Source organism: Kribbella sp. NPDC050820 (assembly GCF_040653975.1).
GTDB lineage: Bacteria > Actinomycetota > Actinomycetes > Propionibacteriales > Kribbellaceae > Kribbella.
The window spans coordinates 1-55,417 of record NZ_JBFAHB010000062.1 but is presented as its reverse complement, the minus strand read 5'-3'; the positions used below and the strand labels follow the sequence as shown (position 1 = coordinate 55,417).

The following is a 55,417-nucleotide window of genomic DNA, read 5'->3' as shown; positions in this document are numbered from 1 at the left end:
GCGGGGCGGCCGGGGGGGGCCCCCCCCCACGCCGTTTTGCGCCAACGGAACCTCCACCTCGGCGACCGTCCCGTGCGGTACGGCGTCTCGCAGCCGCATCCACCCGCCGGCCGCCTCGACCCGGATCCGCCGCGACGCCAGACCCAGATGCCCGTTCCGCAATTGCGCGTCGAGATCCACTCCCCCGAGCCCCCGGCCGTCGTCGATGACACTCAACCGGGCAACACCATCGCTTCGAGCCAGTTGTACGACGACCTTCCCAGCCTCGGCATGCTTCACGACGTTCGTCAGCAGCTCGCGAACGGTCACCAGCAGCAACTCATCCGCGGCGGTGCGTGTCGACTCGTCCCAGTCCTGCGTCACCACCTCGATCGAGAGCCGGCCGCGTGAGCGGGTGGAGTCGGCGACGTCCTTCAGCACCGGCAGCAGCCCGGCCGACTCCAGCGCCACCGGATGCAGCTGGGTCATCGTGGTCCGCAGCAGCCGGGTCGTCTCCGTCAGGGCGAACTCGACCCGCTCGAGACACTCCGTGTCACCGGCGACCGCCGGCTCGACCTCCTGCCGGGCAGCGAGCACGTATTGGAGGGCTCCGTCGTGGAGCGCCTCGGCCAGGTTCCGTTGTTCGCGCTGCTCGATCTGAACCATCTCCTCCAGCAGATGGTTCCGGTCCTGCAGCAGCCGGGCGATCGTGACGACCCGGGATCGCTGCAGCGCCGTCAACAGCACACAGCCCAGCCCGACGACAGCGAGCAGGCTGGCGCGCAGTACGACGTACGAGATCGGCTCCTCGTCGATCGGCCGGATCAGCAGGCCCGAGACGATGTAGGCAGCGACGGCCGGCGCTGTGGCCAGAGCGCAGACCACCGGGCTGAGCTGGGTCGCGGCCAGGAGCGGGACCACGAAGAGCCCGTCCAGCAAGGTGTACGCCGTCCAGGTGGTGGCCGCGGACGTGTCCGCGACCAGCGTCAGTCCGGTCAGCGTGATCACGTCGACCGCGAGCGCCAGCCACGTGTACGGCGCCAGGCCTGCACCGCGTCGCTGGACCGCTGCGGTCGCCACACTCCAGAGCACGTACGAGATGACGATCACCCAGCACAGCAGGCGGTGCTCAGCTGGTGGCTGGGTCACCAGGACGGCCACCAGGAATGCAGCGAGCAGTAGCCTCAGCAGTGCCTGGATCCGGACTCCCCGGTCCGGTTGTCCGGCGATCTGGTCCGACACGGTCATTCGAGCAGGCCCCGTCGCATGCCTTCGGCCACCGCGGCTGCCCGGTCGGAGACCCCAAGCTTCTCGTAGAGGCGTTGGGTGTGCGTCTTGACCGTACTGGCGCCCAGGTACAGCTCGGCCGCCAGTTCAGGGATCGACAGTCCGCGGGCGAAGCCGGCCAGCACCTGCTGTTCGCGCTCGCTGAGGACAGGTCCAGCTGAGGCCGCGCGAAGCCTGATCTGGTCGGCCAGCCCGGCAGCCAGCTCCGGGGGGACCACGGTCTGCCCCTGGCCCACCCGCCGTACCGCATCGACTATCTCCGCTCGCCGGGACTCCTTGGACAGGTAGCCCTGCGCACCCTCCTCCAAGGCCCGGAAGACGATCGCGCTGTCGGTGACGGCCGACAGGATCAGCGCCCGGGTCGGCAACCCCTCACGGACCATGGCATGCACCACCTCGAGCCCGGTCAGGTCAGGCATCTGGTAGTCGAGAACGGCCACGTCCGGGCGCTGCGCGGCGATCACCTCGAGCCCTTCCCGCCCGGTCTCGGCCTCGCCGACCACCTCGAGGTAGCCCGACTCGCGCAGTCCGCGGATCAGCCCGTCCCGGAAGAACGGGTGATCGTCCACCACCACCACCCGCGCCGACTCTCGCGCCCCCGTACTACGCCCGCTCGCCGTCATGTCCGCCCCCGCCCCCAGCATGCCGCCGCCGTCCCGCACTGGTCCAGAGCAGTCCCGTTCCCCCAATCGGAGGACCCCGACCTCAACCGCCACAGGGCCCGATCAGCCGACGAGCGCAGCGCACCCCCGGGCGAACCTTGATCCAAGCCAAGAAGGCACCAAACCAAAGGAGTCGAAATGAACCACAAAGCAACCCTCCTGGAGACAGGCAGCGACAACCGCACCACCCGCACCCCCTGGCCCCGCCAAACCATCACCACCACCGAGCGCCACCCCCAAACCCCCGAGAAGCCCGCCAACCACCGCCCCACCAAAGTCATCTGGCCGGCCGTCTGAACTCATCCGCACGCCCGGGTTGACCTTGACGTTGCGTCAACCCTTCACGCTGGTGGCTGGAACGGGCGACGTGGAGGAGACAGTGATGATTCGGGTGCAGGGGCTGGAGAAGGCCTATGGGGACGTGGAGGTGTTGCGGGGGGTGGATTTCGCGGTGGAGCGGGGCAGTATCTTCGCTCTGCTGGGGTCCAACGGGTCGGGTAAGACGACGACCATACGGATCCTCGCGACGCTGCTGAAGGCCGACGCGGGGACGGTCAGCGTGAACGGCTTAGACGTCGCGACGCAAGCATCGTCCGTCCGGGAGTCGTTCAGCCTCACCGGGCAGTTCGCCGCCGTCGACGAGATCCTGAGCGGGCGGGAGAACCTCGTGCTGGTCGCCAGGCTGCGGCACCTCGAGAACCCGGGCGCGATCGCGGACGAACTCCTGGAGCGCTTCTCGCTGACCGAGGCCGGCGGACGCCGGGTGTCCACCTACTCGGGCGGGATGCGGCGCCGGCTGGACATCGCGATGAGCCTGATCGGGAGCCCGCCGGTGATCTTCCTCGACGAGCCGACGACCGGTCTCGACCCCGAGGCGCGCACCGAGGTGTGGGACACCGTGAAGGGCCTCGCCGGGCGCGGCACGACGGTACTGCTCACGACGCAGCACCTCGAGGAGGCCGAGCAGCTCGCCGACCGAATCGCGATCCTCCACCGCGGCCGGATCATCGTCAACGGCACCCTCGCCGAGCTCAAGCAGCTCCTCCCACCCGCCAAGGTCGAGTACGTCGAGAAGCAGCCCACCCTCGAAGACGTCTTCTTCGCGGTCGTCGGCAAGAACTGAGGAGCACCCATGGCCACGCACTTCTTCAGCGACACCGCCGTACTCACCGGACGCACCCTGCGCCACGTCACCCGCAGCGTCGACACCATCCTCACCACCGCGATCATGCCGATCGCCATGATGCTGATGTTCGTCTTCGTGTTCGGCGGCGCGATCAACACCGGTCCGATCAAGTACGTCAACTACATGCTGCCCGGCATCCTGCTCATCACGATCGCGTCGGGCATCGCCTACACGGCCTTCCGTCTGTTCATGGACATGCAGCGCGGGATCTTCGAGCGGTTCCAGTCCATGCCGATCGCCCGGCCGGGCCTCCTGTGGGCGCACGTGCTGACCTCTTTGTTCGCCAACGGGATCTCGCTCGTGATCGTCGTGGGCGTCGCTCTACTCCTGGGCTTCCGCTCGGGCGCCGAAGTGCCGGCGTGGCTCGCGGTCGCCGGCCTGCTGCTCCTGTTCACCCTCGCGCTGACCTGGCTGGCCGTCATCCCCGGTCTCACCGCGAAGACCATGGAAGGAGCGAGCGCGTTCTCCTACCCGCTCCTCTTCCTGCCCTTTCTCAGCTCGGCCTTCGTGCCGACCGGCACCATGCCCGGCCCCGTGCGCTGGTTCGCCGAAAACCAGCCGGTGACGTCGATCGTCAACACGATCCGTGCCCTGCTCACCCAGCAGCCGGTCGGCGACGACGTCTGGGCCGCCCTCGCCTGGTGCGTCGGCATCCTCGCCGTGGCCTACGGCTTCGCGATAGTCACCTATCGCCACAAGATCGCCTGAGGCAGGCTGAGACCCATGCTCACCATCAGCCAGCTTGCGTCGTACGCGGGAGTGACGGTGCGGGCGGTACGCCACTACCACCAGATCGGGCTGCTGCCGGAACCCGAGCGCGACCAGTCCGGGTACCGGACCTACGACTCTGCCGCGGTCGTGCGACTGATCCGGATCCACACCCTGGCCGATGCCGGCGTGCCGCTGGCCCGGGTGCAGGAGCTCCTCGATGCCGGCCCGGAGGAGTTCGCCGCTGGTGTCCAGGAGATCGACAAGCAACTGCGTGCGGAGGTACGGCGGCTCCAGGGCAACCGGAAGCGGATCGCCAGGCTCGCAGCCGGCGAACATCTGGCGCTTCCGGAGAGCGTCGTGGGCTACCTCGACCGGCTCCGTGGTCTCGGCGTCGAAGAGTGGTACATCGAGCTCGAGCGGGACGCCTGGATCCTGGTCGCCGCCCAGATGCCCCACCTGGTCGACGCCGTGATCGAGATGAAGCACGCGTCGCTGGAAGACCCCGACATGGTGAAGCTCTACAGCCTTCTGCGCGGCGCACTCGACTGGCCGGCCGACGATCCGCGCATCGTCGAGATGGCCGACATCATGGAACGCCTGATGATTCGCGCTGTAGAGGCCGGTGAAGCGGGGGCCGACGTCTTCGACGACCAGTTCGTGGCCCTGATGGACGCGACCATGACCGAGTCCGCACCGGGCGCCGAGCAGCTGCTGGCGATCCTGGAGGAGCGCGGCTGGAAAGGCTGGACCCGCATCGAGCAAGTGCCGGCCGAGCGCCTCACAACCCCGACGGATCATTAGCCGACTCCGCCAAAAGACGACGGTACGGCGCAGAAGCGGCCCAGCGAGAAGGTGTCGAAATGGCCCATGGACGTCGGGGTTTCGGTACGTAGTGTCGGGGCATGCGTGCTATTACTGCGCGGGACCCCGAGGCTGGTGTCGACGGGCTGTCCCTGAGCGAACTTCCTTACCCTCACGCCGCCGAGAACGACGTCGTCGTGCAGGTTCATGCGGCCGGTTTCACCCGCGGTGAGCTGGACTGGCCGGGGACCTGGACCGACCGCGCCGGCCGCGACCGCACCCCGAGCGTGCCCGGCCACGAGCTGTCCGGCGTAGTCGTCGAGCTCGGCTACGGCACCACCGGTCTCACGGTTGGTCAGCGGGTCTTCGGGCTGGCCGACTGGTCCCGCAACGGCTCACTCGCCGAGTACGCCGCCGTCGAGGCGCGCAATCTGGCCCCGCTGCCAGCCGGCGTCGACCACGTCACCGCGGCCGCGCTCCCGATCTCCGGCCTGACGGCTTGGCAGGCCCTGTTCGACCACGCCCAGCTGAAGGCAGGGCAGACTGTCCTCATTCACGGAGCGGGTGGTGCTGTCGGCTCCGTCGCCGTACAGCTGGCCAGCGAGGCAGGCGCCCACATCATCGGCACCGGCCGAGCCGCCGACCAGAAGCTGGCGTCCGAGCTAGGCGCCCACACGTTCCTCGACCTGGACAACGAACGCCTGGAGGACGCCGGTCCGGTCGACGTCGTGTTCGACGTGATCGGCGGCGAGATCCGTGATCGCTCCACCGCGCTGCTGCGCCCCGGCGGCACCCTCGTCACCATCGCGGACCCACCGACCATCCACCCACAGGACGGCCGGGCCGTGTTCTTCGTCGTCGAGCCCAACCGCGAGCAGCTGGCCCAGCTCGCCACCCGCCTCCACGACGGCCGGCTCCGGCCGCTCGTCACCACCGTCCGCCCGCTGGCCGATGCCCCCGCCGCCTTCAGCACCCGCGGACGGACCATCATCACGCTGACCTGAGGCACTTTGTCGGGGCCGGCCGGTAATGTCCTGGCTCGTGGACGATGGGGAGCGCATTCAGGAACTTGCCGATCAGATCGTCGTACTGCGCGACGCCTACTACCGCGGTTCGCCGACGGTGGCCGACGCGGAGTACGACGCGATCGAGGACGAGCTGCGGACGCTGATCGAGGCCAACCCGGAGCTGGCGCCCGACCCGAACCCGCTGGAACAGGTCGGCGCGCCCGCGGTGCTGCACGCCCCCGTCCGGCACTCCCGGCCAATGCTGTCCCTGGAGAAGGCGACCCGCCCCGAGCAGGTCGAGGCCTTCTTCACCCGCTTCCCCGGCCAGTCGGTGGTCGTTATGCCGAAGCTAGACGGCCTGTCACTGGCCTTGGTCTACGAGAAGGGCAAGCTCGCCCGGGCAGTCACCCGCGGCGACGGCACGACCGGCGATGACGTGACCCCGCTCGTCCGTGCCCTCACCGACGGCGTCCCGGACCGACTGGACACGAAGGACCGCACCGAGGTCCGCGGCGAGGCGGTCATGTTGCGCTCCACCTTTGCTGCCTACAACGCGGCCCACGCCGACAAGCCGCTGATCAACCCGAGAAACGCCGCCGCGGGCACGCTGCGCGCCAAGGATCCGGCCACGGTCGCCGAGCGGCGTCTGCAGTTCTTCGCCTTCGACCTGCTCAGCGACTCGAACGACGCCGACACCGATCTCGAGCGCGCCCTGCAGGAGATGGGATTCACCGTCGCCGACATGCGGCACTGCGACGACGCCGCAGCCGCGCAGGCGGTGATCACCACGATCGAGCAGCAACGCAACGACCTCGACTACGACCTGGACGGCGCCGTACTGCGGCTTGCCGATCGCGACGCCTTCGCCGCCGCCGGCACGCGGTCCAGCTCGCCACGTGGCGCCCTGGCGTACAAGTTCGCCGCCGAGGAGAAGACCACCGTGCTGGCCGACGTGGTCTGGGACGTCGGCAAGACCGGCAAGATCGCGCCGGTCGCCTGGCTGGAGCCCGTCTTCGTCGGCGGTACGACGGTCACCCGCGCGACGCTGGCCAACCAGGAAGTGATCCGCGCCCGCGACATCAAGATCGGCGACACGGTGCTGGTCCGGCGGGCCGGTGACGTGATCCCGTTCGTCGCCGGCGTGCTCGACGCGTCCAAGCGCACCGGAGCCGAGCGGGACATCGTGCCGCCCAGCGTCTGCCCGTCGTGCGAGCAGCCGCTGACCGAGCAAGGCAACAGCCGCGAGCTGTTCTGCACCAATGTGGCCTGCCCCGCGCAGACCGTCCGGCGACTGATCCACTGGGCCTCCCGCGCCGCGGCCGACATCGACGCGATCGGTGGGGTCTGGATCGAGCGGCTGGCCGAGGCCGGGATCCTGGAGCACCCGTCGGACTTCTACCAGCTGACCGCTGAGCGGCTGCTGGAGTTCGACCGGATCGGCGAGGTCTCGGCCGCCCGCATGATCGAGTCGATCGACGCGAGCCGCCAGGTCGGCCTGCGCCGGGCGCTGATCGGCCTCGCCATCCCGATGGCTTCCGAAGGCACCGCGGCCAGACTGTGCCGGGCCGGATTCGCCTCCCTGGAAGCGGTCGCCGACGCGGGCGTCGACGGCGTGGTCGCAGTCGACGACATCGGCCCGAAGGTGGCCGCCTCCCTGATCGAGCACCTCACCCGCCTGCGCCCCGAGCTCGAGCGGCTCCGCGCGGCCGGCGTCTCGCTCGACGTCCGCGAGGAAGACCTCCCACCGGAGGTCGCGGCCGGTGCACCGCTGGCGGGCAAGACAGTTGTCGTCACCGGCTCGATCAGCGACCCGCGTTCTGGCGAGAAGGTCACCCGCCCGGCCTTCCAGCGCCTCTGCGAACGGGCCGGCGCAACCATCGCGTCGTCGGTCTCGGCCAGCACCGATTTCCTCATCACCGGCGCCGACGTCGGCGCCAGCAAACTCACCAAGGCCGAGAAGCTCGGCGTGACCGTCGTCGACCAGTCCGAGATCTGGCAACAACTGCAAGCCGCTGACCTACTGCCCCGCTGACCCCCGGGAAGGGCACATGACAAACGGCAAGCATCGCGAGGCGACCGGCTTCCAGGAGCAGGCGCCGTACGACGAATCCATCGACCTGCGGACCGATTTCGTGATGGTCTACGGGCTCAACGACACCACACCGGAGCGCATCGCCCGGTGGCGTGAAGCCGGTTACCGCGTCCACCTGATGACCGGCATCTCCTGGGGCACCTACCAGGACTACCTTGATGGCCGGTGGGACGGCTCGGACCACTGGGCCGATGCGCAGACCGCGGGTGACGGGTCGCCGATCCTGCACGGTCATAGCACCGACATCCCGTACATGGTCCCGACCTTCAGCTTCACCGAGTACCTGGTGCAGAAGCTCCGCCCGATCATCGAGCTCGGCGTCGAGGGCATCCACCTCGAAGAGCCGGAGTTCTGGGCCCGGGCCGGCTACTCGGAATCCTTCAAGCGGGAATGGCACGCCTTCTTCGGCGAGCCGTGGCAGCCCCCGCACAGCACCCCCGAAGCGCACTTCCGCGCCGGGCAGCTCAAGCAGCACCTGCTGTCCCGCAGCCTCGACCGGGTCACCTCCGTGCTGCGCGACGAAGCCCTCCAGCAGGGTCGCGAGGTGCGGTTCTACGTCCCGACGCACAGCCTCCTGAACTACACCCAGTGGCAGATCATCAGCCCCGAGTCCCGCCTGCGGACGCTGCCCTCGATCGACGGCGCCATCGCGCAGGTGTGGACCGGCACCTCCCGCACACCCAACGTGTACGCCGGGAAGGTCGCCGAGCGCACGTTCGAGACGGCCTACCTGGAGTACGGCATCGCCCAGGACCTGACCCGCGGCACCGACAGGCGCATGTGGTTCCTGCACGACCCGATCGAGGACCACCCGGACCGCACCTGGGAGGACTACCTGGCCAACTACCAGCGCACCCTCGTCGCCTCGCTGTTGCACCCGGGCGTCTCGCGGTACGAGGTGGCGCCGTGGCCGAACCGGATCTTCAACCGCCCCTACCTGCGCGAGGGCTCGTCCGAACGGGAATCGATTCCGCAGGACACCGCCACCAGCTACCTGATCGCGATGAACAGCCTGCGCGACCTGGACCAGCCGGAGGTGCGCTGGGCTCACGAAGGACCGCGGATCGGGATCGCGCTGTCGGACACCGCCATGTTCCAGCGCTGGTCCCCCGGTGGCGAGAGCGGCCACTACGACGGCCTGCAGGACGCGTTGGCCGTGGAAGGCCGCGAGCAGCTGCACTTCTCCGACTTCTACGGGCTGGCGCTGCCGCCACTGTGCGATGGGCAGCGGGTCTGTCCGGTCCAGCTCGAGAACGTGATCGACACTCCCGATGCGCTGGACGATGTCGACGTACTCGTCCTGAGCTATGAGTTCCAGAAGCCGCTGGCGCCCGGCATCCACTACGCGCTGGCCGGGTGGGTCAGCCGTGGCGGCAGCCTGCTGTACGTCGGCGACGGCGCGGACCCGTACCACGAGATCCGCTCCTGGTGGACCGACCGCTACGACACCTGCGCCGACCACCTGGCCGAGGCGCTCGGCGCGGACCGCGACCACGACGGCGTGCAGCCGATCGGGCAGGGCCGGGTCCGGTTCCTCCCGTCCCGGCCGGCCGACTTCACCGAGTCACCGGCGCGCGCCGACGAGCTGGTCGGGGCGATCCGCGAGCTGGCCGAAGCGGGCGGCCACACGTGGAAGTCGACCAACTGGTTGTCGGTGCAGCGCGGTCCGTACCTCGTCGGCGCCGCCCTCGAGGAGGCCGGCGGCTCACACATCGTCGAGGGCACCTACCTCGACCTGCTCGACCCACAGCTGGCCGTCGTCCGCCGGCGGGAGCTAGGCCCGGGCGACCTGACCTGGCTGCGCGACCTGACGTACGACGAGGAGCCGCTCCTCGCTTCTGCCGGCCGAGTCGTGGACTGGGAACACGATGAGACCGCGATCCGCTTCAGCTCCGAGGCCCCGCGCGGCGTCCAGGTCACCACCGCACTCCGCCTCCCGGTCAAGCCGACGGCGGTCCGGGCCGACGGGGATGATCTCGCAGACCTGCGATACGACCCCGACCTCAACGTCCTCTGGCTACGACACCCCGGCGCCCCCACCGGGACCCGCATCGAGATCGACTTCTGAGCCGCGGCGTACTCTCGGGAGAGACGCGACAGTGCTCAGGGGGGCCGACAGTGAGCCAGCCAGCCAGGCAGTCCGAGTATCCCGACCACATCGATGCCGCGGTCCTGAAGATCGCCGGTGTCGTCGTACTGGGCGCGGTGATGTCGATCCTCGACATCACCGTGGTCAACGTCGCCCTGCCGACCTTCCAGGACGAGTTCGGCACGCCCGACAACCCGGTGTCCTACTCGCACGTCGCCTGGACGGTCACGGCGTACACGCTCGCGCTCGCGACCGTGATCCCGCTGACCGGGTGGGCGGCGGACCGGTTCGGCACCAAGCGGCTCTACATGACCGCGATCCTGTTGTTCACCGCCGGCTCCGCCCTGTGTGCCACCGCGTCGAGCATCAACATGCTGATCGGCTTCCGCGTCCTGCAGGGACTGGGCGGCGGCATGCTGATGCCGCTCGGCATGACCATCATGACCCGGGCCGCGGGGCCGCACCGGATGGGGCGGCTGATGGCCATCCTCGGGGTGCCGATGCTGCTCGGGCCGATCCTGGGCCCGATCCTGGGCGGCTGGCTGATCGAGGTGGCGAGCTGGCACTGGATCTTCCTGATCAACGTGCCGCTCGGCGTGATCGCGGTGATCTACGCCTGGTTCGCGCTGGCCAAGGACAGCCCGGAGCCGTCGGAGTCGCTCGACGCCGTCGGCGTGGCGCTGATGTCCCCCGGTCTGGCCCTGTTCCTCTTCGGCGTCTCGTCGCTGCCCGCCGAGAACGGTGACTTCGGCGCGCCCCGGGTCTGGGTCTCGATGCTCGCGGGCGTGCTGCTGATGGCGGCGTTCGTCTGGCACTCCTTCCGGCCGGAGCATCCACTGCTGGATCTGCGGCTGTTCCGCAACCGCAACCTCACCATCTCGATCATCACGATGTTCCTGTTCGCGGCAGCGTTCTTCGGCGGGCTGCTCCTGGTGCCGACGTATTTCCAGCAGATCCGCGGCGAGTCCACGCTGGATGCCGGCCTCCTGGTGGCGCCGCAGGGCCTCGGCGCGATGGTGACCATGCCGATCGCCGGGCGGCTGGTGGACAAGGTGCCGGTGGGCCGGATCGTGCCCTTCGGGCTGCTGCTGATCGTCTCGGGCATGTTCGGCCTGACCCAGGTCACCGCGACCACGCCGTACCCGCCCCTGATCGCGATGCTGGTCGTGATGGGTTTCGGGATGGGCGCCACGATGATGCCGTTGTTCACCTCGGCGCTGAAGACGCTGGCCGGACCTCAGGTCGCGCGCGGCTCGACCCTGCTCAACATCACCCAGCAGATCGCCTCGTCCTGTGGGGTCGCGACGATGTCGGTCATCCTCACCAACCAGCTCAACGACTCGCCGGTCATCCCCGGGACGCAGGTTCCGGGCGCGAGCGCGGGACTCACCGAGACCCAGGCCGCCATCTTGTCGAACACCCAGCCGGAGAGCATCGCCCCGCTCGACATCGACCCGGCCGCCATCGCCCGCGGACTGGAGGACGCCGCGGCGGCGTTCGCGCACACCTTCTGGGTCGCCTGGGTGCTCGTGGCACTGACCCTGATACCGGCGTTGATGCTCCCCCGCCGACGCGAGAAGTCCCACCTCCTCGACAAGGAGGCACCACCGGCGGTGGCCGACTGACGGCAGGTGCCGTGAAATTCCTTGGCGAAAGCTGTCGAAGACCGGGCCGTGGCTTCGAGGTAGCGGCATCAGAGCAACCTCGAAAGGATGGTCCGAGATGACCGAGTACGAGTTCCCACCCGTTCCGCAGCCCAGCGACGCCCTGCGCCGGCTCGACCGGCTGGTCGGTGAGTGGAACGTGTCCGGCGGCACCGTCGGCACGGTGAGCTACGAGTGGATGGAAGGCGGCTACTTCCTGCTCCAGCGCGTCCTGATGCACCAGCAGGGGCACGAGATCAACGGCCTGGAGGTGATCGGGCACGAGCGGCCGTTCGGCGCCGCGCCGGGCGACGACCTGAAGTCCAGGTTCTACGACAGCGAGGGGAACACTCTCGACTACGTGTACGAGCTCGAGGGCGACACCCTGACCATCTGGGGTGGCGAGAAGGGATCGCCGGCGTACTTCCGCGGGACCTTCAGCGACGGCGACACGCGGATGGACGGAGCGTGGGTCTACCCCGGTGGCGGCGGCTACGAATCCACCATGACGAGAAGCGACGGAGGAGACGGCAAGTGAAGTACATCCTGCTCGCCTACACGAACAAGGCCGACTGGGAGACCGTGGACACCAGCAGTCCGGAGTTCATCGCGATGTGCCAGTTCTACGAGGACCTGGGCCGGGAGCTGACCGAGTCCGGCGAGTTCGTCGCCACCGAGGGCCTGGCCGACCCGTCCCTGACGGTCACCGTCCGCAAGAGCGACAAGGGCGCGGTGGCGGTCGACGGCCCGTACGCCGAGTTCAAGGAAGTCCTGGTCAGCTACGCCATCGTGGACACCGCGACGCACGACCGCGCGGTGGAGATCGCCGCCCGGATCGTCGAAGCGATCGGCGACACCGTCGAGATCCGCCCGATCCCGGACGGACCGGACGGGCGCTGATGTGACCGGCCGGATCGAGGACCTGCTGCGTGAGCTCGCGCCGCAGGTCCTCGGTGCCCTGGTACGGCGATACGGCCACTTCGACACCGCCGAGGACGCAGTCCAGGAAGCGCTGCTGGCCGCGGTCACCAGTTGGCCGGCCGACGGCATCCCGGACGATCCACGGCCATGGCTGATCCGGGTCGCGTCCCGCAAGATGATCGACCAGCTACGCCAGGACCAGGCCAGGCGGGAGCGCGAGGCGATCGACGCGACCCGGCAACTACCGCCGCCCGAGGGCACGCCAGCGGCGGACCAGGACGACTCGCTCGTCCTGCTGTTCCTCTGCTGCCACCCAGCGCTCAGCCGCGAGTCCCAGGTCGCCCTGACGCTCCGGGCCGTCGGTGGTCTGACGACCGAGGAGATCGCCCGGGCCTACTTGTTGCCGCTGCCAACGATGGGGCAGCGGATCAGCCGGGCCAAGCAACGGGTGAAGGCCGCCGGATCCACCTTCCGGCTGCCGTCGGCGGACGATCGGGCCGACCGCCTGGACGCCGTACTGCAGGTTCTGTACCTGATCTTCAACGAGGGATACACCGCCACCGCGGGGCCGGAGCCGGACCGGGTGGAGCTCTCCGCCGAGGCGATCCGGCTGACCAGGATGCTGCATCGGCTGCTGCCCGCTGACGGGGAGGTCGTGGGGCTGCTCGCGCTGATGCTGCTGACCGATGCCCGGCGGCCGGCCCGCACCGGCGACGACGGCATGCTGATCCCGATGCACGAGCAGGACCGGCGTCGGTGGAACCCCGAACTGATTGCTGAGGGCACCAATCTGCTCACGGCCGCGATGGCACACGGAAAGCCTGGACCGTACCAGTTGCAGGCCGCGATCGCCGCCGTACATGACGAAGCGCCCGATGCCGCGAGCACCGACTGGAAGCAGATCCTCGGCCTCTACACGCTGCTGGAGCGGCTGACCGACAACCCGATGGTCACCCTCAACCGCGCCGTCGCGGCCGGTATGGTGCACGGCCCCGACGCCGGCCTCCGCCTCCTCGACACCCTGGCCGACGACCCCCGGTTCACCCAGCACCACCGCCTGACCGCAGTCCGCGCCCATCTCCTGGAGTCCGCCGGCAACCCGACCGCCGCCGCAACCCACTACCGCCTGGCCGCCGACCAAACCCCAAGCCCCCTGGAACGGCGATACCTACTAACCCGCGCCAACCGCCTCACGTGACCCTTCAGACTGCGACTGGAAGGTCAGCCAGGCGCTTTGCGGTGGAATAGTGTAAGAGTGGCAGTTGAGGTCGACAAGATGGTCGTTCCGGTCGTCGACGACGGCTTGGGCAACTCGGCGTACCTGGTCGAGTTGGGTGACCGACGGGCCCTCGCGGTCGACGCGTCGCTCGACCTGCGGGCACTGCGTGCCGAGGCGGAACGGCGAGACCTCACGGTGGTGTTCGCCGCCGACACTCATCTCCACGCCGACTTCCTGTCCGGCGCCGTACAACTCGGCGAGACCGACGGCGCCCGCGTGCTGGCATCCGCGGCCGGGAGGCGGTTGTTCGACCACACCGGCTTGAGCGACGGCGACGAGGTCGACCTGGGCGGCTTGACGTTGCGGACCCTGGCCACGCCCGGTCACACCGGCGAGCACTTGGCCTTCGAGTTGCTCGACGGCCCGAGCCTCCTCGGCGTGTTCACCGGCGGATCGCTGATCGTCGGCGGCGCTGCCCGCACCGACCTGGCCGGCAGCGAGCAGACCGAAGCACTCAGCCGGGCGCAGTACCGATCGCTGCGGAGGCTTGCCGGACTCCCCGACTCGACTCCGGTGTTTCCGACGCACGGCGCCGGATCCTTCTGCTCCGCGCCCGGGGACAGCGAACGGACCTCCACCATCGGACGCGAGAAGGCCACCAACCCGCTCATGGCCGCGCCCGACGAAGACGCGTTCGTCCGGCAGCTCCTCGGCGGACTGGGCAGCTTCCCGCCGTACTTCCTGCGCCTCCCCGAAGAGAATCGCCGGGGCTCGGGCCTGGCAGCCGACCCGGCAGTCCCCGGGCTGGACGCGTCGAAGGTCGCCAAACTCGCCCAGCTCGGCGCCGTCGTAATCGACGTACGACCGGTCCGGGAGTTCGCTGCTGGACACATCCCGGGCGCGCTGTCCATCCATCTCCGGGCGCAGTTCGTCTCCTGGCTCGGTTGGCTGCTCGACCCGGCGACGCCGTACGTGATCGTCCGCCGCCCGGACCAGGACCTGGCCGAGGTCGTCTGGCAGGCGGTCAAGATCGGATACGACGTCCCGCTCGGCGAGCTCGCCGGCGGCATGGCGGCCTGGGACGGGCCCACCCTCCAGACACCGCTGCTCACCGCGAGCGAGATCGGCGATCATCGCGTGCTCGACGTACGTCAGGACAGCGAGTTCCACAACGGCCACGTCCCCGGCGCCGTCCACGTCGAGCTCGGCGATCTGCCGGATCACGTCGCCGACCTTCCCACCGAGCCCATCGTGGTGATGTGCGGCCACGGGGAACGCGCGATGACCGCCGCGAGCATCCTGCGCCGGCACGGCCACGCCGCCGTCCGGGTTCTCGAAGGCGGCGTGGACGACTGGACGGCTGCCACCGGCAAATCACTGGCATGACCTTCTCTGCACTAAGGCAAACGAGCTGTTGCGCCTAGGTGAGCGGTGCAGCGATGGAAGGCTCCGTCAGTCGATGCCTTCGACGATGCGGAAGTCGCGCTCGACGCCGTCGGCGAGGGCGACCAGCGCCTCCTGGTAGGCCGCACTCTCGCGCGCCGCGACGGCCTGCTCGAAGCTGTCGAACTCGACCAGGACGGTGCGTTCGGCGATCCCGGCGTCGTGGGCGACGACCCGACCGCCACGGATGAGGGTCCGCCCGCCAAAGGCCTGGACGGCCGGACGGGTCAACTTGTTGTAAGCAGCCAACTTCTCAGGGTCCGAAATGGTGCGGTAGACGCTGACCCAATAGCCCTTGGGCATGGAACCTCCAGTGTTGGGATGAGTGCATCTGACTTACGGGTTGGTTTCGGACGAGCGTCAGCGGGCGAGAGCGACGCCTGTCAGCGTCGTGATCGCCACCGCTGCCGATGAGGACGACGTCGGCGGATCTTCTCACCGAGCACCACCGGGTCTGCCGATGGCAACCATCCGCTCGACCGACTGCCGGGCACGTTCGGCCATGTCGAGAGGCACCTGGACCTCGTCGCGGCCCTCGCGGAGGCACCGCAGCAGCAGCTCGGGCGTGATCATCTTCATGAAGCGGCACGAGGCCTTGGGGTTCACCGGCCGGAAAGTCGTGTGCTGGTTGACCTTGCGCAACTGATGGAGCATGCCGATCTCCGTCGCGATCAGCGCCGTCTTCGCCGTCATGTCGCGGGCGGCGCCGAGCATCCCGGAGGTGGAGAGGATCCGGGTCCGGTCCGCGGGCAGGTCACCGACGCCGGCGAGCCAGATCGCCGAGGACGCGCAGCCGCACTCCGGATGCACCAGAACCTCCGCCGCCGGATCGGCCTCGACCTGAGCCCGCAGATCGGCCGCACTGATCCCGGCGTGGACGTGGCATTCACCCATCCAGACGTGGATGTTGTCGCGCCCGGTCTGCCGTCGCACGTGGTTGCCGAGGAACTGGTCGGGCAGGAACAGGATCGGCTGGTCCGGCGGGATCGACTCCACGACGGCCACAGCGTTCGACGACGTGCAGCACACGTCGGCTTCCGCCTTGACCGCGGCGCTGGTGTTGACATAGGCAACCACCGCGGCCCCGGGATGCTCGGCCTTCCAGCTCCGCAGCTGATCGGCGTCGATCGTGTCGGCCAGCGAACATCCGGCCTGGGCCGTGGGGATCAGCACGGTCTTGTCCGGACTGAGCAGCTTCGCGGTCTCGGCCATGAAGTGCACGCCGCAGAAGACGATCGTCGATGCATCGGTGGTGGCAGCGATCCGCGACAGTTCGAGCGAGTCGCCGACGTGATCGGCCACATCCTGGATCGCGGGGTCCTGATAGTTGTGGGCGAGGACGACCGCGTCCCGCTCGCGAGCCAGGCGTCGCACCTCTTCCGGCCAGGTCGTCGTACTGCTCTGGGCAACGGACATTGCCTGTTCCCTTCCTTCAGCCAGTTTTCGCCTGATAGGCGATAACTGGTGCGACGGTACCATCGACGACATGCCCGTGACCAAGAAAAGTGATCCGGTCAACATCCCCAGCTATCCGCACGAGGTGCTGGCCGTGGTGCTGTCCGTCCGTGACGGCAACCTGTGCGTTCTGCTGTGGCGGCGCGGACAGAGCCCGTTCCGGTATCGCTGGGCGTTGCCCGGGGGTGGCGTGCAGCCCACGGAATGGCTCCGGGTCGCGATCACCGGTCATCTCGCGGCGAAGGTCGATGTCCGTGAGGTCGCCCATCTGGAGCAGTTGGCCACCCACAGTGCGATCGATCGCGATCCGCGGACGCGGGTCCTCGCGACCGCGTACCTCGGGCTGGTTCCGTCCGACGTGCGGCCGAATCTGCCGGCCGACACGGCCTGGCACCGGGTGGACGAGTTGCCGCGTACGGCGTTCGACCACCACTACTTCATCGACGCCGCCGTTGGGCGGCTGCGGGCGAAGCTGTCCTACACGAACATCGGGTTCGCTCTGGCTCCGGCTGAGTTCACCATCGCCGAGCTGCGCGACCTGTTCAGCGCCGCCCTGGGCTATGAGCTCAGCGCGACCAATCTGACCCGGGTTCTGACCCGGCGACAGGTGATCGGCCCGACCGAGCGGACCGCCCGGCCCGGACAGTCCGGCGGGCGCCCCGCCACGGTCTACAAGTTCGTGGCCCGCGAGTTGACGGTGACCGACCCGTTCGCCGTGCTGCGCCCACCCCGATGATCCGGCTCACGGCCGCACACTGTTCTCCTGATGCTCGAACGGGCTGATCAGCAGGCTGGTGTCGAGCGCCGGCGCCGAGTGCGTCAGTGCGCCGACGGACACGGCATCGACGCCGCTGGCGGCGATGTCGGCGACCGTCCTGAGACTTATGGTGCCCGAGGCCTCGAGCCGGCAGCCAGACCCGGATGCGTCACGCTGCTCGACCATTGACCTCATGACGTCGTTGGACATGTTGTCCAGCATGATCCAGCAGCACCATGGCCTTAAGGTCGAGTCTGTGGTTGGTTCCGCCGCCGCACGTCACCGCATACTTGTCGACAGCCCGGAGACCTGGCGCTGTCTTGCGGGTATCGAGGAGTTTGACGTCGTGGTTGCCGATGGCGGTCACGAACGCGGAGGTCAGCGTGGCGACGGGACGCTCCATTGTGTGGTCACGTCGTCATCTGCGTGATCCTCGGACAGTGCGGTGCGGACGGCGGCCCGGATGGTGTCGATCGCCAGGTGCATGAGTTCGTCTTCCTGCTCTCGATTCAGCTAGTTTTCGCTCTATAGGCGATAACCCCTGGCACGCTACCACGCGGCAGCATTGAGTGTGAGGTCGATTCCTTAGTGCAGTCAACTGACCACCAGGACCGGCGCACCGCAGCTGGGCCTGCGCGCGAACCTCGCCCAGTTCATCGTGCTCGTCGCGGTCAACGCTCACCCGAAGAGCTCGCGGGTGTCGTATTTGGCTTGTCGGCGATCGTCTGTTTCTTGAGAGGATCACATCGAGAAAGGACAAGCCATGTCAGTGACCGTGAACGCGCTCGACATCGCGGTGACCGATCTGACCGCCGCGATCGAGTTCTACCGGCGGCTCGGGCTGGAGTTCGTCCGGGACGAGCATTGGCCGAACGACCACGCGGGGTGCGACCTGCCGAACGGTCTGCACCTGATGCTGGATTCCGACGACCTGCGCGGGAAGACCACCTCCGGTTGGACGCCACCGGCCACCGGCCGGATCTTCCTGACGTTCGAGCAGGAGTCCCCGGCCGCGGTCGACGCCAAGTACGCCGAACTCGTCGCCGCCGGCGTCACCGTGCTGCAGGAGCCGTACGACGCGCCGTGGGGAATGCGCTACGCGACCGTGGCCGACCCGTCCGGGAACGGCGTCGACCTGTTCGCAAGCCACCCCGCCGACTGACCCGCGACCGGCCAGACTGATCACAGGAGGTGGTGCAATGAAGTACGTGCTGATGTTCGTCGACACCCCGGAGTTCGCCCAGGAGCTCGAGGCGATGAGCCCGGCCGAGTCCGAGCAGGCGTATCAGAAGGTCTACCAGTGGCTCGCCGATCACGGGCCGAAGATCACCAACCGCGGCGCGAAGCTGCAGGGCGCGGAGTCGGCCACCACGGTCCGGCTCGACGGCGCCGAACCGGTGACCACGGACGGCCCGTTCATGGAGGGCAAGGAGGTCATCTCCGGCTTCCTCGAGCTCGACGTCGCCGACCTCGACGAGGCCCTGCGCATCGTGAAGACGTGGCCCGGCTGCCCGATCGTCGAGATCCGCCCAGTGGAGTCATGACGGTGCTGATCCGCCGGGAGACCCCGTGACCGAGGATCCCGCTGACGAGCTGGCCCGCGTCGTCCGTGAGCACGCGGGCCGGCTCGCCGCCTCGCTCATGTCGCTGCTCGGCGACTTCTCGGCCGCCGAGGACCTGGTCCAGGACGCGGTCGAGACCGCGCTGCGCCGTTGGCCGGAGGAGGGAATCCCGGACCGCCCGGACGCCTGGCTGTTCACGGTCGCCAGGCGGCGCGGGCTCGACGTACTCCGGCGTCAGGAGAACTACCGCACCAAGCTCAGCCACCTGCAGTGGCCGGTGCGTCCGGAACCCGACGACCGGCTCCGGCTCATCTTCACCTGCTGCCACCCGGCGCTGTCGCGGGAAGCGCAGATCGCACTCACCCTCCGCGTCGTCTGCGGCCTGACCACCGCCCAGATCGCCGCCGCGTTCCTCGTCGGTGAGACGACGGTCGCCCAGCGCATCACCCGCGCCAAACGCAAGATCGCCGACGCCGGGATCCCCTACCGCATCCCCCGCGACGACGAGTTGCCCGAGCGACTGGGCGAAGTACTCACTGTCATCTACCTGCTCTTCAACGAGGGGTACCTGTCCAGCACCGGCGACCGCGCACACTCCCGCGACCTGGTCGACGATGCCGAGTGGCTCACCGCGCTGCTGGCCGGCCTGCTCCCCGACGAACCCGAAGTCACCGGACTCCTGACGCTCATCCGGCTGCACCGCGCCCGTGTCGCCGCAAGGTTCACCGCCGACGGACAACTCGTCCTCCTCCAGGACCAGGACCGGGGCTTGTGGAACCACGCGGCCATCGCCGACGCAACGTCCTTGCTGACTCGTACGGCGCGCCGCCACCACTCCCCCGGTCCGTACCAACTCCAGGCCGCCATCGCCGCCTGCCACTGCGAAGCGCCGACCTGGGACGACACCGACTGGAAGCAGATCCTCGTCCTGTACGACGTCCTGCTCCGCTACCAGCCAACCCCTGTCACTCGCCTGCACCGCACCGTCGCGGTCAGGTACGTCCACGGCCCGCAGGCCGCCCTCACCGAACTGGACGACCTCGGCGCTGCACTCGGCAACTACCCGCTCTACCACGCGATCCGCGGCGAACTACTCCGCGCCGACGACAGAACCACGGAAGCCCACGAGGCCGACCGCCAGGCCCTCGAGCTCACCACGAACCCGGCCCAACTCCACCTGCTCCACTCCCGGCTGACCGACCTGTGAGGCTCGATCAGTCGGTGCGCTCGGTCTGGGCGTGGAAGGCTTCGACCGCGGTGGGGAGGGTGTAGAAGATGCGGTCCGGACCGAGGCGATCGATGAAGCCGGCAGCCTCCAGGTCGTTGCGGAGGTCCTGCTTGACTCGGGCCATCGCGAGGACGATGCCGCGCTCGGCGAGGTCCTCGCGGATCGAGTCGAGGGCGTCGATCGCGGTGATATCGATCTCGACGTTCGCCTCGGCGTTCAGCAGCAGCCAGCGGACCGGGGTCTCGGCGTCGTCGACGGCGGCCAGGGCACGGCGGCGGAAGTCGTCGGCGTTGGCGAAGAACAGCGGCGAGTCGTAGCGATAGACGACCAGCCCGGGGACGGGACGCGCGTCGGGATAGTCGTCGACGTCGTGCATGCCGGCGATCCCCGGCACGTAGCCCAGGATCCCGTCGTGCGGCCGCGCGACCCGGCGCAGCAGGTCGAGGACGGACAAGGCGACGGCGACGAGTACGCCGTACAGGACGTCCAGGGCGATCACGCCGACAGTCGTTGCCACGGCCAACAACAACTCGCTGTGCCGGAAGCCGGCGATCCGGCGGAACTCGGCGAGGTCGATCAGCCGCAGGGCGGCGAAGACCACGAGCGCGCCGAGCGCGGCGTTGGGGAACGTCGACAGCAGCGGGCCGGCGAACAGCAGGGTCGCGACGATCGCCGCCGCCGCGACCAGCGAGTACACCTGGCTCTTCGCGCCGGATGCCTGGGCAACCGCCGTACGGCTGCCGCTGCTGCTGATCGGGAACCCGCGGAACAGCCCGGCGGAGACGTTGGCGAGGCCGAGCACGAGGAACTCGCGATCAGGGTCGATGCGCTCATGCCCCTTGGCGGCGAAGGCTCGCCCGGTCAGCACAGTGTCGGTGTAGCCGACGAGCGCGATGCCCAACGCAGGCAACGCCAGCAGGGCGAGGTCGTGCGCGGTGACTCCAGGGAGGTCCGGTACCGGCAGCCCGCTCGGAATGTCACCGACCACCGACACTCCCTTGTCCTCCAGACCACCCGCCCAGGTGACCAGTGCGGCCAGCGCCACCACGAGGAGGGGACCAGGGAGCCGAGGGGCCCAGCGTGCCAGCGCCAGGAGCAGTGCCAATGCGGTCAGCGACAGCACCGTCGGCGCCAATTGCCACTCACTGAACAGGCGGATGGCCGACACCACCTTCGCGGCCGGCGAGTCACCACTCACCGGAGCGCCGGTCAGCCGTCCGAGCTGACTGGTGATCATGATCACTGCGATGCCGGTCATATACCCGACGAGGACCGGCTTCGACAGCAGGTCGGCAAGGAACCCCAACCGAGCCAGCCAGCCGATCACACAGATCGCACCGACAAGCAGAGCCAGTACGGCGGCCAGCGCCGCGTAGCGATCCGGATCACCTGCGGCCAACGGGGCAATCGCTGTGGCGGTCAGCAGCGCCGTCGTCGACTCTGGACCGAGCGACAACAGGCGCGAAGTGCCGAGCAGGAAGTACAACACCAGGGGTCCCAGCGCGACCCACAGCCCGGTCACCGCCGGCAGCCCGGCCAGCTGCGCGTACGCCATCACCTGAGGCACGAAGTACGCCGCCACCGTGACACCGGCGATGACATCGAACCGCAGCCACGCCAGCCGGTACTGCCGGAGCAACGTGACTCCGGGAGCACTCAACGACCACCGGCCCACCTCGCACCTCCCCGTCGTACGGTCGTCTGCTCATTGTGGCTGACCGAGTCCGGGACCTTCGGCCCTACTGGCGCAGCCGCTCCCGGTGGATGGTGGGTGGATGGACCGCACGGTCCATCCGCCCGGAGGAGACCATGACCACCCAACACCTGTTCGACCGCTCCCGCCTCGAGATCCTGAGTACGGCGGAGTGCCTGCGGCTGCTGCGGTCCGTGCCGCTCGGACGGCTGGTGTACACGGACGGCGGTCTCCCGGCGGTCCGCCTGGTCAACTTCGTCCTCGACGACGACACGATCGTGTTCAGCACCGGCCCCGGTGACAAGCTCCGGGCCGCCGAGCGCGGTGACGTGGTCGCCTTCGAGGCCGACGACGTCGACGCCGAACGTCATCTCGGCTGGACCGTCACCGCCGTCGGCCATCTCTCCGTGGTCACTCCGGACGAGATCGCAGCCGTGCGGCGGGCGCTGCCGCTGCACTCCTGGCTGCCGATGGACGACCCACACCTGGTCCGCCTGGGCATCGAGTCCGTCCACGGCCGCCGCCTGGTGCCGTGGGGTCAACGCCCGCGCAGCGGCGCGTAGCCCGGTCCCTCGGCCTGAGAGCAGTGGGAGGAGCCATCCGTGTCCGATCTGCAACTGCCGGCGAAGGACGTTGACATCCTGCTCGCCGCGGCCGTCGCCGCCCCGAGCATGCACAACACCCAGCCATGGCGCTTCGCGGTGCACGGAGACGTGATCGACGTGTTCCTGGACGGCTCACGCACCCTGCCCGCGGAGGACCCCAGCGGCCGGGCGATGCGGATCGCGGCCGGCGCCGCGACGTTCAACCTGCGCTGCGCCGCCGAGTCGCTCGGCTACGGCACCTGGCTCGGACTCGCGCCGTACCCGGAGGAACCCGACCTGCTGGCCAGGATCGTCGTCAAGCCGACCGGCCAGCCCGACGACAGCCTGCGCGCTCTCGCCGAGCAGATCCCGAACCGGCACACAGACCGTCGCCCGTCCAACGCCGATCCCCTGTCGCAGCGTACCCGCGTGGCGCTCGTGAAGGCCGCGTACGCCGAAGGCGCAGACCTCGCCTGGCTCGACGAACCGGAGGTCCGCACGGTGCTCGACCTCGTCCGCGACACCGACCTGCGCGAGATCCACGACTGGCGGCGCCGCGCCGAACGCGCCCGCTGGGTCGGCGGCGACCGTACTGCCGACGGTGTCCCCAGCGAGGCGCTCGGACCACGCTCCACCTCGTACCCGGCCGCCGTTCGCGACCTGGGGACCCGGCCCACCGACCGGATGCGTCAGGAGACGAACTTCGAGAGCCATCCGGATCTCGCCGTACTGTCCACCGAGCAGGACGAGCCGGCCGACCAGGTCGCCGCGGGACTCGCACTCGAACGCGTGCTGCTCACCGCGACCCGGGACGGCGTCAACGCGTCGTTCCTCAATCAACCGCTGGAGTACGACGACCTGCGCCGCGAGGTGCAACGCCTCACCGGGCAAACCGGGCACGCGCACATGATCATCCGCTTCGGTCGCGGAAGGACCGCCAAGGGCACCGCACGCCGCCCCGTCACCGACTTCCTCCGGATGAGAGAGCAGTCGTGAGCAGAACGCCCTCATCCGGATAGGGATCGACGTACAAGAGCCCGTCTCCCCTCGTCTCGAGCGCTGCGGCGTACTCGCGGTCGACCTTGTCCAACTGCACGAACACGATCCCTGAGTCCGGATGAGGACCAACTGACGCCACATGCGTCGGCAGGCCAAGGTCGTACTGCCTTCGCATCAGCCCGAGAACCCACTGCAGCGTCCACTCGCTCTCGGTCTCCGTCGGCCTCCACCGCCTGAACCGAAGCCGCTCCGGAAACCTCACCAGCGACGGAATCTCCGTCCGCGCCCGGACCATCTCGTCGTACTCCGGGACGCTGACGACCAGCACGACTTCACCACCACCGTGCTCGACCGTCTCGGACAATCGCGCCCCGGCCTGCGGATTCCGCTCGACCCATTCCCTGACGACCTGCAGATCCGGCGACGCCGTCGCCGGCAGTTCACGATGCACCATGGCGGCCACTCCCCTCCCCTCCAGGCAAGCACACTGACGCGCGGCGGCTTGCCACGGGGCGGGTACGACGGCACACTCTCAGGAATTGGATCGAGCCGGGGGGCATGATCCGCGGATGGGGGGCGGGGTAATGGTGCATGCGTGGAGTCGGTTCGGCAGGCCGGTGGGGGTCCTGCTGGCGGCAGCGATGGCGGTGTTCGGTCTGGTCGCGATGCCGAGCCCAGCTGAGGCGGCGACGCCCGCTCACGTCCAGAGTCGGGCCAAGCAGGTCAACGGCGCGCTCAACAGCCTGGCGTTCTCGAGCGCCAACACCGGCGGCAATCTGGTCGTCGTCTACCTGGTGTGGAACAACACGTCGACCGCGACCGTGACCGACTCCCGGGGCAACGTCTACGCGCCCGCAGCGCCGGTCCAGCGCTGGAACGGGAACACGCTCAGTTCCCAGGTGTTCTACGCCAAGAACGTCGCCGCTGGCACGAACACCGTCAGCGCGAGGTTGAGCAGCTCGACCTGGTCGGGCCTGTACATCCATGAGTACACGGGAATGGACAAGACGAGTCCGCTGGACGTCAGCTCGGCGGCGGTCGGGACCGGTAGCGCGATGAACAGCGGGACCGCGACGACCACCAACGCCCACGACCTGATCTTCGGAGCCGGCGCGTCCGCCGACACCGTCACAGCCGTGGGTACGGGATTCACCAACAGGCGAAGCGAGTTCGGCAACCGCACCGAAGACAAGCTTGTGACCACGACAGGTGCACACCAGGCCACCGCCACCCAGAACGGGTCGTCGTGGGTGATGCACATGGTCGCCTTCAAGGCTGACGTGGGCGCCATCGACACCACTCCGCCGACGGTCGCCGTGACCGCGCCGGCGAACAACGCGAGCGTCAGCGACATCGTCGCGGTCTCCGCCAACGCGTCCGACAACACCGGCGTCACCGGTGTCCAGTTCTTCGTCGACGGCGCGGCCAAGGGTCCCGAGGACACGACAGCGCCGTACGCGTTGAGCTGGGACAGTCGCACGGTCGGCAACGGCGCGCACACCTTGTCGGCACGCGCCCGCGACGAGGCCGGCAACACGACGACGTCGACGGTGATCAACGTCAACGTCGCGAACACGAACCACTTCCAGAACGAGATCCTGGCGACCGGGTTCGACCTGCCGACCACCTTCGAGTTCCTGCCGGACGGCCGGATGCTGGTCGGTGAGCTGCAGGGCAAGATCAAGGTGCTGCCACCGCCGTACACGCAGCCGAGCTCCACGCAGTTCCTGCAGATCGCGAACATCGGCTCGGCCGGCGTGCAGCAAGGCCTCTACGACATCGCGCTGGACCCGGGATTCGCGACGAACCGCTACTACTACGTCTTCTACACCCTCGGTACGCCGAACCACGACCGCGTCTCCCGGTTCACCGCGAACGCCACCCTCACCGGCACCGTGCCGGGCAGTGAGTTCGTGCTCTACGAGGACCCGCAGGACGCCGACGCCGAGCACCACGGCGGCGCACTGAACTTCGCCAACGACGGGAAGCTGCTCTTCACGACCGGCGAGCACTTCATCCCCGAACTGGCGCAACTGCTGACGAACCCGCGCGGCAAGGTGCACCGGATCAACACCGACGGCACGGCGCCGACCGACAACCCGTTCTACGACGGGTCCGGCCCGAACATCGACACCATCTGGGCGCGCGGCCTGCGCAACCCGTTCCGGGCCTACTACGACCCGCCGACCGACCGCCTGTTCATCGGTGATGTCGGCGGCAACGATCCGGCGACGGCCGAGGAAGAAGTCAACCTGGCGACCCGCGGCGCGGACTTCGGCTGGCCCAACAGCGAGGGGCCGTGCTCGGCACCGTGCACGAGCCCGCTGATCTACTGGCCGCACGCGGGCCGCGACGCCTCCGTGACCGGCGGCTTCGTCTACCGCGGGACCGCCTTCCCGGCGGCGTACCGCGGCGCGTACTTCTACGCCGACTACGCCCAGAACTGGATCCGCGGCGTCACGCTGGACGACAACGGAGCCGTCACGGGCAGCTTCAACTTCGAGCCCGCGGACGGCTCGGTCGACGGCCCGTACGGCGACATCGTCTATCTGGCCCAAGGACCGGACGGCGCCCTGTACTACGCCGACCTGGGCTACTCCGACGACAGCGGAACCTTCGGCGTCAGCAAGATCCGCCGCATCAAGTACGTCGAGTCCAACCAGGCGCCGGTCGTGAACGCCGTCGCGACGCCGGCCGCCGGCCCGACCCCGCTCGAGGTCACGTTCTCGAGCGCCGGTTCGTCCGATCCCGAGGGCCAGCCGCTCAGCTACTCCTGGACCTTCGGCGACGGCTCCACGTCCACCGAACCGAACCCGGTCCACACCTACACCACGGCCGGTGCGTACCAGGCCCGGCTGACGGTCTCCGACGGCGTGAACAGCACCATCTCCACGCCGATCGCGATCAACGTCGGCAGCCTCCCGGTGGCGACGATCCTGGCGCCCACCAACGGCGCCCAGTTCCAGGCCGGCGACGTCATCACCTACTCCGGTGACGGCACCGATCCCGACGACGGCTCGCTACCGGCCAGTGCATTCACCTGGAACATCGACTTCCTGCACGACGGTCACGTCCATCCCGGCACGCCGATCACCGGGGTCAAGAGCGGCAGCTTCACGATCCCCACCGAAGGCCACGACTACACCGGCAACACGCGCTACCGGATCACGCTGACGGTCCGCGACTCGACCGGCCTGAGCTCGACCAAGTCCGTCACGATCCTTCCGCAGAAGGTGAACCTGACCTTCGACAGCGTGCCGACCGGCCGGACCCTGTACTTCGACGGTATCGCGAAGACGACGCCGTTCGTCGCCGATACCCTGGTCGGTTTCCACCACACGATCGAGGCTCGCAACCAGGTCGCGGGCAACACGTCGTACACCTTCGCGTCATGGTCCGACGGTGGCGGGCAACAGCACACCATCACGGTGCCGGCGACGCCGCAGAGCTACACAGCGACGTTCACCTCGACGCCCCTGCCCAGCGGCCTGGTCGGCGCTTGGGGCTTCAACGAAGGCACCGGGACGAACGTGGGCGACTCGTCCGGCAGCGGGAACCACGGCACGCTGTCCGGCGCCACCTGGTCAGCAGCCGGCAAGTACGGCGCCGCCCTGTCGTTCAACGGATCGACGGGCAACGTGACCGTGCCGCACTCGGCCTCGCTCAACCTCAACTCCAGCTTCACCTTCGAAGCCTGGGTCAACCCGACCGCGCTGACCGCCTACCAGACCGTCCTGATCAAGGAGCTGACCGGCGGCTGCGGTTACTGGTTGCAGACCACCGGCACCACGATCGCCAGTGGCTTCAACAACAACGGCTGTCGCGAGCACGCGAGCAGCGCTCCGCCGATCCCGCTCAACCAGTGGTCGCACCTGGCCGCCGTCTTCGACGACGCCGCGAACACGTACACCCTCTACCTCAACGGTACGGCGGTCCTGACCGAGAGCGAGACCACGGCACCGGTGCCGAACACGCAAGCTCTCGTGTTCGGCCAGTCCGCCTGCACGAGCTGCGCCAACGAACGCTGGCGAGGCCTGCTCGACGACATCCGCATCTACAACCGGCCGCTCACTCCCGCCGAGATCCAGACGGACATGACTACAGGCATCTCGTAGGACCGCGGCTCGCTCCCGTTGCGCCGGGTGGCGCAGCGGGAGCGTGCAGCAGGGTCGGACTACGGCTTCTTGGCGACAGCGCCGTACGCTGAGATCGGTTGCGCGTCGGCCAGCTCGCGGTCGTCTTCGTGGGCCCACCACTGGGTGATCGACACGAAGCCGGGCTCGATCATCTCCAGGCCGTCGAACACCGCGCGGATTTCGTCCTGCGGCCGCGGCACGTAGGGCACGCCGCCGGTCTTGGCGTAGTTCTCGCACAACGTCACGTACGCCTGGCTGTCGGTCGTGCCGTCCCACATCGTGAGGTAGCTGCCCGACGGGACGGCGTCCATCACCGTGGAGATGATGCGGCGCAGGTCGTCGTACGTCTTGGCGTGGCCGAGCACGCCCATGAACATGACGCCGATCGGCTGGTTGAAGTTCAGCACGTTCCTGGCGTCGGCGATGATCTGCTCGGGCTCGTGGTAGTCGCACTCGACGTACGTGGTCACGCCCTCGGGCGTGGTGTTGGTCAGCAACGCGCGGGCGTGCGCGAGCACCATCGGGTCGTTGTCGACGTAGACGATCTTCGCGTCGCCGGACACGCTCTGGGCGACCTCGTGCGTGTTCTGCATCGTCGGCAGGCCCGTTCCGATGTCGAGGAACTGCCGGATGCCGACCTCGGAGGCCAGGTGGCGCACGGAACGCACCAGGAACTGCCGGGACTGCACAGCCATGGTGGTGATCTCCGGATCGACCTCCGCTCCGGCGTCGCCCGCGAGGCGGTCCACCTCGAAGTGGTCCTTGCCCCCCATCCAGTAGTTCCAGATCCGCGCCGAGTGCGGAATGTCCGTCCTGATCAGGGGGCTGATGGCGTCAGGCATAGGCGAGAACTCCTCGGTCATGAAAGGCTGCGGAAGCCGGTACGCATCACACAAAGTGCCTGCGAAGTTCGCAGACTGTGACACTACAAGATTCTCGGCATGCTGTGTCGGAAATGCCAGTGACGAGGAGGCGACGGACGATGTCATCCAGCGCGGGCGAGCTGGTCACCGAGACGTTCGAGTACGACGGCGGCCGGCAGGTCACGGCGTACGTCCCATCCGGAACGCCCGAGGCGGTCGTGTTCGCCGGCGACGGGCAGCTGATCTCGCAGTGGGGCGAGTTCCTCAACGAGGCGGACGAGGTACCGCCGACGATGCTCGTGGCTGCGCACCGCCTGGACGACGAGCTGCAGCGGATCCACGAGTACTCACCGGGCTTCGACGCGGAGCGGTTCGCGGCGCACGAGAAGTTCTTCGTCGAGGACGTCCGCGAGTGGACGCGGACGCGCTTCGACGTCGCGCTGCCGCCTGAGCGCACTGCGGTGTTCGGTGTCTCCGCGAGTGGCGAACTGGCCCTCGCCACCGGCCTTCGCCACCCGGACATCTACGGCGCGATCTTCTGCGCCTCCCCCGGCGGCGGCTATCAGCCGCCCGGCGACATGCAGACCACGCTGCCGCGCACCTACCTCGTCGGAGGCACCGAGGAGCCTTGGTTCTACGAGAACGCAGCCCGCTGGGCCGAAGCCCTCCAGGCCGCCGACGCCGACGTCGTCATCACCGAACGCCCCGGCGACCACGGCGACCCCTTCTGGCGAGAAGAACTCCCCCTGATGGCGGCCTGGGCTTTCAACAGCTGACGATGGAATGTGACCGGCGTCACACTTTCTCCTGGGGCGGCTTGTGTAGTGTCCGGCGGCTCTCGATCGACGCAGTGACGTCTGCACACCAACCGAAGCAAGGAGCATGACATGCGCACCCTGATCGCCACTGCCTTCGTCTCGCTGGACGGCGTCGTCGACTCGCCCGGTGAAGACACCGGCTACCGCAACTCGGGCTGGACGTTCAAGGACATCGCCTTCGACGAGTCCGCCTACGAACTCAAGGGCCGCGAGCAGGACCAGGCCGCCGCCATGATGATGGGCCGGGTCAGCTACGAGGCGTTCTCGCCGGTCTGGCCGAACATGACCGAGGACTTCCCCCGCTACATCACGATGCCGAAGTACGTCGTGTCCACCACCCTGCAGGACGCCGACCTGGTGACCAACTGGGGTGACATCACCATCCTTCGGTCACTCGACGACGTCGCGGCGCTCAAGGAGACCGACGGCGGGCCGATCATCGTCCACGGCAGCGCGACCCTGAACCGCAACCTGTCCGACGCCGGCCTGATCGACCGCTACCACCTGCTCGTCTTCCCGGTCCTGCTCGGTGCCGGCAAGCGCTTGTTCAGCGACACCGACAAGGACAAGCAGAACCTGACGCTCGTCGAAAGCCAGTCGTACCCCAACGGCATCCAGAAACTGGTCTACGACACCACCACCTCCTGATCTCGCCTCGTACACGGACCCCGGGCCGATCCGGTTCACCGTCGGCCCGGGTTCGTCTTTTAGGTGCTTTAGGCAACTTCCAGGAAATTCCCCTGAACCGGTTGGCGACGGTGCCCGTGTAGCCCCCAACAGCGCGGCACGTCGATCCGAGGCAGCCGCGACAAATGGGAGGGGCCCGATCATGAGCAGCACGACAAGACGACTCCGCCGAGGTCTGAGCGCGGCAGCCGTCGCCGCCGGCATCGCAGTGAGCTTCGCCGGTACGGCGTCCGCCGCGCCGACGGGCGGCGTCGTCATCGACACCGGACAACTGATCGTCACCGGCACGAACAACGCCGACAACCTCACGCTACGCGTGCCGGCCACCAACACGTCGGTCCTCGAGGTCGACTTCGGCAACGGTACGACGCGCACCGTCAACCGCAGCGACTTCGTCCAGATCCAGGTCAACAGCCGCGCCGGCAACGACGTCGTACGGATCGACTACGGCGCCGAGGTGCAGCCGTTCACGATCGTGGACACCGGCAACGGCAACGACTCCGCGTTCGGTGGCAGCGGCAACGAACTCTTCCGGACCGGCAACGGCAACGACACCGTCGACGGCAACCGCGGCACCGACACGGCGTTCCTCGGCAACGGCACCGACACGTTCATCTGGGACCCGGGCGACGGCAGCGACGTCATCCAGGGCGGTCGCGGTCCCGACACCATGCTCTTCAACGGCGCAGGCGGCGCCGAGCGCTTCGCCGCCATCGCGAACGGTCCCCGCCTCCGCTTCACCCGCGACCTCGGCAACATCGTGATGGACACCGACAACGTCGAACGGGTCAAGCTGAACGCCCTGGGCGGCGCAGACACCGTCACCGTCAACGACCTCCGCGGTACCGACGTCCAGAAGGTCGACATCGACCTCGGCGCCCAGGTCAACACCGAGGGCGGCGACGCAGCAGTCGACGCAGTCACCGTCACCGGCACCCCCGGCCGAGACCACATCCGCGTCTCCGGCTCCAACGGAAACGTCCGCATCTCAGGCCTCAAAGCCGAGGTCGCCCTGTCGGACGCCGAACCAGCCGACCAACTGACCATCGACACCCTCACCGGCAACGACCGAGTCTCCACCGACAGACTCGCCCCAGGCACCATCACCCTCAACACCCTCTGACCGCCAACCGGTCAGGTGCTGGATGCGTCCGCTCGACCAACCCGAGCGGACGCACCAGCCGCCGGCGCGTCCGGGGTCTTCAGTCAGGACGCCGGCTGGGGGTTGGTTGGGCGGACGACGGCGATGGGGCAGGTAGCGTGGTGTAGGAGGGTCTGGCTGACGGAGCCGAGGAGGAGGCCGGCTACGCCGCCGCGGCCGCGGGAGCCGACTACGAGGATCGAACTGTCGCTGCTGCGCTCTGCCAAGACGGCGGCAGGCTTCCCGGCGACGACCTCGGCCCGGACTCGCACGCTTGGGAACTTGTCCCGGTACGGCGCCAGGCTCTCGGCCAGCCAGTTCCGCAGCAGCTCCTCCGCGTCGTCGATCGCCGCCTCCTGGCGAGCCAGCGGCTGCCAGCAGTAGACGACCTCGAGCGGGTTGCCGGACCGAGCCGCCTCCTGGAAACCGAAGAGCACAGCGGCTTCGGAATCGGCAGAGCCGTCGGTGCCGACCAGCACCGGACCGGTCGCGGGGGCTCCCCGCACCACGACCACCGGGCACGGCGCCTTCGCCGTGACAGCTGTCGCAGTCGACCCCAGCAAGGCAGCTCCGAGCTTGCTGTGTGGTCGCGAGCCGAGCACGACGAGCTCCGCCTCGGACGCCTCCTTCAGAATCGCGTTCGCCGCCTTGTCTCCGGCCAGCCAGCCGGATCCGTTCTCGTACCCCAGGCGATCGCGGACGAAATGGACCGCGGCGTCGAGCTCGGACTGGTACAGGTCCACCTGCACTTCGGGAACGTAGCCCTCGGCGCCGGTCGCGGGCCACTCGACGGCCTGGTCCAAGTAGGCGTACACCACCCGCACGGGCCGGCTCCGCGCAGCCGCAGCGTCGACCGCCCAGCGCAACGCGACCTGACTCGCGGGGCCGGCGTCGACCCCGACGAGGATGAACTTCCCTGCACTCTCCATGATCCGCCCTTCAGCTCGCTGCTCGGCGTACTACCAGCCAGGTAAAAGCAGTCGCGGCGGCTGCCGTTGCTGCTAGCAACAGGTAGCCGACGGTGTAGTCGCCGGTCGCGCTGCGCACCACGCCCATGACCAGTGGCGGGAAGAATCCGCCCAGGCCGCCGGCGGCGCCGACGATGCCGGTGGTCGCGCCGACCTGTTCTGGCGGAACGACCTTGGCGACCAGCGCGAAACAGGCCCCGGCGGCCGCGCCCAGCGCGGCAGCCAGACCGAGGAACGCGATCGTACCCACCGGCATGAGTGGCGCCTCGATTGCGGCCACGGCGGCCAGCACCGTGGTCGCCGCGAAGGCGGCGATCAGGATCGGAACCGGGTGCAGCCGGTCGGACAGCCACCCGCCCACCGGGCGCATCACCACCGCGACCACCACGAACCCCGCGGTCCGGAACGCGGCGTCCGACTGGGTCAGGTCGAAAGCGCTCCGCAGGTAGGAGGGCAGATAGACGCTGAAGGCAACGAATCCGCCGAACCCGACGGCGTACAGGAAGGCCAGCTGCATGGTCACCGGCCTGCGAGCCGTGCGCCAGGCACGACCTACGAAGCCATGGGGCGATCCAGCCGACCACCCCGGCGCCGGAAGCAGCAACCACGCTGAGACGACCGCGAGCACCACGAGCAGCCCCGCGACCAGCAGGAACGGCGCCTGCTCGCCCCAGGCGTCCGTGATCGGCACCGTGGTGAACGCCGACAGCGCCGTACCACCGGTCCCGGCGCCGAAGATGCCGATCGCGGTGCCGCGGCGGGACGGCTCGAACCACGAGTTCACATGCGGTACGCCGACCGCGAACGACGTACCGCCGAGGCCGAGGAAGAAGCCGCCCAGCAGCAACGTGGCCAGGCTGTCCGCGACCAGTCCGATGAACAGAACCGGCAGTACGGTCAGCGCCGCGATCGCGGGCATCATCCGGCGGGCGCCGAGCGCGTCCGTGAGCGCCCCGACCGGGATCCGGCCGAGTGAGCCGACCAGCACGGGGGTGGCGACGAGCAATGCCTGCTCGAAGGAGGTCAAGTCGAGCCGATCGGCGTACCTGGCGCCTAGCGGACTGATGAGCGCCCAGGCCCAGAAGGTCAGAAGGAATCCGGTCGTCGCCACCGCAAGCTGAACCAGCGGTCGCGCCGCTACACCGCGCGCCGGCACGTCGACTTCCGGCTGATCAGGCATCGAGGTCACCACTATGCCTCCTCACATCGTGCCGAGCCACCCGTCGGACTCCCGTCGAGCCTAGGGAGCGCGGGCCACCCGCAGTCAGAGGCAGAAGTCCCTTGATGCAAGGGCACAAGGACGCGGTCCGCCCGCCAACAGGCCCGACACGACGGGTGGCCATTGACGAAACCGCGCACCCTGCAGTTCGGTGGAGAGGTCAGCGGCTTCCATCCGAAGGGGACGGGAATGGGCACGGAACCAGGCAGGGCATCAGCTGGTCTGGACGGTGCGGCGGCCGAGGCGCTGCTACGCACCGGGCGGTTCTTCAGCCGGGCCGAGACGTCCGACGACCTGCGGACGATCCACAAACGCGGCGGCCGCAGTGGCGACGTCTTCTACCGGGACCGGTGGAGCTACGACAAGGTCGTCCGCTCCACCCACGGGGTGAACTGCACCGGCTCGTGCTCGTGGAAGGTGTACGTCAAGGACGGCATCATCACCTGGGAGGCGCAGCAGACCGACTATCCGTCGGTCGGAGCGGACCGCCCCGAGTACGAGCCGCGCGGATGCCCACGCGGCGCCGCCTTCTCCTGGTACACCTACTCCCCCACCCGGGTTCGCTACCCCTACGCCCGTGGCGTCCTGGTCGAGATGTACCGGGAGGCCAAGGAGCGCCTGCAGGATCCCGTCGCCGCCTGGGCCGACGTCGTCGGTGACCCGGTCCGCCGGACCCGGTACCACCAGGCTCGCGGCAAGGGCGGCCTGGTGCGGATCGGCTGGTCCGAGGCGGCCGAGCTGATCGCCGCCGCCCATGTGCACACGATCAAGGCGCACGGCCCGGACCGGGTCGCCGGCTTCTCCCCGATCCCCGCGATGTCGATGGTGTCGCACGCGATCGGTGCCCGGTTCATCGAGCTCATCGGCGGCTGCATGACGTCGTTCTACGACTGGTACGCCGACCTGCCCGTCGCCTCACCACAGGTGTTCGGCGACCAGACCGACGTACCGGAGTCCGGTGACTGGTGGGACGCGTCGTACCTGCTGATGTGGGGTTCGAACGTGCCGGTGACCCGGACGCCGGACGCGCACTGGATGGCCGAGGTGCGCTACCGCGGGACCAAGGTGGTCGCGGTGTCGCCGGACTACGCCGACAACACGAAGTTCGCCGACGAGTGGTTGCCGGCCCAGCCCGGCACCGACGGCGCCCTGGCGATGGCGATGGGCCACGTGATCCTGACCGAGTCCTTCGTGAAGCGGCGCGTGCCGTTCTTCGTCGACTACGTCCGGCAGTACACCGACCTTCCGTTCCTGGTCACGCTGCAGGACAAGGACGGTGCGAAGGTTCCCGGCAAGTTCCTCACTGCGGCCGACCTCGGCGACGAGTCCGAAGGCGCGGCCTGGAAGACGGTCCTGCTCGACGGCCGGACCCACGAGCCGGTCGTCCCGAACGGCTCGATGGGCTTCCGCTACACCGACTCCGGCGTAGGGCACTGGAACCTCGACCTCGGCGACGTCTCCCCGCAACTGACAGTCCAGGACCTGACCGGCACGACAGGCGTCGAGGTCCTGCTGCCGCGCTTCGACGAGCCGGCCGGCGCCGGTACTCTCCGCCGCGGTGTTCCCGCCGTCGAGGTGGCTGGGCGACTGGTGACGACCGTCTTCGACCTCATGCTCGCCCAGTACGGCGTACGTCGCGCAGACCTGCCCGGAGACTGGCCGAGCGGGTACGACGACGCGGCTACGCCGTACACACCGGCGTGGCAGGAGCAGATCACTTCGGTGCCGGCCGCGACGGCCACCCGGATCGCCCGGGAGTTCGCCGCCAACGCCGAGGAGTCCGGCGGCCGGTCGATGATCATCATGGGCGCCGGGATCTGCCAGTGGTTCCACGGCGATGCGACGTACCGGGCGATCCTGAGCCTGCTGATGCTGACCGGCTGCATGGGCCGCAACGGCGGCGGGTGGGCGCACTACGTCGGACAGGAGAAGTGCAGGCCAATCACCGGCTGGGCGACCCTGGCGATGGGGCTGGACTGGGTCCGGCCGCCCCGGCAGATGATCGGCACCGCGTTCTGGTACACGCACACCGACCAGTGGCGGTACGACGGCTACCAGGCCGACGCACTCGCCTCCCCGCTCGCCACCGGCGCCCTGACCGGGATGCACACTGCCGATGTCGTCGCGCAGTCGGCGCGGCTCGGCTGGATGCCGTCGTACCCACAGTTCGACCGGAACCCGCTCGACCTGGTCGACGAAGCGGATGCCGCGGGCAACGACCCGGCGCAGCACGTCGTCAGCGGCCTGCGCGACGGCACCCTCGGGTTCGCGTGCGAGGATCCGGACGCGCCGGCGAACTGGCCCCGCGTGCTGACGGTCTGGCGGGCCAACCTGCTGGGCTCGTCGAGCAAAGGAAACGAGTACTTCCTGCGCCACCTGCTCGGCACCGACGCGAACCTGCGCGCCACCGAGACCCCGCCGGACAAGCGCCCGCGCGACGTGACCTGGCACGACGAGGCGCCGGAAGGCAAGCTCGATCTGCTCGTCTCGATGGACTTCCGGATGACGTCGACCACGCTCCTGTCCGACATCGTGCTGCCCGCCGCGACGTGGTACGAGAAGCACGACCTGTCGAGCACCGACATGCACCCCTTCGTGCACGCGTTCAATCCGGCGGTGGATCCACCGTGGGAGACCCGAACCGACTTCGACGCTTTCCACGCCATCGCCGGCCGGTTCAGTGAGCTGGCCGCCGAGCACCTCGGCGTACGGCGGGACCTGGTCGCGACGGCGCTGCAGCACGACACGCCGGGCGAGACTGCCCAGCCGGGCGGCGTCGTCCGGGACTGGCGGCAGGAGGACACCGCCCCGATCCCCGGCAAGACCATGTGGGGCCTCACCGTTGTCGAACGCGACTACGCGGCGGTGGCCGAGCAGCTCGCCGCGCTCGGGCCGCTCGTCGACCGGCTCGGCGTGACGACGAAAGCGGTCACCGTCATACCCGACCGTGAGGTCGACGATCTCGCGCACCGCAACGGCGTCATGTCGGCCGGGGTCGCGGCGGGCCGGCCGGCGTTGGACACCGACAAGAAGTTCGCGGAGGCGATCCTCGCCCTGTCGGGTACGACGAACGGCCGCCTCGCGGTGGAGGGCTTCCGGGCACTCGAGCGGCGGACGGGCACCCCGCTGGTCGCGCTCGCCGAAGGCAGCGAGGAGAAGCGGATCGTCTTCGCCGACACCCAGGCGCGGCCGGTGCCGGTGATCACCAGCCCGGAGTGGTCCGGTAGCGAGACCGGTGGCCGCCGGTACGCGCCATTCACGGTGAACGTCGAACACCTCAAGCCGTGGCACACCCTGACCGGCCGGATGCACTTCTTCCTCGACCACGACTGGATGGCCGAGTTCGGCGAGCAGCTACCGGTCTTCCGGCCGCCGCTGGACCTGAACCTGCTGTTCGGCGAGCCCCAGGTCGGGCCGGACGGACAGCGTCAGGTGACGGTTCGCTACCTGACGCCGCACTCGAAGTGGTCGATCCACTCCGAGTACCAGGACAACCTCCTCATGTTGTCGCTGTCCCGCGGCGGGCCGACGATGTGGATGAGCCCCGCCGACGCCGAGGCAATAGGCGCCAAGGACAACGACTGGGTAGAGGCGGTCAACCGGAACGGCGTACTCGTCTGTCGGGCGATCGTCTCCCACCGGATGCCCACCGGCACCGTGTTCGTGCACCACGCCCAGGAGCGGACCATCGACGTACCGCTGACCGAAACGACCGGGAAGCGCGGCGGCATCCACAACTCACTGACCCGGCTGCTGGTGAAACCGACACACCTGATCGGCGGCTACGCGCAGCTGTCCTTCGCGTTCAACTATCTCGGCCCGACCGGGAACCAGCGCGACGAGATCACTGTGGTCCGTCGCCGGTCTCAGGAGGTGACGTACTGATGAAGGTGATGGCGCAACTGGCGATGGTGATGAACCTCGACAAGTGCATCGGCTGTCACACCTGCTCGGTCACCTGCAAGCAGGCGTGGACGAACCGAACCGGGATGGAGTACGTCTGGTTCAACAACGTCGAGACCCGGCCCGGCCAGGGCTACCCGCGCACCTACCAGGACCAGGAGAAGTGGCGCGGCGGCTGGGAGCTGAACAAGCGCGGCCGGCTGAAGCTGAAAGGCGGCGGCCGGCTCCGCAAGCTGCTGACCATCTTCGCCAACCCGAAGCTGCCGTCGATCCGGGACTACTACGAGCCCTGGACCTACGACTACGAGAAGCTCACCAGCGCACCCCTCGGCGACCAGATGCCGGTGGCCCAGCCGCGCAGCCTGATCAGCGGCGAGCCGATGAAGATCGAGTGGTCGGCGAACTGGGACGACAACCTGGCCGGCGGACCGGAGCTCGCCGTCCAGGACCCGGTGCTGGCCAAGCTCTCCCGCGACGTCAAGCTGCAGTTCGAGCAGACCTTCATGTTCTACCTGCCGCGGATCTGCGAGCATTGCCTGAACCCGTCCTGCGTCGCGTCCTGTCCGTCCGGCGCGATGTACAAGCGGGCCGAGGACGGCATCGTCCTGGTCGACCAGGACGCCTGCCGCGGCTGGCGGATGTGTGTGTCGGGCTGCCCGTACAAGAAGGTGTACTTCAACCACAAGACCGGCAAGGCCGAGAAGTGCACGTTCTGCTACCCGCGCGTCGAGGTCGGCCTGCCCACGGTCTGCTCGGAGACCTGTGTCGGCCGGCTGCGCTACCTCGGCCTGCTCCTGTACGACGCCGACGCCGTACTCGCGGCCGCCTCGGTGCAGGACCCGAAGGACCTGTACGCCGCCCAGCTCGACGTCCTGCTCGATCCGCATGACCCGTCGGTGATCCGCGCCGCGGAACAGGAAGGGATCAGCGGGGAGTGGATCGAGGCGGCACAGCGGTCGCCGGTCTACAAGCTCGCCAAGGAGTACAAGGTCGCCCTGCCACTGCATCCGGAGTACCGCACCATGCCGATGGTCTGGTACATCCCGCCGCTGTCGCCGGTCGTGGACGCGCTCCGCGAGACCGGGCACGACGCCGAGGAGGCCGGCAACCTGTTCGGCGCCATCGAGTCGCTGCGGATCCCGATCGAGTACCTCGCCGAGTTGTTCACCGCCGGTGACACGGCCGTGGTGGACGGCGTACTGCGCCGGCTGGCCGCGATGCGCTCGTACCAGCGCGACCTGAACCTCGGCCGCCCGGCCCGGCCGGAGATCCCGGCCGGCGTCGGGATGACGGAGGCGAGCATCTCGGCGATGTACCGGCTGCTCGCGATCGCCAAGTACGACGACCGGTACGTGATCCCCACCGCGTACGAGGAGACCGGGCGGCAGCTGGAGGAGATCGGCTGCTCGCTGGACTACGACGGCGGGCCGGGGATGTACCTCACCGGATCGAAGCCGTTCGGCGAGGCATCCGGCCGTCCGGTGCCGGTGGCCGTCGAGACGTTCCACGCATTGCGGCATCGGCAGACCGACGACCAGGCAGCGAGTCCGGAGACGGTCTCACGGCGGGTCAACCTGCTCAACTGGGACGGACAGGGAACTCCGGCCGGTCTGTTCCCGCCCCGGCGGGAAGGCGATGAGCAATGAGCCGGCAGACCACCGCGGTCGCGCACAAGGCAGCCTCGCTGTTGCTCGCCTACCCCGATGAGGAGTTGTTCGATCGACTCCCGATGATCACCGATGCGCTCTCGACGCTGCCCGCCGATGTCGGCGCGCCGTTGCGCTCGTTCGCCGAGCACCTTGCGGCGTCCACGCCGGCCGCCGCCCAACGCGACTATGTGGCGACGTTCGATCTGCGGCCACGATGCTGCCTCTACCTGACCTGGTGGACCCACGGAGACACCCGTGAACGTGGCAAGGCACTTGTCGGTTTCAAGGATATCTATCGCGCGGCAGGCCTGACACCACCGGATGACGAGCTGCCGGATCACCTCAGCGTCGTACTCGAGTTCGCCGCGACCGGTGACGCCAAGGCTGGGGTGGCGTTGCTTACGCAGCACCGCGCTGCACTGGAGCTGCTGAAGGACGCGTTGCATCGGCATCGGTCGCCGTACGCGCAACTCGTCGAGACGGTGCTCGCGACCCTTCCCCCGTCGGGACCCGACGTGCTGCTCGCGGCGCGCCGGATCGCCGCCGAAGGACCGCCGCAGGAACGCGTCGGCCTCGAACCGTACCCGACTGGAGGACCGCGATGAGCACTGTGCTGTGGGTGATCCTGCCCTACGTGACCATCGCTGTGCTGGTGGTCGGGACGATCTGGCGGTACCGGTACGACAAGTTCGGCTGGACGACGCGGTCCAGTCAGCTCTACGAAAGCCGGCTGCTGCGAATCGCCAGCCCGCTGTTCCACTTCGGCATCCTGGTCGTCATCATCGGCCACCTGATCGGGCTGGTGATCCCGGAGTCCTGGACCTCCGCCGCCGGTCTCAGCGAGCACGGCTACCACATTCAGGCGCTGGTGCTCGGCGGCGTGGCGGGTGTCTGCACGCTCGTCGGCGTAGTCCTGCTGGTCTACCGCAGGCGCACCCAGGGGCCGGTCTTCATGGCCACGACCAAGAACGACAAGACCATGTACGTCGTCCTGGTGGCGGCGATCGTTGCCGGGCTCGCGACAACTCTGCTCGGCTCAGGCGCCGTCGGCGCGGAGCACAACTACCGGGAAACCGTCTCGCCGTGGTTCCGCTCGCTCTTCGTGCTGCAGCCGGACGTCGAGGCGATGGAACACGCCCCGTTCGCGTTCCAGCTGCACACGCTGATCGGCCTGCTCCTCTTCGCGATCTGGCCCTTCACCCGCCTCGTCCACGCCTTCAGTGCCCCCGTCGGCTACCTCTTCCGTCCCTACATCGTTTACCGCACCCGAGACACCCGCCCCCGCTCCCGCCCGTAGCGGCTAGCTCTCCCACAGGCTCGGGCGGAGGAACTCACGTTCGTCGGCGCGCAAGACGCGAATCCACCGCAGAGCCAGCCAACCGCTCACCACGAGCAGCACCGCCGACGGCCCGGCGTCGGGTCCGAGATCAAACGTCTCTCCCGTGACCAGGACCGCGACCATGCCTGCCCACAGTGCGGTGAACAGCGTGACGATCTTGATCAGCACCACCACCGCCAATGGGCCGGCGACGGCGCGACCGCGTAGCAGCATCAGGCCAACGGCAGCGATGCACGGCAGCACGACCACCAGGTCGAGCACGAAGACCGGGTACGGCGTACCTCCGACTCCCTCGGGCTCAGGAGCACTCCCGCCGGCGGCGTACGGCGCCAATGTCGAGAGCCACAGCAGCGCGAACAGGATCGCAACGACGACCAGCATCCACCCGGTCCCGCGCTCGAGGCGCCGCGATCCGACCCGCGACCACGCCGTACCGCGCAACCGCAACAGCCCGTCGAGGAGCGCGGCTCCGGCCAGCGACTCGATCACGACGTACACGAGGAACACGCGGTTCATCGGGACGCCGGTCAGATAGATCGCGTAGCTGTAGACGACGTACGCCAGGAGGCCGAGCCGGACGAGATGGACCCGCGGCGAGATGTAGCGGCGACGGACCAAGTAGACCAGCAGGCCGGCAACCACGATGCTGCAGACGTCCTGTGCCTTGGCGCCCAGCACGGTCGCTTCCGGGAGATCCCGATACGGCTCGGCAGCGAACAGGCCGTACGCCGACGCGAGCACGATGCCCAGAGCAAGTACGACGGTTGACCACAACATCAGGGCAGTCCGTCGCACCCCCGCGCCGCTCGCTTGAGTCGAACGGCTCTCTGTTCTGGTGGTCACGGCGTCTCACCTCCCTGCTACCGATGGACCTGAGGGAACGAGCGGCGGCGGCCGTAGGTGAAGTAGGCGATCGGCACCGCGCCGACCGAGTTGGTCAACGTGATCGCGACCGCCCAGCGCACCTTCGACCCCCGCACCTCGGCAGGCGACCGCCGTGCCAGATCGGCCAGCGCGGCGATCTTCAACACACTGTCAAACGCACCCGCGGCGATGACGACGCGGCGCATCCTGGGACTCAGCTCGTCCCATCTCTTCCCAGCCACGTCTTCACAGTGCCCCCAACAAGCGCCGCCGCAATAGGGCACATCGGCCCTACATACCCGACCCCTGCAGCCCTCATCATGGGGACCGATCAGACGAGGGCGAAGCCGCCGGTCCCGGAGATCTTCTCGCCGGCGTCTTGCGGGGCTTCTTGGTCGGGGCGCGCTGCTGCGTTCGGTAGGCCAAGCCGATGCCGCCGAAGCAGATGATGGGTGTCAGCACCCCGATCACGGCCAGCATCACCAGGTCGATCGCACTCATCGCGTGCTCCTCTGCTGCGCTGCTTCGCGTCCCGCCAGGTAGCCGAAGACCAGCCCGAGCGAGATGGTGCCTCCAGCTCCGCCGTAGAACCCCTTCGTGGGTGCGCCTCCTGCGTTGCCGGCGGCGTACAGGCCCGGAATGGCCTCGCCCTCGGTGTTCAGCGCGCGCCCGAGCGCGTCGGTCTTCGGACCACCCACGGTGCCGAGCGCACTGGCTTCGACCTTGAGCGCGTAGTACGGGGCGGTGTCGACCGGTCCCAGCACGCTCGACTTCGGACTCTTCAGTACGCGCCGGATGATCTTCGCCAGCGGCCCGACCACGAGGGAACGCACGCGTTCAGGGTCGTTGTTCTTCGCCACCCGTCCCGCGAGCTTGCTGACAACCGGCCCGATGAGTGCCGCGATGGCCAGCCGGGCCTTTGCGGTGGCAGCGGGGAACCGTGCGTCCGGCGAGTTCTTGCCCAGCCGGGGATAGAAGGCGCCGAAGTAACGGTCGAACAGCGTGCCACCGCGGTTGAACTGCGGGTCGCGAGCGCGTGCGGCCTGCGGGTTGAACTGGTCGACGGTGCGGAGCAGCCCCACCTCATCGACCCCGATCTCGGTTGCCAACTCGGACAGCGTGTCGGCGCGATGGAGGTAGTCGGGCACGTCTCCGCCCGGGGTGATGCCGAAGATCCCGAACTTCGTCCAGTAGTTCTGGTCGAAGATCAGCCAGGCCGTGGCGTTCGGCATGGCGCCCGTCTCCGGGTCGACCGCTCGCATGATCTTCCCGAGCTGGTCGTACGGAAGGGCCTCGTTGGCGAAGCGGTCGCCCTTGCGGTTCACCATGATGCTGTGCGGCAGCGCCCGCTCCCCCAGGAACACCCGACTGAGTGGGCGGCCCTCCAGTTCTTCGCCGGGCAACTGCACCCCGGGCATCCACCAGGCGTCCTCCACCCCGGTCAGATCAGCGCCGACCTCCTCAGCCAACTGCATCGCAATGCCGTCATGACCCTTTGGCGAGACCTGAACGCCGAAAGGCGCGCCGAGGTAGGTTCCGGTGACCTCGGGCGAGCTCTCGAACCCGCCGCTGGCCAGCACGACCCCCTTGGTGGCACGCACCGTGTGCTCGACGCTATCGACTCGGACCACCACGCCCCGCACCCCCGATTCGTCTGTGACGAGCCGCACCACAGGAGCCTCCACGCGTACGTCGACACCGTTGCGCAGGCCTGCCTCGAGCAGGGCTCCGACCAACGCCGGCCCGGCGAGCCAGACGTCCTCGCTGCCGATCCCACCCAGCAACCAGAACGGGAGCGGATTCTTGGCCATGCCCGTCGTCAGGGCCGGCCGCACGAACTTCGCAGCCTCACCCAGACCTTCGGGCGAGTAGGGGCCGGGAAAGAGGGCCCGGCCGACCGACGCGCCGTCGATGTCGGAGCGGTAGTCCGGCCAGATCGCCGGGATCCACCCGAAGGAGGTGTGCTCTTCGATGAACCGGGCGACCTGCGGCCCTGTCTGCAGGAACTGCTCCACCAGGTCGTGGTCGAGAACCTTGTCCCGGCCCTCGCCGTAGAGATAACGCCGAGCCTGGTCGAGGTCGTCGTCGACCTGCAGGTCGCCGGTCGAGAAGCCGTGGCTGGGGATCCACGCCGCGCCCGCAGAGATCCCGGTGGCGCCACCGACGATCTCCCGTGACTCCACGACGAGAACCCGCGCTCCCTCCTTCGCGGCGGCCAGCGCCGCCATCAACCCGGCTCCGCCGGAACCGACGACTGCCACGTCGACCTCGTCCGGGATGCCACGCTCCGGCACGCTCCCGATGGAGCCGCGGAGGTTACTGCCGATCATGATGTTCCTCCTCTTGCACGAAAGATTTACGCTACAGATGATGTAGCGTAAATGGATGCGGATCTATTCCCGGCAGACTGGGCCCCATGCCTCACAGCAGCTCCAACCGCGGCCGGCCCCGGCTCGAGTCGACCGACCAGCGCATCATCGAAGCGGCAATGGAGCTGCTGAAGGAGAAGGGGCCGGCCGCGGTCAACATCGACGCCACAGCGGCTCGATCCGGTGTCGCCCGTACGACGATCTACCGCCGGTACCGCAGCCGGGACGAGCTGATGACCACCGTCCTCGAACACCTCATCGACCCGGCTCCCCTGGCGCCCGACCTCCCGGTCGCCGAGAAGCTGCGCTGGGTCCTGGACCGGATCAGCGACATCCTGGAGAACCGGCTCGGTCCGGGTGGCGCCGCGGCCGTCATCGCCGACAGCGATCCGGTGTTCACCGCCGCCGTACGCGCACGTCTGGCGACCCGGATGGGCGCACTCGCCGACCTGATGAACCTCGACATCAGCACAGGCCGGCTCCGCGAGAGCGTCGATCCCGACACGGTGCTCGGCATGCTGGTCGGCAGCTATCTCGCGGAGGTCCTCAGATTCGGGTCGCCGCGCGCCGGGTGGACCGACCGTGCCGTCGAGTTCCTGACTCCGGCAGTGGCACCGGTAGGACGGACTGATACTTGACGGGGTGAATTAACCCGCCGTACGGTACCGGGCACGCCCCGCTACGGAAGGTGCCCCGTCATGATCACCGTTCGTCTCGTCCGCCGTGTGCTTGCCCTGGTGACCGCCGTACCACTGGCTCTGACTGCCGGGGTGGTGCCGGCGCAGGCCAAGAGTGACTTCAGTGTGAAGCCGTTCATGGGGTGGAGCAGCTGGAGTGTGCAGTCGTCGACTCATCCCGACTACGGCACGAAGTGGCTCAACGAGGAGCACATCAAGGCGACCGCCGACTCGATGGCGGCGAACCTGAAGCGGGTCGGGTATACCAACGTGAACCTCGACGCGGGCTGGAATGCCAACTGGGAGTGGCAGTTCCGCACGGACGCCAACGGCATCCCCGAGGCCGACCCCGAGCGGTTCCCGAACGGCATCGCCAGCCTGGCCCGGTACGTCCACGGCAAGGGCCTCAAGCTCGGTCTGTACGGCGGCGCCGGCCTGCAGAAGGCGATCTACGACAAGAACGCCCCGATCGTCGGCACCGACTGCACGACCCAGGACATCACCGTGATGCCACTGACGCCGACCAACATGTGGGGCGGCGACTGGAAGATCGACTTCACCAAACCGTGCGCGCAGGCGTACTTCGACTCGATCGCGGACCGGTTCGCGTCCTGGGGTGTCGACTTCGTCAAGGTCGACGGCGTCACCACCGACAACATCCCCGACATCGAGGCCTGGTCGAAGGCGATCGACCAGAGCGGCCGCAAGATGTGGCTGACCGCGAGCGCCTGGCCGATTCCGCGCGAGGCCGGCGAGGGCCTGCGGCCGTGGGCGAACAGCGTCCGCGTCGACACCGACGTCGAGTGCTACTGCAACACCGTGTCGACCTGGACGAGCTCGGTCGACAACCGGTGGGAGGACCTGCCGAAGTGGCTCGACGTGGTCGAGCCGAACTACTGGCCGGACCTCGACTCGATGCCGATCAACAACAACACCGGCGCCGGGATCCAGGACGGCATCACCGACGTGGAACGGCAGAGCGTGATGACGTTCTGGTCGATGGCCTCCTCACCCCTGTACGTCGGCGGCGACCTCTCGAACATCGACGACAAGGCCGTCTCGATCCTCACCAACCGCGAAGTGATCGCCGTCGACCAGGCCGGCGTGATCCCCACCCAGGTCACCGCCGGAACCCTGCAGGTCTGGAAGAAGCGCCTGCCCGACGGCCGCCTTGCCGTCGCCGTCTACAACCTCGGAGACCAGCCCGCCGACATCACGGTCTCCTGGCAGCAACTCGCCGTACACGGCAGCAAGAAGGTCCGCGACCTGGTCGACCACCGCGATCTGGGCAGGCACAACAAGTCCTGGACCGCCAAGTCAGTCCCAGCCCACGGCTCCCGCCTGATCACCCTGTCCTGACCTCGTTGGGATCGAGGCCCGCAGAATTGACCGGATAACGGGCAACACAGCGTCCGGGGAGCCAGTCAGCCGAACACGGCTTCCCGGGCGCGGGAGTGGATCCGTAGCCTGCTGGGGTGACTTGGGTGCGGGCTTTGCAGGATGCCAGAGCCAGACGAGAACTGGCCGCGCTGCGCGACCGGATCATGCCGGAACTGAGCCCCTTCGCGCCGGCGCTTCAAGCCGCCATCGACCAGCATGCGGCCGCGATCCGCGACATCCTCGGACTCACCGCGGGCCGCTCCGGCCCGGTCGAGTTGGCTGCGTACGCCAACGGCGTACACGACGTCGCGGTCGAGCGTGGCTGGACAGGCGGGACCACCCTGGACTGGGTGACGATCCGGCTGCTGGCCGCGGTGAGTATGGCGTCCGCGCCGCGCTGATCAGATTCCCCGCGATGTCGGCGGCGGGTTCGTGGACGGCCGGGGTCGTTCGCCTTCGAGTCCGACGCTCATCCCGGCCGACGGCTCACTCGGCTCACTCGGCTCGCGCGGGTACTGGCTGCGCTCGGCGTCCTCACGTCCGCGCTGGTAGGCCTCGTCGCGGGCGCGCGCGTTCGGGAAGTCCTGCTCGGCACGGTTCAGCCAGCGTTCCCACCGTTGCTGCATCGGGCGTACCAGCCCGCCGCCCATGCCGACGACGATGACGCCACCGACGGTGGCCAGGACCGCGATCAGGACCGGCGTCGTCACCGTGGTGGCCACACCGATCTGGTTGAGGGCCGCGATGATTCCCAGCGCGATGACGAAGATCTGAACCGCTTTCGCCACCAGTTGCCCGTAGCTCAGGGCCGACAGTGCGCTGCCGACGAGGTCGCGCAGCGCGTTGGCGACCGCGGCGGCGACCACGACGATCACGATCGCGACGACCGCCCGCGGCAGCCATCCGACGATCGCTGCGAGCAGGTCGCTGACCGGGTTCGGACCGAAGACGCCGAAGGCGAACTGCAGAGCGATCAGCAGGACCGCGTAGTAGACCAGCGCCGCGATCAGGCCACTGGCGTCGTACTTCGACTGCGCGAGCGCCCGGCCCACGCCGCCACGTTCGACCGCTCGGTCGAAGCCGACCCGGGTGAGCACCACCTCGACGACCTTGCGCAGCGCCTTGGCAATTAGCCATCCGATCAGGAGGATGACCAGGAACAGGGCGAACTTCGGCAAGAAGTTGATCACTGCGCCGACCGCGTCGTTCCACGACTGGGTGAGATCCATCGTTCCGCTTCCCTTCGATCAGCCCGGCGGATCTCCCCAGCGGATCACGGGCGGCGATGTGCGTCGTTCTACGCCGCTGATTTGCCCATGCGGTACCCGCCCCCACACCCAACAAACGACAGCCCCCGCGAATACCCCCGCAGCGCACAGGTGTTGCCGATAGGCGGTGGATCGGGGCGCGGTTGTTCCTGGCGTTCGCCGATATTGGTGAGCGCAGTTACCAGGACGGCCGAGGTGGCGGACCCAGCAGGGCGATGCCGTGCCGAGCAGCCGTCTTCGCGAGTACGGCGAAGTCCGGCCGCTGCACGGGCTCGGGCGGCAGCGTGAGCGCCGGAGCGGGCCGGCCGACCTCAGCGGCGAATTGCTCGAACCCGGCGGGCGTGTGGAGGGACAGGAACCGTGCTGTCGACGAGGTGACGACGTACGCGTGGCTCACGCGTCTCGGCAGCACAGCGGCGGTGCCAGGACCTGCCGTGTGCTCGGAATCGCCGACGAGGACCCGCAGCTCACCATCGAGCACGAGGAACATCTCGTCGTCACGTTCGTGGACATGGACCGGGCTGGCGTCCCCGCGCCGGGCCAGGTTGTCGGTCAGCGAGAAGGCTCCGCCGGTCTGTTCGCCGCTCACGCGCACCTGGGACAGCACGCCCAGGAACCAGATCGCCGTCTGGGCCTCCGGATCGGCGATCAGCCTGCGGGTGTCTGATGTCATGGGTTCCAGCCAACCGGGATCCATCGATGATGTCCAAGGCCTATTGGTTCGTGATTGATAACGTGGCTGCATGGATGTGGATGCCCGCTTGTGGCGGTCGTTCGCCACAGTGGCGGACGAACTCCACTACGGCCGCGCCGCAGAGCGCCTGCGCGTCACCCAGCCGGCGCTGTCCCGGCAGATCCGCGACCTCGAACGGATCCTCGGGGTCCGGCTGTTCGACCGCACCAGTCGGCGGGTCGCGCTCAGCCGGGCCGGTCAAGCAGTGCTCGAGCAGGCTCGCCGGGCGCTGACCGAGTCCGATCGCGCCGTACGGCTGGCCCGGCTCGCTGCCGAAGGCGACTGGGGCGAGCTGACTGTCGCGATCCTTCCGTCGGTCGCACCGGCACTGCTGCCCGCGATCATCCGGGCACACCGGAACGCGCACCCCGAGATCGGCTTCCGGATCAGCGAGAGCTTCGACGACGAACAACTGGCGGCGCTCACCGCCGGGCGCATAGATGCCGGGTTCGTACGTGCCTCCGCGGCACCGCCAGGCATACATCTCGAGACACTGCTCACCGAGCCGCTTCTGGCCGGCGTACCGCTGGATCACCGACTGGCCGACCGTGACCGGATCGCCCTGTCCGAGCTCGCCGGCGAGCCGTTCGTGTTCTTCCCGCGGCACCGGTCCGTCTTCGCGTACGACGAGTTCATCGCGGCCTGCCGCGCAGCCGGGTTCAGCCCGGACATCGTCCAAGAGGCCAGCGGAATCTCCGCACTCGGCCTCGTCGCGGCGGGCCTCGGCGTCACCGCCGTCGCCTCCTCCTACGCAGCGGTGTCAATGGCCGGCGTCCGCTTCGTCCCCATCACCGGCCACGAGCTCACCCTGCAACTCGCCTGGTCCGCGGACAACACCAATCCCGCCCTGCCCGCCTTCCGCGACACCGCCCGCCGTCAGTGCAAGGCAACCGACAGCAAGAGGACGGACGGCTCCAGGGCTTCGATGTCGTGACGTTGCGGAGGTACGGCGACCAGGCCACCCGGACCGAGTTCGACCTCCGCCTCGCCGGCGTGGACCAGCACGCGACCCTGCAGGCAGAGCAGCGAAGCGTCCCCGGGACTCTTGTGCTCGCCCATCATCCGGCCCGCGGCCAGCGCCATGAGCGTTTGCCGGAGCCGCGCGCCGGACCTGCTGTAGACAGTCACCGAACTGCGCCCGCTGTCGGCAGACCCTGCCTTCACCAGCAGGTCGGCAGCCAATTGGTTGATCACCGCAACGTCCATCGTTCGATGATGGCACGACACCGCGCTGTCCTTCAGCGGCTCGTCACGGCGGGCAGGCCGGAGCGCTTGCCAAGGCCGCGTCGGCCCGCGCGAACGCGTTGAGGTTTCTCGCCGCGTTCTCCCAGGCCGTGACCCACATTTCCTGAGCATGTTCGGCGCCGAAGTCGCCGTCCGCGTGGGCTCTCATCATCTCGAGATGAGCGGCCCAGTCGCCGGCCGCAGCTCGTCCGCTGGCCGCGGCGGCCTGGAGCGTGGTCAGCCGTTGGGCGCAGGCGACCGCCTCCGGGCTGGTCAGTCCCTCGCACCCCCGGACGACCTTGTCGTACGTGGCCGTGACCGTGGCAAGTTGAGCGACATCAGCCGGCCCGGCAAGCCGAGTCCGCTTCCAGATCGCTTTGGTCGTCTCTTCGGTGTTCTTCCCGGCCATGAGATCCGTACGGGCCTGGACATGCTCCCGCCAGTGCCCGGCCGCAATTCGCGCGGATGTCACCACCGCTTCAGCAGCGGCAACCTGGGTCGCACAGGCACCGGCCGGACCGGTCTCATCGGACGCCGGAAGCGTCCCGGAAGCCGACGACACGGTTCCCGGCAGGAAGGTCGAAGGCGGCGGACCAGTTCCTGGTTCACCACCAGCCTGAAGCTGTGCGCCCACGACCACGACCACGACGGCGGCTCCGACAAATCCCGCCGCGAGCAAAAGCCCGCCGCTCCAGCCGTTCCCGTGCGGTAACGCTCGTCTGGCCCGTGACATCGTGGCAAGCTCCCCGGTTGCTCGGTCGGCCCTGCGAAGGGAATGCTGCCAGGAATGCACGGACAAGCGCGAGTTATTCACTTTACGGAGCGGTAATCGTACGGACGGTCGAATGACGCTGCTTGTAGCAACCACCCCGGCGGCGAGCGCGCCGGGGTGGTTGCCACTGGCAGCCTGAAGGAGCTCAGCAGCCCAGCCAGAGCACCGGACGGGCGCGTGGGCCGTCGATGAGCCAGCCGGCCGCAACACCACGGTCGCTGAGTGTGACCACCGCGCCGCGATCAGGCCCGTCGACGCCGGGCAGCGGGACGATCCGGCCGCCATGGTGGGCGATGGCGGCCGGGAGCTCGGCTCCGGACACCGCCAGGTCACCGTGCCGGTTGACCGCCCGCGCGCGACCTACGACGCCGAGCACGTTGGCCGCTCGTCCACGGGACCGCCAGGCGGCCGGGATCTCGCCGTCAGCGCCGATCAGGCCGCCGGCGATCCATCCGCCGCGAATCTTCCAGGTGTACACGTGCGGCTCGTCGGCCGGCCCGTGAAGCACCCGGGCAGCGCCCCCGCGCGGCCAGATGTAGCCCACCGTCATCGGGGAGTACGAGCCCCCGACCACGGTCCCGTCGTCGTCGATGTCCACGGCGTACAGGTGATCGGAGCTCGCACCGGGCGGCGGGGTCAGCTCCCGCGGCCTGTCCGGCTGCCCAGCCGGCCAAACCAAGACATGGGCCTCGAAGGTGGCGGGATCATGCGAGATCCCCAGGATGTCGCCACGGGCGTTGATCGCCACCGCGTCGGTCACGTAACCGGGACGCAGGCTCGCCAGGGTGGTGAACCGTCCATCCTGGTATCGCCAAGCACCGCGCGACCCGGCCCCGACCAACACACCCGACGCGTTCACGTCCTTGATCAGCGCCCGCTCGTACGGCGTCCGCAGCTCACGGAGCCGCCGGTCGATCCACAGCAGCGGGGTCCCCTCCTCGGGCGTGGTCCATCGCGCGCCGATCAGGTACCGGCCAGACGGATCGCCGCCCGTCACGACACTGTCCCCGGGCAGCGCCGGCTGCGGGAGACGATGGACCCGGCATCCACCGGCGGCGGCCTCGCTCGCCGCAGCCCCGCTTGCGGCGGTCCCGGCGAAGCTCGGCACACCGACCGCGCCCACCGGGACGGCGGCGACGGCCAGGACGGCGAGCGCGGTTCGGATCGGTCTGCGGAACGTCTTCATGATGTTCCCCCCTTCGGATATACCCACCTAGATGCCTTCCAGGGCGTCGCGGTTATAGATCCTCGGTGATCATTTCCAGTGCCCGGTCCAGCACGCGGCGCGACCGGAAATTGCTTTCCTGATCGCACCGTCGCATTTGCAGAAGGGCAACGCACAATCGGGCAACTATTTCAGCGCGCGGCTCATCGTGCGTGATAAGAGGCGCGACCCGGCGCCTCAGCAGGGGGGAATTGCCATGTTCAGCAGACGTTTGATCACCACGTCGGTCCTGATGACCGTCCTCGTCGCAGGTTGCAGCGAATCTCAGCCCACAGGTACGCCGCCCACCATTGCGGGCAAGGCCGGACCATCGACCTCCGCGACTCCGTCGAAGCCGGCCACGAGACTCGACGCTCTGACGGCCGATCAGCTAGCCGAAAAGGCGGAGTCCGCGGCCGAAGCGGCCGTCGGCGTACGGGTCCGAGCCACGATGACGACTGACGACGGCAGGCCGTTGACGTTCGATCTCGGACTCACCAGGACCGCCGCTTCCGGCACTCTCACCATCAACGGCGCACGGCTCAAGATTCGCATCATCGGCAGAACCGTCTACCTGCAGGCCAGCGACGCCTACTGGCGGCAGAACACCAAGCCGAAGAAAGAGGCCGACATGGTCATCGAGATGATGCGCGGCAAATGGCTCAAGGTCGCGCTGACCGACGAGAAATTCGGCCAACTGACGACCTTCGTCCGCAAGTCCGCCCTGTTTTTCGACCTGTTCGACCACGCCGTCGGGTCACGGAAGGCCGGGACGAAGACCGTTGGAGGCATCCCGTGCATCGGCCTCGTGGACGCCCAGGGAAACACACTGTGGGTCGATGCCACCAATGCCCGCCCCATCCGCCTGGACCAGCCTGGCAAGTCTCGTTCCGAGCGCATGACCTTCACCTTCAGCGAGTACAACCAGATCAAGGAACCCAAGGCACCGCCGGCCGCGCAGATCACCGACGGCAAGAGCCTCGGCATCTGAGAGTCCACCGACATCCCCGGTCCGGACCGCCACGGTCCACTGCATCACCTGACGTCAGTGCAGGGAGTCCAGCTTCTGGCGGGCGGCGGTGAGGCGGCCGGCGGCCTGGTCGAGGTGGTCGGAGGCGGCGATCAGGTCGGCGTCGGCCTCCGTGAGGACGCCGGCGGTCGTCGGCCGCTGGGGGCGGATGAGCCGGGCGTAGCGGGACAGGCTGAACGACGTCATCAACAAGGCCATCGTCGACATCAGCGCTCGCAGCTCGTGGAACTCGGCCACGAGCCCCTTCGCCGCGACCTCGTCGGCCGGACGGTGCCGCAGTACGTCGACCGCGCGCCGCAACGCCGCGCTGGCGTCCTGCAGGGAGTCTTCCGCGCTCTCTGACACTCTGGTCCTCTCCGGTCCGAGCCACCCGAGGGAGCAAGCGTCGCCAAACCACCTGCCGGCAGACAAGCGGTTCGGCCGAGCCGTGGACGAATCGTGACTATGCCAGCTCGCGCAGTCGCGCCTTGGCGCCCCTTTCCACGAACAGCGGCACGAAGTCCCGGATCGGGACCTCTTCGAACTCGGGGCGGGACTGGTTCACGGCCTGCGCAACTTCCGCTGCGGGCACCCCCGGAAACTGCTTGGCCAGGCGATCGACCACTTCTCCGATCGCACGCTCCTCATCTGACCTGTCCATGTCATCCATGGTCCGGACCGCAGTCCCGCACACAAGACCTGTCCGACATTCGATCAATTCTGTGCGAGTGTGGCAGTGGGTACTCAGGTGTCCGAGGGAGGGGATCGTCGTGAACGCGACGGGAGCGGGAGCACCTCGCCGTACTCCGCTGGAGGCACTCGGACGAGCGACCGAGTGGATCAACTCGCCCCCGCTCACCGCGGCCGGGCTGCGCGGCCGCGTCGTACTGGTCGACTTCTGGACCTACACCTGCATCAACTGGTTGCGGACGCTCCCCTATCTCCGGGCCTGGATCGAGAGGTACGGCGGCCACGGGCTGGTCGTCGTCGGCGTTCACACCCCCGAGTTCGGCTTCGAGCAGGACCTCCGCAACGTCCGGCCGGCGATCGACGAGCTTCGGGTCGACTACCCGGTCGTGGTGGACAACGACTACGCCATCTGGACGGCCTTCGAGAACCACTACTGGCCGGCCGCGTACGTCGCCGACGCCGACGGGACGATTCGCCACCACCAGTTCGGCGAAGGCGGCTACGAGGAGATGGAGGCGGTCATCCAGCGCCTGCTCGCCGAGACCGGCGCCGGCGGATTCGGCCCGGACCCCGTCGAGGCCCAAGGCACCGGCGTCGAAGTCCAAGCGGACTGGCAGAACCTCTGGTCACCGGAGAACTACCTGGGCTTCGCGCGCACCGAGAACTTCGCGTCGAAGGACGGCGCCGTACTCGGCCGCCAGCACACCTACGCCGCGCCCGAGCGCCTGCAGCTCAACCAGTGGGCGTTGTCAGGTGACTGGACGATGACCAGAGAGTCCGTGGTGCTCAACGAGCCTCAGGGCCGTCTCTCCTGCCGATTCCACGCCCGCGATCTCCACTTGGTGCTGGAGTCGAGCGACCCGATTGGCTTCCAGGTGCGAATCGACGGACAGCCTCCGGTCGCCGCTCACGGCACAGATGTCGACGCCCATGGCGATGGCACCCTCGACCGGCCGCGGCTGTACCAACTCCTCCGCCAGCCGGACGTGGTCGCCGATCGCAACTTCGAGATCACCTTCGCCAGGCCGGGCGTCCGCGCTTATGCCTTCACCTTCGGCTGATTCAACCTAGGAGACCATCGCATGAGAAGGATCCGCTACACGCGCGCCGGCGATCCGTCCGTACTGGAGCTGGACGAGGCGCCGATCCCAGAGCCCGGGTACGGCGAGGTCCGCGTCCGCGTGATGGTCTCCGGCGTCAACCCGACGGACTGGAAGTCGCGAAGTGGCGGTGACGTGGCGGAGGCAACGGTCCCCAATCACGACGGCGCCGGAGTGGTCGACCAACTCGGCGCCGGTGTCGACGGCCTGAGCGTCGGCGACCACGTCTGGGTCACCCTGGCCGGCGACGGTCGTCCGGCCAGCGGCACAGCGCAGGAGTTCACGGCCCTGCCGGCCGACCGGGTCTTCCCACTGCCTCCGGGCGCGTCCTTCGATCTCGGGGCCAGCACGGGCATCCCCGCTCTCACAGCCCATCGCGCACTGACGGTCGGCGAAGATGGTCCAGCCCGGCTGGCGCCCGGGCTGCTGACAGGCCGGACAGTACTTGTCGCCGGCGGAGCCGGTGCTGTGGGCAATGCAGCGATCCAACTCGCCCGCTGGGCCGGTGCGAACGTGATCTCGACCGTCAGCCAGGAAGCCAAAGCGCGGCTCGCGACTGCCGCCGGAGCGCACCACGTCGTCAACTACCGCTCCCCCGACGCGATCGAAGGCATCAAGGCCGTCGCCCCAGACGGCGTGGACCTCGTGGTCGAGGTCGCGGCCGGCGCCAACTCCGAGCTGGACCTGGCAGTCCTGCGGACCCGTGGGACGATCGCGATCTACGCGAACGACGGCGGCCGGCCGGTCGATCTCGACGTACGGCGAAACATGGGACTGAACGTGCGCTACCAGTTCGTCCTGCTGTACACCGTCGGCTGGGGCTGGATCGCGAGCGCCGCCGCTGACATCAACCAGGCGATCACCGACGGCGCGTACCGGGTCGGCGAAGACGCCGGACTCCCCTTGCACCACTACCGCCTCGAAGACACGAGCGCCGCACACGCCGCTGTCGAGCAGAGCACGGTCGGCAAAGTCCTGATCACCGTCAACACCGACTGAGTTCCTGGCGGTCTATGCCAGTTCGAACTTCTTCCGGAGGACCTGCGTCTGACCTCGCATGCGTGCCCCTTGGGGAAGGGGCCATTTCGTCTGGGGGAAGTACACGTACGGCGGATCCGTCCGGCCGCTACATCCTTGGCGAGGCGAACCGCGAGGGTCGCATGCACGGCCAGGCCGTGCTCTGGGTGAACGGCGTACCGCGCTGGCTCGCGTCACAGCCGGAGGGCGAGTCGTTCGCGTACTCGGTGATCGAGGGTGGACTCGTCCTCGGCTCCACCAGCAGCTTCACGCGAACCGACCACTGGATCTACTCGGTCAAGACCAACTCGTACCGGATCCTCGCGCCGACAACCCTGCAGATCAGTCAGCTGACCGGGATGAACAAGCACCAGGACATCCTCGGCACCACCTGGGACGAGGCCCTCGGGCAGCACGTCCCGTTCGTCTGGCCGGCGGGCGGTCAGCCGCAGCGGCTCGCCGTACCGAGCGACCAGACCTTGTACGCCATGGACGACATCTCCGACGAGGGCCTGATCGTCGGACGGCTCTACCTTCCCGACGGCCAGCACACGAGCTACCTGTGGAAGTCGTCGAGCGCCGAGCCCGCACGGCTGCCCGGCATCAACGACACCGGCGTTTGGGCACGTGACATCCAAGGCAGTTGGATCGCCGGCGGCGACACCGACATCGACGACGTCACCGGCCTGCTGTGGAACACCGGCAACACCAGCATCGTGCAGCTCGAGGACAGAGTGGTCGACCTCAACCGCTCCCGCGACGCTGTCACCGAAGGCCGCTTCGGCCCACTCGGCGACTACCCGTCGGTGATCATCAAGAGCGACGGCACGAAGATCACGTTCCCCCAGGGCACCCTCCTGGAGCACATCTTCGAGCGCAACACCCGGTGGACGGCCGCCGGGTACGACGTCAGCTCCGGCGAGCTCGTCCCCGTCGTCTACGCCTGCGGCTGACCGCCAACCAGAGCAGCCCGCTTGCCGGCCGGCAAGCGGGCTTTTGGCATGCGCGAAACCGGGGCAAGAGTACGAAGGGTGCCTGAGCGGTACCCGTCGCGTCAGGTGCCGTCCAA

54 protein-coding genes and 1 pseudogene are annotated in these 55,417 nt (G+C 68.5%); 34 read left to right on the top strand and 21 right to left on the bottom strand.

Annotation, left to right across the window (positions count from 1 at the left end; translation table 11 throughout):
- On the bottom strand, positions 1 to 1,227 hold a 1,227-nt coding region (locus AB0H36_RS36490), incomplete at its 3' end, for an ATP-binding protein (RefSeq protein WP_360534472.1).
- Positions 1,224 to 1,835: a response regulator transcription factor gene (locus tag AB0H36_RS36485; protein ID WP_360534470.1), complete on the bottom strand. Its 612-nt coding sequence runs from the start codon at positions 1,833 to 1,835 to the stop codon at positions 1,224 to 1,226. The genes AB0H36_RS36490 and AB0H36_RS36485, both read right to left, overlap by 4 nt.
- 231 nt (positions 1,836 to 2,066) lie before the next feature.
- Between AB0H36_RS36485 and AB0H36_RS36480 the strand changes: the two genes are divergently transcribed.
- From AB0H36_RS36480 to AB0H36_RS36425, 12 genes are all read left to right on the top strand, one after another.
- Positions 2,067 to 2,225: a hypothetical protein gene (locus tag AB0H36_RS36480; RefSeq protein WP_360534468.1), complete on the top strand. Its 159-nt coding sequence runs from the start codon at positions 2,067 to 2,069 to the stop codon at positions 2,223 to 2,225.
- A gap of 85 nt (positions 2,226 to 2,310) precedes the next feature.
- Positions 2,311 to 3,051 carry an ATP-binding cassette domain-containing protein gene (locus AB0H36_RS36475; RefSeq protein ID WP_360534466.1) on the top strand — a complete coding sequence of 247 codons (741 nt, stop codon included), beginning with the start codon at positions 2,311 to 2,313 and terminating at the stop codon, positions 3,049 to 3,051.
- A 9-nt stretch (positions 3,052 to 3,060) separates the two neighbouring features.
- Positions 3,061 to 3,822 carry an ABC transporter permease gene (locus tag AB0H36_RS36470; RefSeq protein WP_360534464.1) on the top strand — a complete coding sequence of 254 codons (762 nt, stop codon included), beginning with the start codon at positions 3,061 to 3,063 and terminating at the stop codon, positions 3,820 to 3,822.
- 15 nt (positions 3,823 to 3,837) lie between these two features.
- Positions 3,838 to 4,626 carry a MerR family transcriptional regulator gene (locus AB0H36_RS36465; protein ID WP_360534462.1) on the top strand — a complete coding sequence of 263 codons (789 nt, stop codon included), beginning with the start codon at positions 3,838 to 3,840 and terminating at the stop codon, positions 4,624 to 4,626.
- A 101-nt stretch (positions 4,627 to 4,727) separates the two neighbouring features.
- Positions 4,728 to 5,630, top strand: a complete 903-nt coding sequence (locus tag AB0H36_RS36460; protein ID WP_360534460.1) for an NADP-dependent oxidoreductase — start codon at positions 4,728 to 4,730, stop codon at positions 5,628 to 5,630.
- A gap of 37 nt (positions 5,631 to 5,667) precedes the next feature.
- Positions 5,668 to 7,665, top strand: coding sequence for an NAD-dependent DNA ligase LigA (gene ligA / locus AB0H36_RS36455; RefSeq protein ID WP_360534458.1), 1,998 nt, complete (start codon positions 5,668 to 5,670; stop codon positions 7,663 to 7,665).
- Between the two features lie 16 nt (positions 7,666 to 7,681).
- A complete protein-coding gene (locus tag AB0H36_RS36450) occupies positions 7,682 to 9,793 on the top strand; it encodes a hypothetical protein (protein ID WP_360534456.1) in 2,112 nt (703 codons plus the stop codon).
- 50 nt (positions 9,794 to 9,843) lie between these two features.
- Entirely contained in the window at positions 9,844 to 11,439 is a 1,596-nt protein-coding gene (locus tag AB0H36_RS36445; protein WP_360534454.1) for a DHA2 family efflux MFS transporter permease subunit, read from the top strand.
- A gap of 97 nt (positions 11,440 to 11,536) precedes the next feature.
- Complete coding sequence (locus AB0H36_RS36440) at positions 11,537 to 11,995, top strand: hypothetical protein (RefSeq protein ID WP_360534452.1); 459 nt, start codon at positions 11,537 to 11,539, stop codon at positions 11,993 to 11,995.
- Positions 11,992 to 12,357 (top strand): YciI family protein, encoded by a 366-nt coding sequence (locus AB0H36_RS36435; protein ID WP_360534450.1) that lies wholly within the window; start codon positions 11,992 to 11,994, stop codon positions 12,355 to 12,357. The genes AB0H36_RS36440 and AB0H36_RS36435 overlap by 4 nt, the downstream gene beginning before the upstream one ends.
- A 1-nt stretch (position 12,358) precedes the next feature.
- The gene (locus AB0H36_RS36430; protein ID WP_360534448.1) at positions 12,359 to 13,576 is read left to right on the top strand and encodes a sigma-70 family RNA polymerase sigma factor; all 1,218 of its coding nucleotides are present in this window, start codon (positions 12,359 to 12,361) and stop codon (positions 13,574 to 13,576) included.
- Positions 13,577 to 13,633: 57 nt separating this feature from the next.
- Positions 13,634 to 14,983 carry an MBL fold metallo-hydrolase gene (locus AB0H36_RS36425; RefSeq protein ID WP_360534446.1) on the top strand — a complete coding sequence of 450 codons (1,350 nt, stop codon included), beginning with the start codon at positions 13,634 to 13,636 and terminating at the stop codon, positions 14,981 to 14,983.
- Between the two features lie 66 nt (positions 14,984 to 15,049).
- Here AB0H36_RS36425 and AB0H36_RS36420 read toward each other — a convergent pair whose 3' ends face one another.
- Together AB0H36_RS36420 and nadA are read right to left on the bottom strand one after the other, a co-directional pair.
- Entirely contained in the window at positions 15,050 to 15,343 is a 294-nt protein-coding gene (locus AB0H36_RS36420; RefSeq protein ID WP_360534444.1) for a DUF1330 domain-containing protein, read from the bottom strand.
- Positions 15,344 to 15,475: 132 nt separating this feature from the next.
- Positions 15,476 to 16,456: a quinolinate synthase NadA gene (gene nadA, locus AB0H36_RS36415; protein ID WP_360534442.1), complete on the bottom strand. Its 981-nt coding sequence runs from the start codon at positions 16,454 to 16,456 to the stop codon at positions 15,476 to 15,478.
- A 70-nt stretch (positions 16,457 to 16,526) separates the two neighbouring features.
- Here nadA and AB0H36_RS36410 point away from each other — a divergent pair, with 70 nt between their 5' ends.
- On the top strand, positions 16,527 to 17,231 hold the full coding sequence (locus AB0H36_RS36410) for an NUDIX domain-containing protein (protein WP_360534440.1): 705 nt from the start codon (positions 16,527 to 16,529) through the stop codon (positions 17,229 to 17,231).
- A 6-nt stretch (positions 17,232 to 17,237) separates the two neighbouring features.
- Here AB0H36_RS36410 and AB0H36_RS36405 read toward each other — a convergent pair.
- Positions 17,238 to 17,655, bottom strand: a pseudogene (locus AB0H36_RS36405) (hypothetical protein).
- A gap of 360 nt (positions 17,656 to 18,015) precedes the next feature.
- Here AB0H36_RS36405 and AB0H36_RS36400 point away from each other — a divergent pair.
- Genes AB0H36_RS36400 through AB0H36_RS36390 form a run of 3 tightly spaced genes read left to right on the top strand, consistent with a single transcriptional unit; the run spans position 18,016 to position 20,021 of the window.
- Complete coding sequence (locus AB0H36_RS36400) at positions 18,016 to 18,414, top strand: VOC family protein (RefSeq protein WP_360534438.1); 399 nt, start codon at positions 18,016 to 18,018, stop codon at positions 18,412 to 18,414.
- Between the two features lie 37 nt (positions 18,415 to 18,451).
- Entirely contained in the window at positions 18,452 to 18,796 is a 345-nt protein-coding gene (locus tag AB0H36_RS36395) for a YciI family protein (RefSeq protein ID WP_360534436.1), read from the top strand.
- A 25-nt stretch (positions 18,797 to 18,821) separates the two neighbouring features.
- Positions 18,822 to 20,021, top strand: coding sequence for a sigma-70 family RNA polymerase sigma factor (locus tag AB0H36_RS36390; protein WP_360534434.1), 1,200 nt, complete (start codon positions 18,822 to 18,824; stop codon positions 20,019 to 20,021).
- A 7-nt stretch (positions 20,022 to 20,028) separates the two neighbouring features.
- Here AB0H36_RS36390 and sulP read toward each other — a convergent pair whose 3' ends face one another.
- On the bottom strand, positions 20,029 to 21,702 hold the full coding sequence (sulP, locus tag AB0H36_RS36385; protein WP_360534432.1) for a sulfate permease: 1,674 nt from the start codon (positions 21,700 to 21,702) through the stop codon (positions 20,029 to 20,031).
- Between the two features lie 149 nt (positions 21,703 to 21,851).
- Here sulP and AB0H36_RS36380 point away from each other — a divergent pair, with 149 nt between their 5' ends.
- Together AB0H36_RS36380 and AB0H36_RS36375 are read left to right on the top strand one after the other, a co-directional pair.
- Positions 21,852 to 22,298: a pyridoxamine 5'-phosphate oxidase family protein gene (locus tag AB0H36_RS36380; protein ID WP_360534430.1), complete on the top strand. Its 447-nt coding sequence runs from the start codon at positions 21,852 to 21,854 to the stop codon at positions 22,296 to 22,298.
- A gap of 39 nt (positions 22,299 to 22,337) precedes the next feature.
- Positions 22,338 to 23,315 carry a hypothetical protein gene (locus AB0H36_RS36375; RefSeq protein WP_360534428.1) on the top strand — a complete coding sequence of 326 codons (978 nt, stop codon included), beginning with the start codon at positions 22,338 to 22,340 and terminating at the stop codon, positions 23,313 to 23,315.
- Here AB0H36_RS36375 and AB0H36_RS36370 read toward each other — a convergent pair.
- On the bottom strand, positions 23,281 to 23,772 hold the full coding sequence (locus AB0H36_RS36370) for a hypothetical protein (RefSeq protein ID WP_360534426.1): 492 nt from the start codon (positions 23,770 to 23,772) through the stop codon (positions 23,281 to 23,283). The genes AB0H36_RS36375 and AB0H36_RS36370 overlap by 35 nt on opposite strands.
- A gap of 115 nt (positions 23,773 to 23,887) precedes the next feature.
- Here AB0H36_RS36370 and AB0H36_RS36365 point away from each other — a divergent pair, with 115 nt between their 5' ends.
- Complete coding sequence (locus AB0H36_RS36365) at positions 23,888 to 27,433, top strand: PQQ-dependent sugar dehydrogenase (protein ID WP_360534424.1); 3,546 nt, start codon at positions 23,888 to 23,890, stop codon at positions 27,431 to 27,433.
- Positions 27,434 to 27,492: 59 nt separating this feature from the next.
- Here the strand turns inward: AB0H36_RS36365 and AB0H36_RS36360 are convergent, their stop codons facing one another.
- A complete protein-coding gene (locus tag AB0H36_RS36360) occupies positions 27,493 to 28,296 on the bottom strand; it encodes an SAM-dependent methyltransferase (protein WP_360534422.1) in 804 nt (267 codons plus the stop codon).
- Between the two features lie 140 nt (positions 28,297 to 28,436).
- Between AB0H36_RS36360 and AB0H36_RS36355 the strand changes: the two genes are divergently transcribed.
- From AB0H36_RS36355 to AB0H36_RS36345, 3 genes are all read left to right on the top strand, one after another.
- Positions 28,437 to 29,093 carry an alpha/beta hydrolase-fold protein gene (locus tag AB0H36_RS36355; RefSeq protein ID WP_360534420.1) on the top strand — a complete coding sequence of 219 codons (657 nt, stop codon included), beginning with the start codon at positions 28,437 to 28,439 and terminating at the stop codon, positions 29,091 to 29,093.
- 111 nt (positions 29,094 to 29,204) lie between these two features.
- The gene (locus tag AB0H36_RS36350) at positions 29,205 to 29,783 is read left to right on the top strand and encodes a dihydrofolate reductase family protein (protein WP_360534418.1); all 579 of its coding nucleotides are present in this window, start codon (positions 29,205 to 29,207) and stop codon (positions 29,781 to 29,783) included.
- 181 nt (positions 29,784 to 29,964) lie between these two features.
- Positions 29,965 to 30,945 (top strand): hypothetical protein, encoded by a 981-nt coding sequence (locus AB0H36_RS36345; RefSeq protein WP_360534416.1) that lies wholly within the window; start codon positions 29,965 to 29,967, stop codon positions 30,943 to 30,945.
- 83 nt (positions 30,946 to 31,028) lie between these two features.
- Here the strand turns inward: AB0H36_RS36345 and AB0H36_RS36340 are convergent, their stop codons facing one another.
- A complete protein-coding gene (locus tag AB0H36_RS36340; RefSeq protein WP_360534414.1) occupies positions 31,029 to 31,892 on the bottom strand; it encodes a universal stress protein in 864 nt (287 codons plus the stop codon).
- Between the two features lie 10 nt (positions 31,893 to 31,902).
- Entirely contained in the window at positions 31,903 to 33,111 is a 1,209-nt protein-coding gene (locus AB0H36_RS36335) for an MFS transporter (RefSeq protein ID WP_360534412.1), read from the bottom strand.
- Positions 33,112 to 33,339: 228 nt separating this feature from the next.
- On the opposite strand from AB0H36_RS36335, the gene AB0H36_RS36330 reads away from it, so the two are divergent.
- From AB0H36_RS36330 to narI, 4 genes are read left to right on the top strand one after another with little or no spacing between them, the layout of a single operon-like run.
- Positions 33,340 to 37,035, top strand: a complete 3,696-nt coding sequence (locus tag AB0H36_RS36330; protein WP_360534410.1) for a nitrate reductase subunit alpha — start codon at positions 33,340 to 33,342, stop codon at positions 37,033 to 37,035.
- The gene (gene narH / locus AB0H36_RS36325; RefSeq protein WP_360534408.1) at positions 37,035 to 38,699 is read left to right on the top strand and encodes a nitrate reductase subunit beta; all 1,665 of its coding nucleotides are present in this window, start codon (positions 37,035 to 37,037) and stop codon (positions 38,697 to 38,699) included. The genes AB0H36_RS36330 and narH overlap by 1 nt, the downstream gene beginning before the upstream one ends.
- Entirely contained in the window at positions 38,696 to 39,307 is a 612-nt protein-coding gene (gene narJ / locus AB0H36_RS36320) for a nitrate reductase molybdenum cofactor assembly chaperone (RefSeq protein ID WP_360534406.1), read from the top strand. Before narH ends, narJ begins: the two co-directional genes overlap by 4 nt.
- Complete coding sequence (gene narI / locus AB0H36_RS36315) at positions 39,304 to 39,999, top strand: respiratory nitrate reductase subunit gamma (protein WP_360534404.1); 696 nt, start codon at positions 39,304 to 39,306, stop codon at positions 39,997 to 39,999. The genes narJ and narI overlap by 4 nt, the downstream gene beginning before the upstream one ends.
- Before the next feature lie 3 nt (positions 40,000 to 40,002).
- Here narI and AB0H36_RS36310 read toward each other — a convergent pair whose 3' ends face one another.
- The 4 genes from AB0H36_RS36310 to AB0H36_RS36295 all read right to left on the bottom strand — a co-directional run bounded on the left by AB0H36_RS36310 (position 40,003) and on the right by AB0H36_RS36295 (position 43,235).
- On the bottom strand, positions 40,003 to 40,818 hold the full coding sequence (locus AB0H36_RS36310; protein WP_360534402.1) for a hypothetical protein: 816 nt from the start codon (positions 40,816 to 40,818) through the stop codon (positions 40,003 to 40,005).
- Between the two features lie 83 nt (positions 40,819 to 40,901).
- On the bottom strand, positions 40,902 to 41,147 hold the full coding sequence (locus tag AB0H36_RS36305; protein ID WP_360534400.1) for a hypothetical protein: 246 nt from the start codon (positions 41,145 to 41,147) through the stop codon (positions 40,902 to 40,904).
- A gap of 76 nt (positions 41,148 to 41,223) precedes the next feature.
- On the bottom strand, positions 41,224 to 41,406 hold the full coding sequence (locus tag AB0H36_RS36300; protein WP_360534398.1) for a hypothetical protein: 183 nt from the start codon (positions 41,404 to 41,406) through the stop codon (positions 41,224 to 41,226).
- The gene (locus tag AB0H36_RS36295; RefSeq protein ID WP_360534396.1) at positions 41,403 to 43,235 is read right to left on the bottom strand and encodes an FAD-dependent oxidoreductase; all 1,833 of its coding nucleotides are present in this window, start codon (positions 43,233 to 43,235) and stop codon (positions 41,403 to 41,405) included. Before AB0H36_RS36295 ends, AB0H36_RS36300 begins: the two co-directional genes overlap by 4 nt.
- Before the next feature lie 86 nt (positions 43,236 to 43,321).
- Between AB0H36_RS36295 and AB0H36_RS36290 the strand changes: the two genes are divergently transcribed.
- The 3 genes from AB0H36_RS36290 (at position 43,322) to AB0H36_RS36280 (ending at position 45,732) form a co-directional block, all read left to right on the top strand.
- Positions 43,322 to 43,912 carry a helix-turn-helix domain-containing protein gene (locus AB0H36_RS36290; protein WP_360534394.1) on the top strand — a complete coding sequence of 197 codons (591 nt, stop codon included), beginning with the start codon at positions 43,322 to 43,324 and terminating at the stop codon, positions 43,910 to 43,912.
- Positions 43,913 to 43,972: 60 nt separating this feature from the next.
- A complete protein-coding gene (locus AB0H36_RS36285; RefSeq protein WP_360534392.1) occupies positions 43,973 to 45,310 on the top strand; it encodes a glycoside hydrolase family 27 protein in 1,338 nt (445 codons plus the stop codon).
- Between the two features lie 116 nt (positions 45,311 to 45,426).
- The gene (locus tag AB0H36_RS36280; protein WP_360534390.1) at positions 45,427 to 45,732 is read left to right on the top strand and encodes a DUF6401 family natural product biosynthesis protein; all 306 of its coding nucleotides are present in this window, start codon (positions 45,427 to 45,429) and stop codon (positions 45,730 to 45,732) included.
- Here AB0H36_RS36280 and AB0H36_RS36275 read toward each other — a convergent pair whose 3' ends face one another.
- Positions 45,733 to 46,560, bottom strand: a complete 828-nt coding sequence (locus AB0H36_RS36275) for a hypothetical protein (protein WP_360534388.1) — start codon at positions 46,558 to 46,560, stop codon at positions 45,733 to 45,735.
- A gap of 217 nt (positions 46,561 to 46,777) precedes the next feature.
- Positions 46,778 to 47,272: a cupin domain-containing protein gene (locus AB0H36_RS36270; protein ID WP_360534386.1), complete on the bottom strand. Its 495-nt coding sequence runs from the start codon at positions 47,270 to 47,272 to the stop codon at positions 46,778 to 46,780.
- A 70-nt stretch (positions 47,273 to 47,342) separates the two neighbouring features.
- Between AB0H36_RS36270 and AB0H36_RS36265 the strand changes: the two genes are divergently transcribed.
- A complete protein-coding gene (locus AB0H36_RS36265; protein ID WP_360534384.1) occupies positions 47,343 to 48,266 on the top strand; it encodes a LysR substrate-binding domain-containing protein in 924 nt (307 codons plus the stop codon).
- On the opposite strand, the gene AB0H36_RS36260 is transcribed toward AB0H36_RS36265, so the two are convergent.
- The 3 genes from AB0H36_RS36260 to AB0H36_RS36250 form a co-directional block, all read right to left on the bottom strand.
- Positions 48,209 to 48,538: a cupin domain-containing protein gene (locus AB0H36_RS36260; RefSeq protein ID WP_360534382.1), complete on the bottom strand. Its 330-nt coding sequence runs from the start codon at positions 48,536 to 48,538 to the stop codon at positions 48,209 to 48,211. The genes AB0H36_RS36265 and AB0H36_RS36260 overlap by 58 nt on opposite strands.
- Before the next feature lie 43 nt (positions 48,539 to 48,581).
- Positions 48,582 to 49,028 (bottom strand): hypothetical protein, encoded by a 447-nt coding sequence (locus AB0H36_RS36255; RefSeq protein ID WP_360534380.1) that lies wholly within the window; start codon positions 49,026 to 49,028, stop codon positions 48,582 to 48,584.
- A gap of 445 nt (positions 49,029 to 49,473) precedes the next feature.
- Positions 49,474 to 50,514: a hypothetical protein gene (locus AB0H36_RS36250; RefSeq protein WP_360534378.1), complete on the bottom strand. Its 1,041-nt coding sequence runs from the start codon at positions 50,512 to 50,514 to the stop codon at positions 49,474 to 49,476.
- 136 nt (positions 50,515 to 50,650) lie between these two features.
- Between AB0H36_RS36250 and AB0H36_RS36245 the strand changes: the two genes are divergently transcribed.
- Entirely contained in the window at positions 50,651 to 51,523 is an 873-nt protein-coding gene (locus AB0H36_RS36245) for a hypothetical protein (protein ID WP_360534376.1), read from the top strand.
- 54 nt (positions 51,524 to 51,577) lie between these two features.
- On the opposite strand, the gene AB0H36_RS36240 is transcribed toward AB0H36_RS36245, so the two are convergent.
- Entirely contained in the window at positions 51,578 to 51,907 is a 330-nt protein-coding gene (locus AB0H36_RS36240) for a hypothetical protein (protein WP_360534374.1), read from the bottom strand.
- A gap of 97 nt (positions 51,908 to 52,004) precedes the next feature.
- A complete protein-coding gene (locus tag AB0H36_RS36235) occupies positions 52,005 to 52,202 on the bottom strand; it encodes a three-helix bundle dimerization domain-containing protein (protein WP_360534372.1) in 198 nt (65 codons plus the stop codon).
- 109 nt (positions 52,203 to 52,311) lie between these two features.
- On the opposite strand from AB0H36_RS36235, the gene AB0H36_RS36230 reads away from it, so the two are divergent.
- The 3 genes from AB0H36_RS36230 (at position 52,312) to AB0H36_RS36220 (ending at position 55,301) form a co-directional block, all read left to right on the top strand.
- Entirely contained in the window at positions 52,312 to 53,292 is a 981-nt protein-coding gene (locus AB0H36_RS36230) for a redoxin domain-containing protein (RefSeq protein WP_360534370.1), read from the top strand.
- 21 nt (positions 53,293 to 53,313) lie between these two features.
- Positions 53,314 to 54,330, top strand: coding sequence for an NADPH:quinone reductase (locus AB0H36_RS36225; RefSeq protein ID WP_360534368.1), 1,017 nt, complete (start codon positions 53,314 to 53,316; stop codon positions 54,328 to 54,330).
- Between the two features lie 161 nt (positions 54,331 to 54,491).
- Complete coding sequence (locus AB0H36_RS36220; protein ID WP_360534366.1) at positions 54,492 to 55,301, top strand: hypothetical protein; 810 nt, start codon at positions 54,492 to 54,494, stop codon at positions 55,299 to 55,301.
- The last annotated feature ends 116 nt before the right edge of the window (positions 55,302 to 55,417 follow it).

Coding starts and splice junctions, on each gene's coding strand:
- AB0H36_RS36450 (WP_360534456.1), top strand. CDS start 7,682: ATGACAAACGGCAAGCATCGCGAGGCGACCGGCTTCCAGGAGCAGGCG.
- AB0H36_RS36225 (WP_360534368.1), top strand. CDS start 53,314: ATGAGAAGGATCCGCTACACGCGCGCCGGCGATCCGTCCGTACTGGAG.
- AB0H36_RS36345 (WP_360534416.1), top strand. CDS start 29,965: ATGAGCAGCACGACAAGACGACTCCGCCGAGGTCTGAGCGCGGCAGCC.
- nadA (WP_360534442.1), bottom strand. CDS start 16,456: ATGTCCGTTGCCCAGAGCAGTACGACGACCTGGCCGGAAGAGGTGCGA.
- AB0H36_RS36350 (WP_360534418.1), top strand. CDS start 29,205: ATGCGCACCCTGATCGCCACTGCCTTCGTCTCGCTGGACGGCGTCGTC.
- AB0H36_RS36370 (WP_360534426.1), bottom strand. CDS start 23,772: ATGGTGCATCGTGAACTGCCGGCGACGGCGTCGCCGGATCTGCAGGTC.
- AB0H36_RS36365 (WP_360534424.1), top strand. CDS start 23,888: ATGGGGGGCGGGGTAATGGTGCATGCGTGGAGTCGGTTCGGCAGGCCG.
- AB0H36_RS36420 (WP_360534444.1), bottom strand. CDS start 15,343: ATGCCCAAGGGCTATTGGGTCAGCGTCTACCGCACCATTTCGGACCCT.
- AB0H36_RS36310 (WP_360534402.1), bottom strand. CDS start 40,818: ATGTTGTGGTCAACCGTCGTACTTGCTCTGGGCATCGTGCTCGCGTCG.
- AB0H36_RS36265 (WP_360534384.1), top strand. CDS start 47,343: ATGGATGTGGATGCCCGCTTGTGGCGGTCGTTCGCCACAGTGGCGGAC.
- AB0H36_RS36380 (WP_360534430.1), top strand. CDS start 21,852: ATGACCACCCAACACCTGTTCGACCGCTCCCGCCTCGAGATCCTGAGT.
- AB0H36_RS36330 (WP_360534410.1), top strand. CDS start 33,340: ATGGGCACGGAACCAGGCAGGGCATCAGCTGGTCTGGACGGTGCGGCG.
- AB0H36_RS36395 (WP_360534436.1), top strand. CDS start 18,452: ATGAAGTACGTGCTGATGTTCGTCGACACCCCGGAGTTCGCCCAGGAG.
- AB0H36_RS36440 (WP_360534452.1), top strand. CDS start 11,537: ATGACCGAGTACGAGTTCCCACCCGTTCCGCAGCCCAGCGACGCCCTG.
- AB0H36_RS36295 (WP_360534396.1), bottom strand. CDS start 43,235: ATGATCGGCAGTAACCTCCGCGGCTCCATCGGGAGCGTGCCGGAGCGT.
- AB0H36_RS36300 (WP_360534398.1), bottom strand. CDS start 41,406: ATGAGTGCGATCGACCTGGTGATGCTGGCCGTGATCGGGGTGCTGACA.
- AB0H36_RS36355 (WP_360534420.1), top strand. CDS start 28,437: ATGTCATCCAGCGCGGGCGAGCTGGTCACCGAGACGTTCGAGTACGAC.
- narI (WP_360534404.1), top strand. CDS start 39,304: ATGAGCACTGTGCTGTGGGTGATCCTGCCCTACGTGACCATCGCTGTG.
- AB0H36_RS36400 (WP_360534438.1), top strand. CDS start 18,016: ATGTCAGTGACCGTGAACGCGCTCGACATCGCGGTGACCGATCTGACC.
- AB0H36_RS36250 (WP_360534378.1), bottom strand. CDS start 50,514: ATGAAGACGTTCCGCAGACCGATCCGAACCGCGCTCGCCGTCCTGGCC.
- AB0H36_RS36410 (WP_360534440.1), top strand. CDS start 16,527: ATGCCCGTGACCAAGAAAAGTGATCCGGTCAACATCCCCAGCTATCCG.
- AB0H36_RS36465 (WP_360534462.1), top strand. CDS start 3,838: ATGCTCACCATCAGCCAGCTTGCGTCGTACGCGGGAGTGACGGTGCGG.
- narH (WP_360534408.1), top strand. CDS start 37,035: ATGAAGGTGATGGCGCAACTGGCGATGGTGATGAACCTCGACAAGTGC.
- AB0H36_RS36290 (WP_360534394.1), top strand. CDS start 43,322: ATGCCTCACAGCAGCTCCAACCGCGGCCGGCCCCGGCTCGAGTCGACC.
- AB0H36_RS36270 (WP_360534386.1), bottom strand. CDS start 47,272: ATGACATCAGACACCCGCAGGCTGATCGCCGATCCGGAGGCCCAGACG.
- AB0H36_RS36260 (WP_360534382.1), bottom strand. CDS start 48,538: ATGGACGTTGCGGTGATCAACCAATTGGCTGCCGACCTGCTGGTGAAG.
- AB0H36_RS36220 (WP_360534366.1), top strand. CDS start 54,492: ATGCACGGCCAGGCCGTGCTCTGGGTGAACGGCGTACCGCGCTGGCTC.
- AB0H36_RS36340 (WP_360534414.1), bottom strand. CDS start 31,892: ATGGAGAGTGCAGGGAAGTTCATCCTCGTCGGGGTCGACGCCGGCCCC.
- narJ (WP_360534406.1), top strand. CDS start 38,696: ATGAGCCGGCAGACCACCGCGGTCGCGCACAAGGCAGCCTCGCTGTTG.
- AB0H36_RS36460 (WP_360534460.1), top strand. CDS start 4,728: ATGCGTGCTATTACTGCGCGGGACCCCGAGGCTGGTGTCGACGGGCTG.
- AB0H36_RS36335 (WP_360534412.1), bottom strand. CDS start 33,111: ATGCCTGATCAGCCGGAAGTCGACGTGCCGGCGCGCGGTGTAGCGGCG.
- AB0H36_RS36275 (WP_360534388.1), bottom strand. CDS start 46,560: ATGGATCTCACCCAGTCGTGGAACGACGCGGTCGGCGCAGTGATCAAC.
- AB0H36_RS36475 (WP_360534466.1), top strand. CDS start 2,311: ATGATTCGGGTGCAGGGGCTGGAGAAGGCCTATGGGGACGTGGAGGTG.
- AB0H36_RS36470 (WP_360534464.1), top strand. CDS start 3,061: ATGGCCACGCACTTCTTCAGCGACACCGCCGTACTCACCGGACGCACC.
- AB0H36_RS36285 (WP_360534392.1), top strand. CDS start 43,973: ATGATCACCGTTCGTCTCGTCCGCCGTGTGCTTGCCCTGGTGACCGCC.
- AB0H36_RS36480 (WP_360534468.1), top strand. CDS start 2,067: ATGAACCACAAAGCAACCCTCCTGGAGACAGGCAGCGACAACCGCACC.
- AB0H36_RS36360 (WP_360534422.1), bottom strand. CDS start 28,296: ATGCCTGACGCCATCAGCCCCCTGATCAGGACGGACATTCCGCACTCG.
- AB0H36_RS36235 (WP_360534372.1), bottom strand. CDS start 52,202: ATGGACAGGTCAGATGAGGAGCGTGCGATCGGAGAAGTGGTCGATCGC.